This is a genomic window from Rhodococcus sp. 21391, assembly GCF_016772255.1.
In the GTDB taxonomy this organism is placed as follows: domain Bacteria; phylum Actinomycetota; class Actinomycetes; order Mycobacteriales; family Mycobacteriaceae; genus Rhodococcus_F; species Rhodococcus_F opacus.
In genome coordinates, this window is the sequence record NZ_CP063781.1 from 1 (window position 1) to 57,001 (window position 57,001).

The 57,001-nt window shown below is 67.4% G+C and carries 52 protein-coding genes and 2 pseudogenes (1 of these 54 cut by a window edge); 30 read left to right on the plus strand and 24 right to left on the minus strand.

Features of this window, described 5'->3' with window-relative positions:
• The 4 genes from hppD (at window position 1) to GO592_RS00020 (ending at window position 5,746) form a co-directional block, all read left to right on the plus strand.
• Window positions 1–1,206, plus strand: a complete 1,206-nt coding sequence (gene hppD, locus GO592_RS00005) for a 4-hydroxyphenylpyruvate dioxygenase (protein WP_202715088.1) — start codon at window positions 1–3, stop codon at window positions 1,204–1,206.
• Window positions 1,207–1,307: 101 nt separating this feature from the next.
• The gene (locus GO592_RS00010; RefSeq protein ID WP_039953145.1) at window positions 1,308–2,858 is read left to right on the plus strand and encodes an FAD-dependent oxidoreductase; all 1,551 of its coding nucleotides are present in this window, start codon (window positions 1,308–1,310) and stop codon (window positions 2,856–2,858) included.
• 14 nt (window positions 2,859–2,872) lie between these two features.
• Complete coding sequence (locus tag GO592_RS00015) at window positions 2,873–5,248, plus strand: FdhF/YdeP family oxidoreductase (RefSeq protein ID WP_039953169.1); 2,376 nt, start codon at window positions 2,873–2,875, stop codon at window positions 5,246–5,248.
• 126 nt (window positions 5,249–5,374) lie between these two features.
• Window positions 5,375–5,746: a DMT family transporter gene (locus GO592_RS00020; protein ID WP_237720678.1), complete on the plus strand. Its 372-nt coding sequence runs from the start codon at window positions 5,375–5,377 to the stop codon at window positions 5,744–5,746.
• Here GO592_RS00020 and GO592_RS00025 read toward each other — a convergent pair.
• On the minus strand, window positions 5,719–6,486 hold the full coding sequence (locus GO592_RS00025; RefSeq protein WP_007301812.1) for a hypothetical protein: 768 nt from the start codon (window positions 6,484–6,486) through the stop codon (window positions 5,719–5,721). The two genes, GO592_RS00020 and GO592_RS00025, sit on opposite strands and share 28 nt — an antisense overlap.
• 132 nt (window positions 6,487–6,618) lie before the next feature.
• Between GO592_RS00025 and GO592_RS00030 the strand changes: the two genes are divergently transcribed.
• A complete protein-coding gene (locus tag GO592_RS00030; RefSeq protein ID WP_007301811.1) occupies window positions 6,619–6,861 on the plus strand; it encodes a sigma factor-like helix-turn-helix DNA-binding protein in 243 nt (80 codons plus the stop codon).
• A gap of 23 nt (window positions 6,862–6,884) precedes the next feature.
• On the opposite strand, the gene GO592_RS00035 is transcribed toward GO592_RS00030, so the two are convergent.
• The 4 genes and pseudogenes from GO592_RS00035 to GO592_RS46205 form a co-directional block, all read right to left on the minus strand.
• The gene (locus GO592_RS00035) at window positions 6,885–8,024 is read right to left on the minus strand and encodes a serine hydrolase domain-containing protein (RefSeq protein WP_039953143.1); all 1,140 of its coding nucleotides are present in this window, start codon (window positions 8,022–8,024) and stop codon (window positions 6,885–6,887) included.
• Window positions 8,021–8,404, minus strand: coding sequence for a hypothetical protein (locus tag GO592_RS43975; RefSeq protein ID WP_237720676.1), 384 nt, complete (start codon window positions 8,402–8,404; stop codon window positions 8,021–8,023). The genes GO592_RS00035 and GO592_RS43975 overlap by 4 nt, the downstream gene beginning before the upstream one ends.
• Complete coding sequence (locus GO592_RS46200; RefSeq protein WP_337952689.1) at window positions 8,405–8,950, minus strand: APC family permease; 546 nt, start codon at window positions 8,948–8,950, stop codon at window positions 8,405–8,407.
• Window positions 8,928–9,317 (minus strand): annotated as a pseudogene (locus GO592_RS46205) (amino acid permease); the annotation flags it as partial. The gene GO592_RS46200 and the pseudogene GO592_RS46205, both read right to left, overlap by 23 nt.
• Before the next feature lie 76 nt (window positions 9,318–9,393).
• Here GO592_RS46205 and GO592_RS00045 point away from each other — a divergent pair.
• Window positions 9,394–10,023 (plus strand): TetR/AcrR family transcriptional regulator, encoded by a 630-nt coding sequence (locus tag GO592_RS00045; protein ID WP_007301809.1) that lies wholly within the window; start codon window positions 9,394–9,396, stop codon window positions 10,021–10,023.
• A 442-nt stretch (window positions 10,024–10,465) separates the two neighbouring features.
• Here GO592_RS00045 and GO592_RS00050 read toward each other — a convergent pair whose 3' ends face one another.
• The gene (locus GO592_RS00050) at window positions 10,466–11,194 is read right to left on the minus strand and encodes a GntR family transcriptional regulator (protein ID WP_082325095.1); all 729 of its coding nucleotides are present in this window, start codon (window positions 11,192–11,194) and stop codon (window positions 10,466–10,468) included.
• Window positions 11,195–11,320: 126 nt separating this feature from the next.
• Here GO592_RS00050 and GO592_RS00055 point away from each other — a divergent pair, with 126 nt between their 5' ends.
• Complete coding sequence (locus tag GO592_RS00055) at window positions 11,321–12,214, plus strand: LysR family transcriptional regulator (RefSeq protein WP_007301807.1); 894 nt, start codon at window positions 11,321–11,323, stop codon at window positions 12,212–12,214.
• On the opposite strand, the gene GO592_RS00060 is transcribed toward GO592_RS00055, so the two are convergent.
• The 4 genes from GO592_RS00060 to GO592_RS00075 are packed head-to-tail and all read right to left on the minus strand — an operon-like array spanning window position 12,154 to window position 15,386.
• Complete coding sequence (locus GO592_RS00060) at window positions 12,154–13,023, minus strand: LysR family transcriptional regulator (protein WP_007301806.1); 870 nt, start codon at window positions 13,021–13,023, stop codon at window positions 12,154–12,156. The genes GO592_RS00055 and GO592_RS00060 overlap by 61 nt on opposite strands.
• Before the next feature lie 41 nt (window positions 13,024–13,064).
• Window positions 13,065–13,808: a 3-oxoacyl-ACP reductase FabG gene (gene fabG / locus GO592_RS00065; protein ID WP_007301805.1), complete on the minus strand. Its 744-nt coding sequence runs from the start codon at window positions 13,806–13,808 to the stop codon at window positions 13,065–13,067.
• 14 nt (window positions 13,809–13,822) lie between these two features.
• Window positions 13,823–15,013 carry an acyl-CoA dehydrogenase family protein gene (locus GO592_RS00070; RefSeq protein ID WP_007301804.1) on the minus strand — a complete coding sequence of 397 codons (1,191 nt, stop codon included), beginning with the start codon at window positions 15,011–15,013 and terminating at the stop codon, window positions 13,823–13,825.
• 22 nt (window positions 15,014–15,035) lie between these two features.
• Window positions 15,036–15,386 (minus strand): AMP-binding enzyme, encoded by a 351-nt coding sequence (locus GO592_RS00075; protein WP_007301803.1) that lies wholly within the window; start codon window positions 15,384–15,386, stop codon window positions 15,036–15,038.
• A 231-nt stretch (window positions 15,387–15,617) separates the two neighbouring features.
• Here GO592_RS00075 and GO592_RS00080 point away from each other — a divergent pair, with 231 nt between their 5' ends.
• Genes GO592_RS00080 through GO592_RS00095 form a run of 4 tightly spaced genes read left to right on the plus strand, consistent with a single transcriptional unit; the run spans window position 15,618 to window position 19,725 of the window.
• Entirely contained in the window at window positions 15,618–16,787 is a 1,170-nt protein-coding gene (locus tag GO592_RS00080) for an acyl-CoA dehydrogenase family protein (protein WP_007301802.1), read from the plus strand.
• Between the two features lie 4 nt (window positions 16,788–16,791).
• Entirely contained in the window at window positions 16,792–18,015 is a 1,224-nt protein-coding gene (locus GO592_RS00085) for an acetyl-CoA C-acetyltransferase (protein ID WP_007301801.1), read from the plus strand.
• 46 nt (window positions 18,016–18,061) lie between these two features.
• Entirely contained in the window at window positions 18,062–18,514 is a 453-nt protein-coding gene (locus GO592_RS00090) for a MaoC family dehydratase (RefSeq protein ID WP_007301800.1), read from the plus strand.
• A gap of 14 nt (window positions 18,515–18,528) precedes the next feature.
• Window positions 18,529–19,725: an acetyl-CoA C-acetyltransferase gene (locus GO592_RS00095; RefSeq protein ID WP_007301799.1), complete on the plus strand. Its 1,197-nt coding sequence runs from the start codon at window positions 18,529–18,531 to the stop codon at window positions 19,723–19,725.
• On the opposite strand, the gene GO592_RS00100 is transcribed toward GO592_RS00095, so the two are convergent.
• Window positions 19,722–21,158, minus strand: coding sequence for an MFS transporter (locus tag GO592_RS00100; protein WP_007301798.1), 1,437 nt, complete (start codon window positions 21,156–21,158; stop codon window positions 19,722–19,724). The two genes, GO592_RS00095 and GO592_RS00100, sit on opposite strands and share 4 nt — an antisense overlap.
• Window positions 21,142–21,570 (minus strand): MarR family winged helix-turn-helix transcriptional regulator, encoded by a 429-nt coding sequence (locus GO592_RS00105; protein WP_007301797.1) that lies wholly within the window; start codon window positions 21,568–21,570, stop codon window positions 21,142–21,144. The genes GO592_RS00100 and GO592_RS00105 overlap by 17 nt, the downstream gene beginning before the upstream one ends.
• 209 nt (window positions 21,571–21,779) lie before the next feature.
• On the opposite strand from GO592_RS00105, the pseudogene GO592_RS00110 reads away from it, so the two are divergent.
• Window positions 21,780–25,047: pseudogene (locus GO592_RS00110) on the plus strand (protein kinase domain-containing protein).
• 66 nt (window positions 25,048–25,113) lie between these two features.
• Here the strand turns inward: GO592_RS00110 and GO592_RS00115 are convergent.
• Window positions 25,114–25,371 carry a hypothetical protein gene (locus GO592_RS00115; protein WP_007301795.1) on the minus strand — a complete coding sequence of 86 codons (258 nt, stop codon included), beginning with the start codon at window positions 25,369–25,371 and terminating at the stop codon, window positions 25,114–25,116.
• Between the two features lie 311 nt (window positions 25,372–25,682).
• On the opposite strand from GO592_RS00115, the gene GO592_RS00120 reads away from it, so the two are divergent.
• The 14 genes from GO592_RS00120 (at window position 25,683) to GO592_RS00185 (ending at window position 42,656) form a co-directional block, all read left to right on the plus strand.
• Window positions 25,683–27,506, plus strand: coding sequence for an amino acid permease (locus GO592_RS00120; protein WP_007301794.1), 1,824 nt, complete (start codon window positions 25,683–25,685; stop codon window positions 27,504–27,506).
• Window positions 27,503–28,393: a universal stress protein gene (locus GO592_RS00125; protein ID WP_007301793.1), complete on the plus strand. Its 891-nt coding sequence runs from the start codon at window positions 27,503–27,505 to the stop codon at window positions 28,391–28,393. The genes GO592_RS00120 and GO592_RS00125 overlap by 4 nt, the downstream gene beginning before the upstream one ends.
• Before the next feature lie 107 nt (window positions 28,394–28,500).
• Window positions 28,501–30,108, plus strand: coding sequence for an SLC13 family permease (locus GO592_RS00130; RefSeq protein ID WP_007301792.1), 1,608 nt, complete (start codon window positions 28,501–28,503; stop codon window positions 30,106–30,108).
• 198 nt (window positions 30,109–30,306) lie between these two features.
• The gene (locus GO592_RS00135; protein ID WP_050998734.1) at window positions 30,307–31,059 is read left to right on the plus strand and encodes a TauD/TfdA family dioxygenase; all 753 of its coding nucleotides are present in this window, start codon (window positions 30,307–30,309) and stop codon (window positions 31,057–31,059) included.
• Complete coding sequence (locus GO592_RS00140) at window positions 31,056–32,066, plus strand: AurF N-oxygenase family protein (RefSeq protein WP_007301790.1); 1,011 nt, start codon at window positions 31,056–31,058, stop codon at window positions 32,064–32,066. The genes GO592_RS00135 and GO592_RS00140 overlap by 4 nt, the downstream gene beginning before the upstream one ends.
• Window positions 32,063–33,385, plus strand: a complete 1,323-nt coding sequence (locus tag GO592_RS00145; RefSeq protein ID WP_007301789.1) for a KamA family radical SAM protein — start codon at window positions 32,063–32,065, stop codon at window positions 33,383–33,385. The genes GO592_RS00140 and GO592_RS00145 overlap by 4 nt, the downstream gene beginning before the upstream one ends.
• Window positions 33,382–34,872, plus strand: a complete 1,491-nt coding sequence (locus GO592_RS00150) for a GNAT family N-acetyltransferase (protein ID WP_007301788.1) — start codon at window positions 33,382–33,384, stop codon at window positions 34,870–34,872. Before GO592_RS00145 ends, GO592_RS00150 begins: the two co-directional genes overlap by 4 nt.
• Window positions 34,869–35,945, plus strand: coding sequence for an Ldh family oxidoreductase (locus GO592_RS00155; RefSeq protein ID WP_007301787.1), 1,077 nt, complete (start codon window positions 34,869–34,871; stop codon window positions 35,943–35,945). The genes GO592_RS00150 and GO592_RS00155 overlap by 4 nt, the downstream gene beginning before the upstream one ends.
• Entirely contained in the window at window positions 35,942–37,168 is a 1,227-nt protein-coding gene (locus GO592_RS00160) for an ATP-grasp domain-containing protein (RefSeq protein ID WP_007301786.1), read from the plus strand. The genes GO592_RS00155 and GO592_RS00160 overlap by 4 nt, the downstream gene beginning before the upstream one ends.
• Window positions 37,165–38,430, plus strand: coding sequence for a GNAT family N-acetyltransferase (locus GO592_RS00165; RefSeq protein WP_007301785.1), 1,266 nt, complete (start codon window positions 37,165–37,167; stop codon window positions 38,428–38,430). The genes GO592_RS00160 and GO592_RS00165 overlap by 4 nt, the downstream gene beginning before the upstream one ends.
• A complete protein-coding gene (locus tag GO592_RS00170; protein ID WP_007301784.1) occupies window positions 38,421–39,341 on the plus strand; it encodes a branched-chain amino acid transaminase in 921 nt (306 codons plus the stop codon). Before GO592_RS00165 ends, GO592_RS00170 begins: the two co-directional genes overlap by 10 nt.
• Window positions 39,338–40,087, plus strand: coding sequence for a hypothetical protein (locus GO592_RS00175; protein WP_007301783.1), 750 nt, complete (start codon window positions 39,338–39,340; stop codon window positions 40,085–40,087). Before GO592_RS00170 ends, GO592_RS00175 begins: the two co-directional genes overlap by 4 nt.
• Complete coding sequence (locus tag GO592_RS00180) at window positions 40,084–41,403, plus strand: MFS transporter (protein WP_007301782.1); 1,320 nt, start codon at window positions 40,084–40,086, stop codon at window positions 41,401–41,403. Before GO592_RS00175 ends, GO592_RS00180 begins: the two co-directional genes overlap by 4 nt.
• The gene (locus GO592_RS00185) at window positions 41,400–42,656 is read left to right on the plus strand and encodes an ATP-grasp domain-containing protein (RefSeq protein ID WP_007301781.1); all 1,257 of its coding nucleotides are present in this window, start codon (window positions 41,400–41,402) and stop codon (window positions 42,654–42,656) included. The genes GO592_RS00180 and GO592_RS00185 overlap by 4 nt, the downstream gene beginning before the upstream one ends.
• A gap of 22 nt (window positions 42,657–42,678) precedes the next feature.
• Here GO592_RS00185 and GO592_RS00190 read toward each other — a convergent pair whose 3' ends face one another.
• The 10 genes from GO592_RS00190 to GO592_RS00235 form a co-directional block, all read right to left on the minus strand.
• On the minus strand, window positions 42,679–44,082 hold the full coding sequence (locus tag GO592_RS00190; protein ID WP_039953140.1) for a WS/DGAT/MGAT family O-acyltransferase: 1,404 nt from the start codon (window positions 44,080–44,082) through the stop codon (window positions 42,679–42,681).
• A 232-nt stretch (window positions 44,083–44,314) separates the two neighbouring features.
• Window positions 44,315–45,790 carry an aldehyde dehydrogenase family protein gene (locus GO592_RS00195; RefSeq protein ID WP_007301779.1) on the minus strand — a complete coding sequence of 492 codons (1,476 nt, stop codon included), beginning with the start codon at window positions 45,788–45,790 and terminating at the stop codon, window positions 44,315–44,317.
• A 31-nt stretch (window positions 45,791–45,821) separates the two neighbouring features.
• Window positions 45,822–46,595 carry an SDR family oxidoreductase gene (locus GO592_RS00200; protein ID WP_007301778.1) on the minus strand — a complete coding sequence of 258 codons (774 nt, stop codon included), beginning with the start codon at window positions 46,593–46,595 and terminating at the stop codon, window positions 45,822–45,824.
• Entirely contained in the window at window positions 46,595–47,509 is a 915-nt protein-coding gene (locus GO592_RS00205) for a dihydrodipicolinate synthase family protein (RefSeq protein WP_007301777.1), read from the minus strand. Before GO592_RS00205 ends, GO592_RS00200 begins: the two co-directional genes overlap by 1 nt.
• Window positions 47,510–47,529: 20 nt before the next feature.
• Window positions 47,530–48,324: an enoyl-CoA hydratase-related protein gene (locus tag GO592_RS00210; RefSeq protein WP_007301776.1), complete on the minus strand. Its 795-nt coding sequence runs from the start codon at window positions 48,322–48,324 to the stop codon at window positions 47,530–47,532.
• Window positions 48,321–49,589: a CaiB/BaiF CoA transferase family protein gene (locus GO592_RS00215; RefSeq protein WP_007301775.1), complete on the minus strand. Its 1,269-nt coding sequence runs from the start codon at window positions 49,587–49,589 to the stop codon at window positions 48,321–48,323. The genes GO592_RS00210 and GO592_RS00215 overlap by 4 nt, the downstream gene beginning before the upstream one ends.
• Window positions 49,586–50,950 carry an FAD-dependent oxidoreductase gene (locus tag GO592_RS00220; protein ID WP_007301774.1) on the minus strand — a complete coding sequence of 455 codons (1,365 nt, stop codon included), beginning with the start codon at window positions 50,948–50,950 and terminating at the stop codon, window positions 49,586–49,588. The genes GO592_RS00215 and GO592_RS00220 overlap by 4 nt, the downstream gene beginning before the upstream one ends.
• An 8-nt stretch (window positions 50,951–50,958) precedes the next feature.
• A complete protein-coding gene (locus GO592_RS00225; RefSeq protein WP_007301773.1) occupies window positions 50,959–52,254 on the minus strand; it encodes an MFS transporter in 1,296 nt (431 codons plus the stop codon).
• 303 nt (window positions 52,255–52,557) lie between these two features.
• Window positions 52,558–53,166 carry a helix-turn-helix domain-containing protein gene (locus tag GO592_RS00230; protein ID WP_007301772.1) on the minus strand — a complete coding sequence of 203 codons (609 nt, stop codon included), beginning with the start codon at window positions 53,164–53,166 and terminating at the stop codon, window positions 52,558–52,560.
• Window positions 53,167–53,324: 158 nt separating this feature from the next.
• Window positions 53,325–53,696 (minus strand): hypothetical protein, encoded by a 372-nt coding sequence (locus GO592_RS00235; protein ID WP_039953167.1) that lies wholly within the window; start codon window positions 53,694–53,696, stop codon window positions 53,325–53,327.
• Between the two features lie 215 nt (window positions 53,697–53,911).
• Between GO592_RS00235 and GO592_RS00240 the strand changes: the two genes are divergently transcribed.
• On the plus strand, window positions 53,912–54,394 hold the full coding sequence (locus tag GO592_RS00240; protein WP_007301770.1) for an SRPBCC family protein: 483 nt from the start codon (window positions 53,912–53,914) through the stop codon (window positions 54,392–54,394).
• Window positions 54,395–54,411: 17 nt separating this feature from the next.
• Here the strand turns inward: GO592_RS00240 and GO592_RS00245 are convergent, their stop codons facing one another.
• The gene (locus tag GO592_RS00245; RefSeq protein WP_039953139.1) at window positions 54,412–54,951 is read right to left on the minus strand and encodes a hypothetical protein; all 540 of its coding nucleotides are present in this window, start codon (window positions 54,949–54,951) and stop codon (window positions 54,412–54,414) included.
• A gap of 327 nt (window positions 54,952–55,278) precedes the next feature.
• Between GO592_RS00245 and GO592_RS00250 the strand changes: the two genes are divergently transcribed.
• The 3 genes from GO592_RS00250 to GO592_RS00260 all read left to right on the plus strand — a co-directional run.
• Window positions 55,279–55,896: a hypothetical protein gene (locus GO592_RS00250; RefSeq protein ID WP_007301769.1), complete on the plus strand. Its 618-nt coding sequence runs from the start codon at window positions 55,279–55,281 to the stop codon at window positions 55,894–55,896.
• Between the two features lie 128 nt (window positions 55,897–56,024).
• Window positions 56,025–56,414, plus strand: a complete 390-nt coding sequence (locus tag GO592_RS00255) for a hypothetical protein (protein WP_007301768.1) — start codon at window positions 56,025–56,027, stop codon at window positions 56,412–56,414.
• A 48-nt stretch (window positions 56,415–56,462) separates the two neighbouring features.
• A protein-coding gene (locus tag GO592_RS00260; protein ID WP_007301767.1) for a TetR/AcrR family transcriptional regulator crosses the window boundary here: on the plus strand, window positions 56,463–57,001 show its 5' portion. 163 nt of this gene lie beyond the right edge of the window; the window shows 539 of its 702 coding nt (coding positions 1–539); its start codon is at window positions 56,463–56,465; its stop codon lies off the right edge, out of view.

Consider the following 57,001-nt stretch of genomic DNA (forward strand, 5'->3'; position numbering starts at 1 on the left):
ATGACGATCGAGCAGACTCTCACCGACAAGGAACGCCTGGCAGGTCTCGACCTCGGCCAGCTCGAGCAGCTGGTCGGGCTCGTCGAATACGACGGCACCCGCGACCCGTTCCCGGTCAGCGGCTGGGACGCCGTCGTCTGGGTGGTCGGCAACGCCACCCAGACCGCCCACTACTTCCAGTCCGCGTTCGGGATGACCCTGGTCGCCTACTCCGGACCCACCACCGGCAACCGCGACCACCACAGCTTCGTCCTCGAATCCGGGGCCGTCCGCTTCGTCATCCAGGGCGCCGTCGACCCCCACAGTCCGCTGATCGAGCACCACCGCACCCACGGCGACGGCGTCGTCGACATCGCCCTCGCCGTCCCCGACGTCGACAAATGCATCGCCCACGCCCGCGCCCAGGGCGCCACCGTCCTCGACGAACCCCACGAGGTGACCGACGAGCACGGCACCGTCCGCCTCGCCGCGATCGCCACCTACGGCGACACCCGCCACACCCTCGTCGACCGCAGCAACTACACCGGCCCCTACCTGCCCGGCTACATCGCCCGCACGTCGTCGCACACCAAACGCGACGGCGCCCCCAAACGCCTGTTCCAGGCCCTCGACCACGTCGTCGGCAACGTCGAACTCGGCAAGATGGACCACTGGGTCGACTTCTACAACCGGGTCATGGGCTTTACCAACATGGCCGAATTCGTCGGCGAGGACATCGCCACCGACTACTCCGCGCTGATGAGCAAGGTCGTCTCCAACGGCAACCACCGGGTCAAGTTCCCGCTCAACGAACCCGCCATCGCCAAGAAGCGCTCGCAGATCGACGAATACCTCGACTTCTACCGCGGCCCCGGCGCCCAGCACCTGGCGCTGGCCACCAATGACATCCTTACCGCCGTCGACCAGCTCACCGCCGAGGGCGTCGAATTCCTGGCCACCCCCGACTCCTACTACGAGGACCCCGAACTGCGGGCCCGGATCGGCAACGTCCGCGCCCCGATCGCCGAACTGCAGAAACGCGGCATCCTCGTCGACCGCGATGAAGACGGCTACCTGCTGCAGATCTTCACCAAACCCCTCGTCGACCGCCCCACCGTGTTCTTCGAACTCATCGAACGCCACGGCTCCCTCGGCTTCGGCATCGGCAACTTCAAAGCCCTCTTCGAAGCCATCGAACGCGAACAAGCCGCCCGCGGAAACTTCTGAGCGAGAGGATCACTCCGCGAGACCGGTGAGCGGGAACCTTCGTCGACGATTGTGCAGCGACTTTCCCGCCGGATCGGTGCCGTCGCGAATACGATGACGCCATGAGCCCTACCGAGGCAGTGGTGGCCGGTGCCGGTCCGACCGGGCTCACGCTCGCGCTGGAACTGGCGCGACGGGGCGCGGAGGTGCGGATCCTCGACAAGTCGCCCGAGCCGTTCGCGGGTTCGCGGGGAAAGGGATTGACCGCGCGCAGCCAGGAAGTGATGGACGATCTCGGCATCGTCGACGAGATCGTCGAGGCGGGGTTCCGGCACCTCCCCAGCCGGGTCGCGGTGCGCGGCCAGGTGGTGCGCGACAGCGACCCGCACGCGGACCTGAGCCCCACGCCCGATCGGCCGTACGACGGCGGTCTGATGATCCCGCAGTGGCGGACCGAGCAGATCCTGCGAGAAAGACTGTCGGAGTTCGGGATCGACGTGGAGCGCGGCGTCGAGGTGGTCGGCTTCGAGCAGACCACCGACAAGGTGACCGTCCGGCTCGCCGGCGGCGGGACCGTCATGGCGCGCTACCTGGTCGGCTGCGACGGCGGGCGCAGCGCGGTGCGCAAGGCGCTCGGGGTGTCGTTCGAGGGGACGGGCGGCATCGAGGGCATGCTCCTCGGCGACGTGTCCGTCGACGGGTTGGTCCCCGATCGCTGGTACCAGTGGACGCACCCCGAGCGGGGGTTCGTCGCGTTGTGCCCGTTCCGTGGAATCAACTCCTGGCAGTTCCAGGGAGTGCCGTTCGCGGACTTCGACGAGGAGGGCAACCTGCCCGAACCGTCGCTCGAGTACTTCCAGCGGGTTCTCGACGACATCGCCTGCGGCCCCGGCGTGCGATTGTCCGAACCGACGTGGCTGTCCACCTGGCATGTGAACGTGCGGATGGTGGACCGCTTCCGCGACGGTCGGGTGTTCCTGGCCGGGGATGCGGCCCACGTTCATCCGCCGGCCGGTGGGCTCGGGATGAACACGGGAATCCAGGACGCCTACAACCTCGGGTGGAAACTGGCTCTCGTCCTGGCCGGCTCCGCGGACCCGTCGCTCCTCGACACGTACCAGGAGGAACGATTGCCGCTCGCGCGCTGGACGCTCGGGGTGAGCAGCGCGGGACTGCAGAAGGTGGCCTCGAACCTCGGGCGCGAGGACTCCGAGGGGTTTGCGGGCGCGGTGACCGAAGACGGCCAGCAACTCGGTCTGGGCTACCCGTGGAGTTCGCTGTCGCGGGATGGGGACGTGACGACGGGTCTGCGCGCCGGAGATCGCGCACCCGACGCGCCCTGCCTGAGCCCCGACGGCACGCCGCTGCGACTGTTCGACGTGTTCCGGGGGACGCACTTCACGGTCCTCGGGTTCGGCGGCGGCTCCCGGCACATCCTGCAGACCCTGGCCGAAGACGCGCCCGACGACGTGAAGTACGTGGTGGTGGGCGATTCCCGCGGTCCCGGCGTGGACGTCGTCGACGACCGCGGTTTGGCGCGCAGCGCATACGGGGCACACGGTGGCACGCTGGTGGTGGTGCGGCCCGACGGGTACGTCGCGCTCACCGCCGCGGCCACCGCGGCCGACGACGTCATCGACTATCTCGGTCGACTGGTGGGGAGGTCGCCCTGACGAAAGGCTGAATGATGCGACACACGGACGAGGAACGGGACTACGACGAGGCCGATCTCGAGGTGCGGCCCCCGAAGGGCCACGCGGCAGGCCCGACCGCTGTCGCCGTGTCGATGAAGCGCGCGCTCGAGCACATGGGCGTGGTCCGCACGGCCGAGACGTTGCTGCAACTGAACCAGGCCGAGGGGTTCGATTGCATGAGCTGCGCGTGGCCCGATCCGGAGCCGGGCCACCGGCACGCCGCGGAGTTCTGTGAGAACGGCGCCAAGGCGGTGGCGGAAGAGGCCACCCGCGACCGCGCGACACCCGAATTCTTCGCCCGCCACAGTATCGCCGAGCTCGACTGCCACAGCGAGCACTGGCTGGGGCAGCAGGGCCGGATCACGCATCCGATGGTGAAGCGGCCCGGAGGAACGCACTACGAGCCCATCGAATGGGACGAGGCCTTCGCCCTGATCGGGGATCAGCTGAACGCCCTGGACAGTCCGGACGAGGCGATCTTCTACACGTCCGGCCGGGCGTCCAACGAGGCGGCGTTCGCGTACCAGCTGTTCGTCCGCGCGTTCGGGACGAACAATCTGCCCGACTGTTCCAACATGTGTCACGAATCGACCAGCATCGCGCTGCAGGAGTCGATCGGCATCGGCAAGGCCAGCGTCACGATGGACGACGTCTATCAGGCGAAACTCATTGTGCTGGAGGGCCAGAATCCGGGGACCAACCATCCGCGAATGTTGTCGGCGCTGGAGAAGGCGAAGCAGAACGGCGCGAAGATCCTCTCGATCAACCCGCTCCGCGAGGCGGGCCTGGTCAACTTCAAGAATCCGCAGACGCCCCGCGGCATGGTGGGCCCGGGTACCGACCTGTCCGACATGCATCTGCCCATCGCGCTGAACGGCGACCTCGCGCTGCTCCAGGCGTTCGGCTCGCTGCTCGTCGAGTGGGATGCCCTCGACCACGAGTTCATCGACCAGCACACGATCGGATTCGAGCTGTGGAAGCAGCACGTCACCGACATCGACTGGGACGTCGTCACCCGCACGACCGGGCTGTCGCGGGAACAGATCACCGACGCCGCCCGACTCCTGCGGGATTCGGACGCCACCGTGTTCTGCTGGGCGATGGGACTCACCCAGCACCACAACTCGGTGGCGATCATCAAGGAAGTCACCAATATCGCGCTCGCCCAGGGAAACATCGGCAAACCCGGTGCCGGGCTGCTGCCGGTGCGCGGGCACTCGAACGTGCAGGGCGACCGCACGATGGGGATCTGGGAGCGTCCGCCGCGACACTTCCTGGACGCGCTCGCGAAGGAGTTCGACTTCGACCCGCCCCGGGAGAACGGCTACGACACCGTCGATTCCATCCGGGCGATGCGTGACGGCAAGGCGCACTTCTTCCTCGGGCTGGGCGGCAACTTCGTCCAGGCCGCCCCGGACACCGACGTCACCGCCGCCGCACTGCGCAAGACCCGAATGACCGTCCACGTCTCGACGAAGATCAACCGCTCGCATCTCGTGTGCGGTGACACCGCCCTGATTTTGCCGACGCGGGGGCGCACCGAGCAGGACGTCCAGGCCGGTGGGCCGCAATTCATCTCGGTCGAGGACTCGACGTGCTCGGTCCACTCCTCCCGTGGTCCGTTGAAACCGGCCAGCCCGCACCTCGATTCGGAGGTCGGTATCGTCACCCGCATTGCCGAGGCCACGATCGGCGACCGCTACGGTCTCGAGTGGAAGAAGATGCGGGACGACTACGCGAACATCCGCTTGCACATCTCACGGGTGGTGCCCGGTTGTGAGGGGTACGAGGTGAACGTCCGGCGACCGGGTGGATTCGTTCTGCCGCACCCGCCGCGCGATTCCCGCACGTTCCCCACCCATTCGGGGCGCGCCGAATTCGCGGTGTCCCCGATCGAGGTGCTGCAGGTGCCCCCGAGGCACGTGATCCTGCAGACGATCCGCAGCCACGATCAGTTCAACACCACGATCTACGGGCTCAGCGATCGCTACCGCGGAATCGAGGGCGGCCGCCGCGTGATCTTCCTGCACCGCGACGACATCGCCGCCCTCGGATTCGACGACGGCGACATGGTCGACCTCTTCACACACTGGGCAGAAGACGACCGCGTCCGCTGCGCCCACGACTTCCGGATCGTCGAATACGACACGCCCCGGGGTTCGGCCGCCGCCTACTACCCGGAGACCAACCCGCTCGTCCCGCTCGATTCCACGGCGGCCGGCAGCAACTGTCCCACGTCGAAGTCCGTCGTCGTCTCCCTGGAACACGCCGGCAAATACAGCGCCGAATGCCCGCCGGAGGCGAGCCAGGACGAGGTCGGATCGGACCGATTCCATAAGTCGACCCCCCAGCCGAAGCATCTCTCCTGACGTGAGTGGCATCGTGTGCCCCGGCACGCTTTCCCACTCACCTGCGCAGGTGAGCGGCGATGTGTCCGGGGGTGCGCTTCGGCGCTCACGTCGCGGGGCGAACCGGACATTCTGCACTTACAGTGAATGACTGTGACCGACTCCGTGCTGTCGCTGCTGTTCGCGTTGCCGCTCGGTGCCCGGTTCTCCGGGCGCACGGTCACACGCGCCGACTGGCTGTGGGCGTCCGCCCTCACCGCGGCGATCGCGGGGCAGTCGGCCTTTCAGGTCGGAGCGCTGCAGGCGTCGCTGCCCGCGACCACGGTGATGGAACCCCTCACGGCGTCGCTGCTCGGTTTCGTGGTGCTCGGCGAATACCTCGACGCCGACCGGAACGTGACCGCCGTCCTCGTCGTCGCCCTGATCGCCGTCGTCAAGGCCGCGGTGGCGCGCGGCGCCGCCGTCGTGGAGGACACCGGCACGGATTCGGCTCAGCCCCTGTCCCGGTCGCGCAGGTAGGCCGCCAACGGTTCGTGGCGTTGTATGCGTGACACGGCGATTCGACGCGCCGCCACCCACATCAGCGCGGAGACGACGACGGCGAGGGCGACGCACAGAGCGAAGTCCGCGGTGCCGATCCGCGTGTGCACATCAGCCGGTCGCACGAGGCGCCACAGCACGACCGGGACGACGGCGATCGCCACCGAGAACGCCGGGAACACCCCGTACGGCACCACCAGCAGGATCAGCCACCGGACGACGACGGTGCGCCACCGGGCGCGTTGCTCCCACCGCCACCGCAACGACCGCTGGTGGTACGGGAAGAACACCCCGACCAGACTCGACCCGGCGAGTGCACCGAACGGGCACAGCGCCACCGCGACCACCACCACCGCCGTGAACAGCCAGTCCTGCTCGACGACACCCACGGCGATCGCGATGGTCGCGCAGATCGGGGCGATCAACATCCACAGCGCCACCGCCTTGGCGGCGAGCAACGCACCCAGCGCGTCCCGGTCGTCGAGTGCGGCGAGAACGCGCTCGCGGTCCGGTGCCAGCACGTTGGTGGCGGTGACGTCGGCGTACATCCAGCCGGCGAGGGCCAGGGCGAAACCCGACGGTCCGGTCCACTCGAACAACCAGTTCCGGGGGAGCAGGAACCAGGCCCCGATCATCAGGACGGCGTTGAACGCGACGGTCGCAAGGGTGTCTGCCGGGTTGCGCCAGATCCTGATCCACTCCGCGCGAAGAGCGGCCATGCCGTTCAGCGTAAAGCGTCGGGCGGACCGTCGGAGCCGTGTCGGCAGGATCCCGGACTGTCGGGACGCTGGTCCCTTCCACCTGGGACATCAGGTCGGCGACAGTGGTGCGATCCGAGAGAAAGGCCTGTCGTGAACATCGACGACGAGGAGGCGGCCGGGTCCGCGACCCTGATGAACACCCTCCCCGACCGCCACCGGACGGTGCTGCGACTCCGGCTCGCGCACCGCCTCCCGGCCGTCGAGGTGGCACGCATCCTCGGGACGACCGTCGAGGCCGTACTCCTCCTCCAGCACGCGGCACTCAACCTCCTCCGGCGGCAACTCGCCGGCGAGGCAGTGGGCGGCGGCAATCCGGCGAACGGACGGTACTGATCGACGGCGGATGCTGTGACCGTTCAGGCCGACGCCGCGGCGACGGCCTCGGCCGCGGCGAATGCGGCGTTGCCCAGTTCATCGTTCACCGGTGTCGGGCAGGACGACAGTTTCACGACGACGACGCCCCGATCGATGTCGATGTGGATGAACTGACCGTAGATGCCCAGACACAACAGCACACGCCGATCGGGGTGGGGAATCCAGAACTGATTTCGGTACATTCCGCCCGGGAACGGCGCTCCGGTCGGCGATTGAGAATATGCCTCATGCGAATCGGGCGCGCCACGAAGGGAATCGTCGATCCAGTGCACGGGCACGACCTGTTCGGCGTCGATGCGTCCGCCGCGGCGGAGCAGCTCACCGAATCGCGCAACGTCCCGGAGCGTCGCGGCGAGGCCGCCGTCCGCGAAAACGGGTCCGGCACGGTCTACCCCGGCATCCATGTCGTCGCCGGCGAACTTCGACCACAGGAGCCGCGACAGCAGTGCCGGCATACGGTCGGCAGCGGCGCGTTCGCACACCCAGCCGAGTACATCCGTTTCACACGAGCGGTATTCGAAAGGGCCGCCATGGGGGCGAGCCGCTTTCAGCATCGGAAGGAACTGGTAGAGCGACGGCGGTACCCAATCGTCGACGCGCGGAATCCAGCCCACGGCCTGATCGAGGTAGCGCACCTCGGCGCCCGGTTCCAGGTATTCTTCGGAGAATCGGATGCCGGAACGCATGTCGAGGATATGGCGCACGGTGGCACCCGCGTAGCCGGAGTTCGCAAGTTCCAGAATGTACTCGGTGAGGGCGGCTTCCGGGTCCAGCAGACCGGTTGCGATCAAGTTCGTCGCGACGGTTCCGACGATTGATTTGCTGACCGAGAACAGCATGTGCGTCCGGTCGGGTTCGAGGTCTCCGGGGTACAGCTCGGCGCGGACGTTGTGGAGGACCATGAATCCGTCGGTGTAGGTGCGGTCGAGTATCGAACGGAGTGTTTCGGTGCCGACGGGGAGATCGAGATCGAGCGAGTCGCCGTCGGTGAGTCGCAGTGGCGCCGATCCGGCAGCCACCCGTGCCGTCGGCACGACTTGCCGCATTCGGCCGAAGGTGTACCGGTTGATCGGTGGGTTCTGCCAATCCACAAGGCTGACAGAAGACTTGGTATCGATCATTTCACGGCCTCGCTGCTCTGTTCGGCGGCGACGATGACCGCCTGCTCGTGGGTGAAGCTCATTTCGGGCGTCGGCCGGCGGAAGCCGCGTGTAAGCCAGACGAGGTAGACGATTCCGATAGCCAACCAGGAGAGTCCGGAGACCAGCGCATGCTCGCTGAGCTGGGTGATCATGTACAGCGTCACGACGGCGCCGACGAGCGGCACGACCACGAAGCGGACCGCACTCAACCGCTGTGTGGCGTAGTTCCGCAGGTAGTACACGATGACGCAGAGGTTGGCTGCGGTGAAGGCCGTGAACGCGCCGAAGCTGATGAATCCCGTCGCGGTTTCGAGCGGCATGTTCATACCGGGGAAGCACATGCTGCCCGTGACGAGCACTCAGAACACGGGAGTTCGGATACGGCCGTTGAGTGTTCCGAACATTCGGCGGGGTAGCACGCCGTCGCGGCCCATGATGAACAGCAGACGGCTCGAGCTGAGCTGGACGGCCAGGCAGGATGCCGATCCTGCGATAATTTCCGCGAGATTGGTCCAATCGGCGAAGAACTGACCACCGACCTGCACCGACATCGCGTACGACGCGGCCTGCGCATCGTCGAAGATGTCGCCGGGGTGGACGAGCTGCACGACATATGCCACGACGAAGAAGATGACGCCGCCGATCGAGACGATCCAGATGATGGCCCGGGGGATGTTTCGCGCGGCGTCCTTGGTCTCCTCGGCGAGTGTGGTCACCGCGTCGAAACCGAGAAACGAGTACGCCGCGATCGCCGCTGCCGCGGAGATGCCGACGACCGTGCTGTTGGATCCAGAACGGTTCGCCGTAGGAGGCGACCGGATTGCCGACGAGGAACCTGACGCAGTACGCGAAGAAGAGCAGTACCAAGATGGTGGAGACGGCGAGTAGCAGCCGGTTGAGACGATCGGCGAGTGCGATCCCGATGACGTTGATCGCCGTCGTCAAGCCGGCGTTGATCAACATCCACAGCCAGATCGGAACCGCCGGGAACTGTGCGTTGAGCAGGATCGACTGCGCCAGCCACGCGACCATCGGCAAGAACAGGTAGTCCAACAGGATCGCCCATCCGACCAGGAACCCGGCCGCCGAGCCGAGGTTGCGGCGGGCGTAGAAGTACGCCGAACCAGAGACCGGGTAGATGCGCGCCAGCCGTGCGTAGCTCAGTGCGGTGAGCAGCATCGCCCCGATCGCGACCAGGAACGCCGTGGGCGCGGTGCCGGCACTGACGACCGCGATGACGCCGAAGATGATCATGACCAGGCTCGGTGCCATGTAGGACACCGCTCGCGCCACACCGCCGGCGCGGACGACGCGGCGTGAACGCAAGGGGCTGCAGCAGGAAGCCGCGGTGAAGGCCGCGTTCGAACTCGCTCAGCGTGACGGCGCAGCCGGGTTGACCATGCGTCGCCTCGGCGAGGAACTGAAGGTCGATGCGACGACTCTGTACCGGCTGTTCCGCGACAAGGACGAGTTGCTACTGGCCGTCTACGACCATGCGACCGCGGTCGAACTGGAGGAGATCGGGGAGGTGCCCGACAGCGAGCACTGGCAGGACACCTTGCGGCGCATCGCCGATCGGATCTGGGCGACCGCGGTCCGCTCACCTGCCATCGCGGCGCTGACGTTCGCCCGCACGACGGGCGGTCCGGCAGAGCGCCGAATGGTCGAGCTGATCCTCGAGACGTTCGCGAGGTCGGGCCTATCACGCGAAGCCACGGTCCGGTACTACCGGGCATTCGCCGACGCCACGCTCGGGCTCGCCGGGCAGGTCGCCGTACTCGCCACCCTGGACCCCGAGATCCAGGCGAAGGACGCCGCGTCATGGACGCGCATCTACGCGCATCTTCCCGACGGCGAGTATCCGACGGCCCGCGCCCACATCGCGGAGCTGACCAGCATCGATCGTCGGACGATCTGCGATCTGGTGGTCGAGGCTGTGCTGGCGGCCGCCGAGCGTGAGAGCGCCGAGTCGGCCTAGCAAATCGTGAGCGGCCTCGAACGACACCGTTCGTTCCGCCACAACACCCATGGGGTGGTGAGCGATGCGGACGCGGATGCCGTCATCGAAGCCGTGTACGACCGCGAGCACGCCGACGACATCGGTGGGTGCAGTTACCGAGCGGACCAGTCCGTATCGGACGGCTTTCCTCTGCCCCAGCGGCTCCCTTTCTTGGCAGTGCCGAGTTCCTCCAGGTCAATCCCCCCGACACCCCCCGCCTACCTGCGTGGCGTTCGGCTCGGCCAGGTTCATCGCGAAGTCGATTGCGGCGCAGCGGTTCTGCCACCGATGTCGCGGCGAGGTGGAGTTCTTCCATTCCGGTCGGTTCGCTCAGTAATACCGAGCGCGGTTCGGATTCCGACCCTCGGAAACGGTGCAGCGCGCACGGCGCTGAGAACGGAGACGGGCGACAGACCGCGGATCAGCCCGCGTTCGCCGCGTCGTCAGCATCCCACAGCCCGCGCTGCTCGAGTCCTTCGATCAGGTGATCCGCGCCGTCCAGAATGTGTGATTCCATGAGAGTCTTTGCTCTCTTGCTCGCGTGTTTGCGCAAGGCTTCGATTAGGACGGGATGCTCCTGCTGCGTGGTGGTGATCTGGCCCTCGATGGTGGCGTAGAAGCGGTCCGGAAGATTCGTGACGACGGAGCCCAGGAGTCTGGCGAGGCGAGGAGAGTCCGCGGTCAGGTTGATGTTGCGGTGGAACGCGTGACCGAGGGAGGCGACACGTTCCGTGTCGCCCTGGGCAATGGCGTCCTGGTGCTGCTGGAGGATTCCCTCGAGTTCGGCGATCTGCTGGGGGGTGATGTTCTTCGCGGCCCTGGCAGCCAGTTCACCGGCCAGTTGCGCCTGAGCCCAGAAGAGGTCACGCACGTCTTGCTTCGTGAACGGGGCCACGACGAAGCCTCGACGGGGGGCCAATTCGACGAAGCCTTCGCTCCGGAGTGTAAGGAGCCCCTCGCGGACGGGCGTCGTGCTGACTCCCACCGCTTCGGCAATCCGTTCGATGCGGAGGAAATCGCCTGCACGCACGTCGCCGGAAATGATCATCTCGCGTACGTACGAGGCAACTTCCTCCGGGAGTTGCTGTCGCCTTGATCTGTCATGCAACGGCATCGAGGGTTGCACCTTTCTGGACACGAAACTAGACATAATATACCATCAGTCTAGTGTGGTTGCGATCTTGTGAAACGGGGCGGTCGCAGGCCTTCAATTTAGTTGCGCATCTAGTCGACCGGCCGTGGCTTCGGTGAACTGCGTGGCCGCTAGACTCGACTGGTGGACATCCGGGACGCCGAGTACCTCGTCGCCGTGGCCGATCACGGCAGCATCACCGAGGCCGCGCGGGCATTGTTCATCGCGCAGCCGTCGCTGTCGCAGGCGATCCGAACTCTCGAGCGTGATCTGGGTGTCGAACTGTTCGATCGTGGAGGACGGAAGCTGCGGATCACCCCGGCGGGCACGTCGTTCGCGCACGCGGCGCGGCAGGTTCTCGCCGATGTGGAGCGGGCGCGGGCCGTCGTGCACGACGTCGCCGAACTGCGGTCCGGCATGCTGACGATCGCAGTTCTCAATTCTCTTGCTGCCGATCCGCTTCCGCGGATCGTCGGCCGGTTTCATCGACAGTACCCGCGCGTGGTCCTGGCCACGGTGTCGGCGGACGTTCCGGACGGCGTCGGCCGCGCGGTCCGGTCGGGTGAGTGCGACCTCGGGCTCACCGAACTGCTCGTCGACCACCAGGGGCTCGAGTTCCGGATGGTGGGGGAACAGGAGATCGTGCTCGCGCTGCACGCCGATCTGGCGATCGAACTACCCGATCCGGTGCCCGTCGACCTGCTTGCCGACATTCCGATGATCGTCGAGATCGGGTCGCGGCCACGATTGCGGGTGGACAACATCGCCGTCGAGTGTGCGCATCGTCAGTCGATGTGGGAACTGGTTGTCCAGGGCGCGGGGGCGACCCTGCTCCCGCGGCGCGTCGCCGAGCAGGAACTGCCGGGGGTCGTGGTGCGTTCGCTCGCACCGCCGGAGGTGCGCACCATCGGTCTCGTCCATCGACCGGATCCGCTTCCGCCCGCAGCGGCGGCGTTCGTCGCCGCGCTCGACGAGGCTCACGGCGCGAGCGTATCGAGGAACGCGCGTCCGGCCGGAGACAGCCGGGCGTCGTCGTAGATCACCCCGTACGGGACGGTGATCGGCGGGTCGAGGGTACAGATCCGGGCTCCGCCGACCGCTGCCCGTTCCGCGAGGGTGCGTTCCATGAACGACATTCCCACGCCCTCGACGACGAACGCGCCGACGGCTTCCCGCTGCTCGACGACGGCCGACATGATCGTCCGGCTCCCTGCGGCCTGCAGTGCCTTCTCGATGACGGTGCGCGACGACGATTCCTTGGGCAGCCCCACCACGGGAATATCCGGAAGGTCGTCGAGGGGGAACGGATCCCGCCAGTCGATCTCGGCGTCGTGCGGAACCACCAGCCAGTACTCGTGGATTCCGAGGACGCGGGTCGTCAATCCGGCTGCAGCGAAGGGGAAATGACTGAAGGCGATCTCGCAGTGTCCGTCGCGGATCAGCGACGCGATGACGTCGACCGGCCGCAGGTCGGCGAGCCGGACGACCACGCCGGGATACTGCTTGCGGAAGGACCCGATCAGTTCCGTGACAGGGCCTTCCGCGACGTGCGCCGACGCGCAGATGTCGAGTCGGCCGCGCGGCAGCCCCGAGACGTCGACGAGCGAACTCTCGGCGGCCACCAGGTCTCGCACGATCTTCCGCGCCGGACCGACGAATGCCTTTCCCGCCGCACTGAGCACCAGGCCGCGGCCCACTCGGTGGAACAGTTCGACGCCGAGGTCACGCTCGAGATTGCGCAGCCCCTTCGACAACGACGGCTTGGTGACGCCCAGGGCCTCGGCCGCGAGCGCGAGGCCGTCGTTGTCGACGGTGGCGAGAAAGTACTCGACGTGACGCGACTCCACCAGAGCAGACTACTGCGTACGACCCGTCGATCCGCCGGATGTCAGATGTGACGCCCGCCGGTGACTTCGAGGACGGTGCCCGTCATGTAGCTGGACAGATCGGACGCGAGGAACAGGGCGACGTTCGCGATCTCCTCGGGCTCGGCACCGCGGCCCATCGGGACCTCCTTGAGCTTCGCCTCGATGATGTCGGTGCGCAGGGCGCGGATCATGTCGGTGTTCACCACGCCGGGCTGGATCGCGTTGACCCGGACCCCGAGGTGAGCGACCTCCTTCGCGGCCGCCTTGGTCAGGCCCACCATGCCTGCCTTCGCGGCGCTGTAGTTGGTCTGCCCGACCATGCCGACCTTGCCCGAGATCGACGAGATGTTCACGATCGAACCCTTGCCGGCCTCACGCATCGCGATCGACGCGATCTGGGTGCCCAGCCACGCGCCCTGCAGGTGTACGTCGATGACGGAGCGGAAATCAGCGAGCGACATCTTGCGCAGCGTCGCGTCGCGGGTGATGCCGGCGTTGTTGACCCACACGTCCATCGCGCCGAACGCGTCGAGCGCCGTCTTTCCCAGGTTCTGCATCTGATCCGGATCGGTCACGTCGCAGGCGACGGCGACGGCCTGGAAGCCGTCGGCCTCCAGCTTTCCGGCAGCGGCCTTGACGTTCTCGGCATGCATGTCACCGAGGACCACCGACGCGCCCTCGCTCGCGAACTTCCGGGCCATCTCGAAACCGATGCCCTGGGCCGCGCCCGTGACGACGGCGACCCGTCCCTCGAGAAGTGTCATTGATTCTTCCTTCCTCAGTTGTACGAACGCAGCAGCCCGCGGCTGATGATCTGTTTCTGAATGTCGCTGGTGCCCTCACCGATGAGGAGGAACGGTGCCTCCCGCATGAGGCGTTCGATCTCGTATTCCTTGGAATAGCCGTAGCCGCCGTGGATCCGGAAGCTGTCCTGCGTCACCTCCGAGCAGAACTCGCTCGCCAGGTACTTGGCCATCCCGGCCGCGACGTCGTTGCGTTCCCCGGAGTCCTTGAGCCGCGCCGCATTCACCATCATCAGGTGTGCCGCCTCGACCTTGGTCGCCATCTCCGCGATCCGGAAGGCGATCGCCTGGTGTTCGGCGATCGGCGAACCGAAAGTCTCCCGAGTCTTCGCATATTTCACGCCGAGTTCGAACGCGCGCTGGGCGATCCCGCACGCGCGGGCGGCGACGTTGACGCGGCCGACCTCGACGCCGTCCATCATCTGCCGGAAGCCGCGGCCCGGGTCGCCGCCGAGGATCGTCTCTGCCGCGGCCTGGTAGCCGCTGAACACCATCTCGGTGGTGTCGATGCCCTTGTAGCCCATCTTGTCGATCTTCCCGGGGATCGTGAGCCCTGGCAGCACCTCGCCGAACCCGGCGGGCTTCTCGATGAGGAACGCGGTGAGGTTGTCGTGAGGCTTCGCCGCACCTTCCTCGGTGCGGACCAGCACCGCCACCAGCGTCGACGACCCGCCGTTGGTCAGCCACATCTTCTGGCCGTCGATCACGTAGTTGCCGTCCGCTGCCCGGGCCGCCTTGGTCCGGATGGCGGCGACGTCCGAACCCAGTTCGGGCTCGGACATCGAGAACGCGCCGCGCACTTCACCTGTCGCCATGCGCGGCAGGTAGTGGGCCTTCTGTTCGGGTGTGCCGTGATTGGCGATCATGTGTGCCACGATGAAATGGGTGTTGATCACCCCGGACACGCTCATCCAGCCCCGCGCGATCTCCTCGACGCACAGTGCATAGGTGAGGAGGGATTCCCCGATTCCGCCGTACTCCTCGGGGATGGTGAGCCCGAACAGGCCCATCTCCTTCATCTGCTCGACGATCGCCGTCGGGTACGTGTCGGAATGTTCGAGCTCCTGCGCCTGCGGAATGATCGCCTTGTCCACGAATTCTCGTACCGCCGAGACGATCTCGCCCTGGGTGTCCGTGAGCCCGGCGGTCTGCGCCAGTCGTGTCATTGTTCCACCTGTCCCGTATTCATCATTTCTCCGTACGCTGCTCGGCGTGCACGTCGTTCAGACGGTCGCGCAACGCGGACCGCAGGACCGCACCCCGTGGGGACAGGGGCAACTCGTCGACGAAGACCACCTCGCGCACCTTCTTGTACGGCGGCACCGTGGCCGCGACGAACTCGATCAGTTCCTCGGCGGTGATGCGCGCCGTGGTTTCTGTTACCACGAAAGCGACGGGCATCTCCCCGACCCCGGGAACGGAGCGGCCGACCACCACGACGTCGAGTATGCCTCGTCGTGACAGCAGCAGCTGTTCCAATTCGTGCGGATCGACGGTGTAGCCCTTGTAGAGGAGTGCGTCCTCGGGTCTGCCAACCATGTCGAATATCGAATTCCATCTCGCCGGAAAGTGTCATTGTTCGTGGATATACCCGACCAATTCCTCCGGGCACTGACACCTATTGAAGTGCCTTGGGCCGCCGTGGTCAAAGACGCTGAAGGAAACCGACGGTTTCCCTCTTCCTATGGGTCGTAAATGCCGTCTGTGCTGCGCATTCGCGTCGACGGCACCCGCTTGACAGCGAGGCCGGGTTGCTGGATATTCAGCTTCATGGCTGAACGCGAAGTGAGTGACGAAGACTTCAAGGACATTCTCGCGCAGACGAGAACTTTTATTCAGAAGGAAGTAATTCCCAGGGAAAATGAAATCGCGGAAAAGGACCTGATTCCGGACGACATTCGCCGCAAGGCGGCGGAGATGGGTCTGTTCGGATACGCCATCCCGCAGCAATGGGGCGGGCTCGGACTCGACCTCACCCAGGATGTGGAACTGGCCATGGAGTTCGGGTACACGAGCCTGGCGTTGCGGTCGATGTTCGGCACCAACAACGGGATCGCCGGCCAAGTGCTGGTGAATTTCGGTACGGACGAACAGAAGTCGGAGTGGCTCGAGCGCATCGCGTCCGGTGACGTGGTCGCGTCGTTCGCCCTGACCGAGCCGGAGGCCGGGTCGAACCCGGCGGGCCTGACCACCCGCGCCGTCCTGAAGGACGGCAAGTGGACGATCAACGGCACCAAGCGGTTCATCACCAATGCACCGTTGGCCGATCTGTTCGTGGTCTTCGCCCGCACCCGTCCCGCCGACGAGACCGGCACCGGCATCGCGGTGTTCCTCGTTCCCGCCGACACCGCCGGTGTCGTGGTCGGGCCCAAGGACAAGAAGATGGGCCAGGAGGGTGCCTGGACCGCGGAGGTCGCGTTCGACGACGTCAGCGTCCCCGAAGCCGCCCTGGTCGGCGGCAGTGAGGAGGCCGGCTACCGCGCCGCCATGACGTCGCTCGCCCGGGGCCGCGTGCACATCGCCGCTCTCGCCGTCGGCAGCGCTCAGCGTGCGCTCGACGAGTCCGTCGCCTTCGCGGCGGTCACGAAGCAGGGCGGCACCCCGATCGGTGACTTCCAGTTGGTGCAGGCCATGCTCGCCGACCAGCAGGTGGGCGTGTCCGCGGGCCGCGCGCTGGTGCGGGACGCGGCGCAGAAGTACGTCAGCGGTGAGGACCGTCGGATCGCCCCGTCCGTGGCGAAGCTGTACTGCACGGAGATGGCCGGCAAGGTCGCCGACCTCGCGGTGCAGGTTCACGGCGGCACCGGATACATGAGAGACGTTCCGGTGGAACGAATTTACCGTGAGGTCCGCCTGCTGCGCCTGTACGAGGGCACCAGCGAAATCCAGCGCCTGATCATCGGCGGCGGCCTCGTCCGCGAAGCGAAGAAGGCACTCTGAGCCCATGTACGACGCAGTGATCTGTGAACCCGTCCGCACCCCCGTCGGGGGATTCGGCGGCATGTACCGTGACATCCCCGTCACCACCCTCGCATCGACGGTGTTGAAGGGCCTGATCGAGAGGACGTCGATCACGTCCGACGACATCGACGACGTCATCTTCGGTCAGGGCTACGCCAACGGCGAGGCTGCGGCCATCGGCCGGATCGCTGCGCTCGACGCCGGCCTCGACGTCACCGTGCCCGGCATCCAACTCGACCGTCGCTGCGGCTCCGGGCTGCAGGCGGTCATTTACGCGTCCATGCAGGTACAGACCGGGATGAGCGATCTGGTGATCGCGGGTGGTGCCGAGTCGATGAGCCAGACCGAGTTCTACAGCACCGGAATGCGCTGGGGCGTCAAGGGTGCGTCGGTGGAATTCCACGACCGGTTGGCCAAGCCCCGCACCAACTCCGGCGGCGTCAACTTTCCCGTCGAGGGCGGCATGATCGAAACCGCGGAGAACCTGCGCCGCGAGTACTCGATCAGCCGCGAGGAGCAGGACGCGTACGCCGCCGAATCCCACGCGCGTGCGATCCGCGCCCAGGACGGCGGCCTGTTCGACGCCGAGACGATCCCGGTGACGGTGCCGGGCAAGCGCGGGAAGTCCGACTTCGTCGTCACCACCGACGAGCACCCGCGCCGTGATGTCACGGCGGAGTCGTTGTCGGCGTTGCGGCCGATCCGGTCCCGCATCGACCCGGAGGCGACGGTGACCGCGGGCAACGCGTGCGGTCAGAACGACGCGGCCGCCGCCGCGATCGTGACCACCCCCGAGAACGCCGAACGACTGGGCCTGCGCCCGTTCGCCCGGCTCGTGAGCTGGGGCGTCGCCGGAGTGGAGCCGAACCGCATGGGCATCGGCCCGGTCCCCGCCGTCGACAAGGCCCTCACCCGGGCGAAACTCACCCTGAACGACATCGATCTCCTCGAGATCAACGAGGCGTTCGCAGCGCAGGTGCTGGCGTGCGCGCGGGAGTGGAAGTTCGACGAGTCCGACATGCGAGACCGATTCAACGTCAACGGATCCGGAATCTCCCTCGGCCACCCTGTCGGCGCCACCGGTGGTCGAATCCTGGCCAATCTGCTTCGTGAACTGGATCGCCGCCAGGCCCGCTACGGCATCGAGACGATGTGCATCGGCGGTGGGCAGGGCATCGCGGCCGTGTTCGAGAACGTCAACATCTAGCCGTTTCCACTTCCGCCCGGTTCCGGGCCGACCCGAAAAGAGTGTCATGCGCGTATTCCAGGGAATCGACGACGTCGAATCCGCAGTCGGCGAACATCTCGGCCACAGCGACTGGCTCGAGATCAACCAGGACCGGGTGAACGGGTTCGCCGATACCACCGAAGACCACCAGTGGATCCACGTCGACCCCGAGCGGGCCGCCGAGGGCCCGTTCGGGGCCCCCATCGCCCACGGCTACCTCACGCTGTCACTGCTGCCGAAACTCGGCGCCGAACTCATGCGCATCGACGGCGTGAAGCTGGTGATCAACTACGGCCTCAACAAGGTTCGCTTCCCTCAGCCGGTGAAGGTCGGGGCGAAGGTACGGGCCGGCGGCGAGATCGTGTCGTTCGAGCGCACCAAGCAGGGCGCGCAACTGGTCGTCAAATACACCATCGAGATCCAGGGTGAGGACAAGCCGGCGTGCGTCGCCGAGACCGTCCGCGTCCTGGTCTCCTGAAAACGAGGAACAACATGCGTAGAGCAGCACTGGTCGCCCCCGTCCGCACGGCCGTAGGCCGCTTCGGCGGCGGACTGCGTGACGTGCCCGCCGAGTCCCTGGCGGCGACGGTCATCAAGGAGACCGTCGCGCGGTCGGGGATCGACCCGGAACTCATCGAGGACGTCGCGATAGGGCAGTCGTATGCCAACTCCGAGGCCCCGTGTATAGGGCGGTGGGCGGCGCTCGAGGCGGGACTGCCGATCTCGGTCGCCGGACTGCAGACTGACCGTCGCTGCGGCACCGGGCTTCAGGCCCTCGTGACCGCGTCGATGATGGTGCAGACCGGCGCAGCCGACGTCGTACTCGCCGGCGGCGTCGAATCGATGAGCAACATCGAGCATTACACCAACGGTGCCCGGTGGGGCACCCGCGCCGGATCGCTCAATCTCTACGACCGTCTCGACCGCGGCCGTGAGCGCTCCCAGCCGGAATGGCGGTTCGGGAAGATCAGCGGAATGATCGAGACTGCGGAAAATGTCGCGTCGCGGTGCGGAATTAGCCGGGAAGAATCCGACGCTTTCGCCGCCGACAGCCATGCCAAGGCCCACGCGGCCTGGGAGGCAGGCAAGTTCGACGACGAGGTAATCGAAGTCAAGATCACCGACCGCAAGGGGAACGTCTCCGTCGTGTCGCGGGACGAGGGCATCCGTCCCGACACCACCGCGGAGTCGCTGGCGCGGTTGCGCAGTGTCGTCAAGGACGGTGTCGTCACGGCCGGTAACGCATCCCAGCAGAATGATGCGGCGTCGTCGATGCTCGTCGTCGCCGAGGACAGGCTGGACGAACTCGGGCTCGAGCCGATGGGTTTCCTCACCGGGTGGTCCGCCGCCGGGTGTGAACCGGCGCTGATGGGGCTCGGACCGGTCGCGGCCACGTCCAAGCTGTTCAGCAGGACGGGTGCGAGCTTCGACGACTTCACGCTGATCGAGCTGAACGAGGCATTCGCGTGCCAGGTGCTCGGCGTGCTGAAGGAATGGGGATTCGAGGACCGGGACCGCTTGAACGTCAACGGTTCCGGGATCTCGCTCGGACACCCGATCGGCGCGACCGGAGCGCGAATGACGACCACCGCGCTGCATGAATTGCGGCGACGTGGCGGTGGCAAGGCGCTTCTTACGATGTGCATCGGTGGCGGGCAGGGAATGGCCGCCATCGTCGAGGGAGTCTAGCCCCGACTGATACGCGCGTCCGCCGGCTCCGACGCCGGGGTCGGCGGACGCGACATCACGTGATTGACGAGGAGTGCGACGAAGACGACCGCGCACCCGATGGCACCCACGGCGAGAGCGAGCCTGATTCCGTTTTCGGTGGGAAGTAGGTCCGGTGCCAGGTTCGCGGCGAGCACCGCACCCGCGAGGGCGCTGCCGAACGAGCCGCCGACGGTGCGCAGCACCTGGTTGAAGCTCACGGCGCTGCCGAGTTCGGTGTCGGCGACGCTGCGGGCGATCAGAGCAGGCATCGCCGCGTACGTCATGCCCATTCCGGCACCGAACCCCAACATCCCGATCAGGATTTCCCACAGCGCATTGTGGGCGACCCAGAGAAGCACGCTCGAGGCCGTCACGAGGCCTGCACCGACGAGCAGCAGAGTCCTCATGCGTATCCGGTGCGAGACCGTGCGGACGAGTCGGTTCGCGCCGAAACTTGCCACCGACAGGGGAAGCATCACGAATCCGGCCCAGAACAGGGGCAGCGCGATCCCGTATCCGGTGGAGGTGGGCGCCTGGGCGATGAGGCTGCCGATCGAGAGCCCGATGTACATCGCGGCGCCGAGGCCGATCGCGGTGCTGTTCGCGACCAGCACGTCACCGTTGCGCAACACCCGCAGGTTGATCAGCGGGTGGGGGGTGCGCAGCTCGACGAGGGACCACGCCGTCAGCAGCGTCGCCGCCCCGGCAAAGAATCCGAGGGTCCACGGTGAGCCCCAGCCCCACCGGGAGCCTTCGCTGACGGCGACGAGGAGCGACGCGAGTCCGGTACCCACCAGCAGTGCCCCCGGGACGTCGAGGGTGTTGCGTGGTGCCTGCTCGTCAGGGCCTGCGGGAACGACACGCCAGACGACGAGGATGGTGGTGATCAGGAACAGCGCCGCGAACCAGAAGGCGAAACGGAACCCGAGCAGATCGGCGAGGATGCCGGTCAGGGGGTATCCGAGTCCCAGGCCTGTCGTCACCGTCACCGACAGGCTGGAGATGCCGAAACGTGCCTGGTTTTCGGGGAGATAGCGGCGGGCCAGAGCGATCGTCACCGGAACGATTCCGTAGGTGAGTCCCTGCAACGCGCGTCCGATCAGGAAGACGGTGAAGTTGGGAGCGGCGGCCGCGACGATCGAACCGACGAGGATCGTGGTCAGGGAGAACAAGAGCAGGCGCTTCTTGTGGGGGCCGTCGCTCAGCCGGCCCATGATCGGTGTTGCGACCGCGCCGACCAGGAGGTTGACAGTGAGCATCCATTGGCCGGTGCTCACCTCGACGTGCATGTCGTGGGAGATCGTGGGCACCAGGAGCATGCCGAGTGAACTGACGATCGCGGTCGTCAGGGCGGCATACGCCAGGGCCGGCAGTAATCGGGGACTCGTTGTGGACTCAGTCGACTGGGACATCGTCCACCAACTTGCGCAGAATCGGGACGACGGAGTCGAGAGTCTTCTTCTCCTCGTCCGTCAGCCGTTCCGCGATGGCGTGTTCCAGCCAGTCCAGGCCTTTCGACCGCTCCAGCGCCAGCCTCTCCCGGCCGGCATCGGTGAGCTCGATCCAGATTCGGCGTCGATCCTGCTCATCGGGCGTCCGTGCAACCAGGCCGAGACTCTCGAGTTCGCGCACGGCCGTGGCGATCGCCTGGGGGCTGATCCTCTCGGCCGCCGCGAGTGTCGAGGCAGACGTTTGTCCGTGCTTCGACAGGTAGGCGAGCACGCCTATCTTGCCGACGGAGATCGACCTGCCTGCGGTGAGCTGGCGCCAGATCGGGCGCAGTGCTTCCCGCAGGACCTGCGCGGTGGCCTGTTCGGTGATCATGAGCAAAGCGTACAACCAAATTGATCAATTTAATTGACTAAATGGGGAGGCTCACACCGGCAGCGGCCAGGATCGCCCGCACCGGTCACCGTCGGCGATATCCTCGAGAGGGCGCCATCGAGAGGTGAGTCCACTGGTGTATCCGCGCTGGTCGTGCCGTTGGGACCAGCGCGCGAAACCATGAGCCGACGGGGTGAGTAGACCGTCCGATGGGTGAAGGTGATCCGCTCGACACTCAGCGGTACCCGCCGCCCCCCCGGCAGCCGAACTGGGTGCATCCGGGTTCGACGATGTGCAGGAGATCGGCCGCGGCGGGTTCGGCGTGGTCTACCGCTGCACCCAGGCGGACCTGGATCGCACGGTGGCGGTGAAGGTGCTCACCGTCGAACTCGACGACGAGAACCGGGCGCGGTTCTTCCGGGAGCAGAAGGCGATGGGCCGGCTGACCGGGCATCCGAACATCGTCAACATTCTGCAGGTCGGTGCCACCGGCGGCGGACTTCCCTACATCGTGATGCCGTATCACCCGCAGGATTCGCTGGAGGCCCGGGTCCGCGAGGACGGTCCGCTCCCGTTGGATCAGGTTCTTCGGGTGGGGGTGAAGATGGCCGGTGCGGTGGAGACGGCGCACCGGTTCGGGATTCTGCATCGGGACGTCAAACCCGGGAACATTTTGCTCACCGATTACGGGGAGCCCGAATTGGCCGACTTCGGTATCGCGCACATCAGCGGCGGGTTCGAGACCGCCACCGGCGCGGTGACCGGGTCGCCGGCCTACACCGCGCCCGAGGTGCTCGGCGGTGATCCGCCGAGTCCGGCCGCCGACGTCTACGGGCTCGGTGCCACCCTGTTCAGTGCGCTGACCGGGCATGCCGCGTTCGAACGTCGCAGCGGTGAGCAGGTGGTCGCGCAGTTTTTGCGGATCACCACGCAGGCGGTGCCGGATCTGCGTGAGCACGGGATTCCCGAGGATGTGTCCGCGGTGATCGCCCGCGCGATGTCCCGCGAGCCCGGTCAGCGGCCGGCCACCGCCGCCGACTTCGGGGAACAGCTGCGAGGGCTGCAACGCGCCCACGGCTTCCCGGTCGACGAGATGGCACTTCGTGCGGAGGCCGATGCGCGGGGGAACGGAGAGCAACCGACCTCGCTCGGCGGGCGATTGTCGCAGCCTTCCTCCACGCTGGGCGCGACGGGAACTCTTCCCCTGGAGCTGACCAGTTTCGTCGGCCGTCGGCACGAGTTGACCGAGGCGAAGAATCTGCTGGCCGGATCCCGTTTGGTGACGTTGACCGGGATCGGGGGTCTGGGCAAGACCCGGCTGGCGATGCGGATCGCAGCGAGTGTGCAGCGTGAGTACGCCGACGGGGTTCGCCTGGTCGAGTTGGGTGAACTGCGCGACGGGTCGTCGCTGGTCGATGCGGTGGCCGCAGCGGTGGGGGTGCGGGACTACTCGGCGAGGCCGTTGCGGGAGGTCCTGATTGAGCACCTGGCGGTACAGGAACTGCTGTTGGTTCTCGACAATTGCGAGCAGGTGGTGGATGCGGTCGCCGAACTCGCCGCCCACCTGTTGCGGGTGAGTCCGCGGTTGCGGATGCTGGCCACCAGCCGTGAACCCGTGGGCATCGGTGGGGAGGCGGTGCTGCGGGTCCCCCCGTTGGCTGTCCCGGATCCCGGGCGGCGGACCTCGTTGCGGGGGTTGCCCAAATACGATGCGGTGACTCTGTTCGCCGAACGCGCCGCTGCCGCGGTCCCGGGTTTCGCGCTCACCGAGGAGAACGCGGCGACCGTGGCGGGGATCTGTCACCGGCTCGACGGGTTGCCGCTGCCGATCGAACTGGCGGCGGCGCGGTTGCGGGCGATGTCACCCGAGCAGATCCTGGGCCGGCTGACCGACCGCTATGCCCTCCTGACCCGCGGCAGCCGGGGTGCGCCGACGCGGCAACAGACGCTGAGGTTGTCGGTGGACTGGAGTTTCGAGTTGTGCACCGCCCGTGAACAACTGGTGTGGGGACGGTTGGCGGTGTTCGCGGGAAGCTTCGAACTCGATGCGGCGGAGCAGGTGTGCGGTGAGGGCCTTGGCCCGGACGAGTTGCTGGACACGCTGACGTCCTTGGTGGAGAAGTCGATCCTGATCCGGGAGGAGCACGGGTCGGTGGTGCGGTTCCGGATTCTCGAAACTCTCCGCGAATACGGTTACGAGAAACTCGAGCAGACCGGTGCGGCTGTGGTGTTGCGTCGCCGCCATCGGGATTGGTACGAGGCGTTGGCGCTCGCCGCGGAGGCCGAGTGGATCAGCGCCCGCCAGCTCGACTGGATCGCCCGGCTGAAACGGGAACACGCGAATCTGCGGGAGGCCCTCGAGTTCAGCGTCGACGACGACCCCGCCGCCGGTCTGCGCATCGCTGTGGCACTGTTCCTGTTCTGGAGCTCCCAAGGCCTCTACAACGAGGGGCGACGGTGGTACGACCAGCTGCTCGCCCGCGAGAGCGGCCCGCCCACCCTGGATTCGGTCAAGGCGCTCTACAGCCACAGCGTAATGGCTTTCGCTCAAGGCGACCTTCATGCCGCGACAGCGCTCGTCGAGGAGGCGCGGACTCGCACCGCCGACACGAGTGACCCCCTACTGCGCGCCTACGTCGACTGCGCCGACGGAATGCTGGCCCTCTACAGCGGTGATCTCGCGCGAGCGTGCTTGCAACTGGACATTGCGCTCGCCGAGTTCACCGAACGCGGAGATCAACTGCTCCAAGTATCCATCCTGTATCCGTTAGGCCTGGCGCATGGACTGTCAGGCCGGACGGACCAGGCGATCGAATGCCACGAACGTGCGCTCGCGATCACGGAAACGCACGGCGAGACGATGTACCGGTCTCATTCGCTGTGGGCCTTGGGAATTGCCGTCTGGCAGCGGGGTGATGCGGATCGCGCGGTCCGGCTCCTCGACGAGGCGCTGGAGCTGACCAAGCGGGTGCGCAGTCCGCGCGTCGTCGCAGCCCGTCTCGCAGCCCTCGCCTGGATCGGCCTCGAACAACACGACGCACTCCGGGCCGCCGTGCTGCTGGGGGCCGCCGACGAGCTGGCGCGGGCGATCGGAAGTTCCGCCGTCATCCATTCCAACCTGATCGTCTACCACGAGGAATGCGCCGAGAATGCCCGGAAAGAACTCGGCGACAAAGCGTTCGCAGCAGCGAAGCGCAGAGGTGAACAACTCGGCTTCGACGCGGCCATCGCCTTCGCCCTCCACGAGCAACCACCCGGGACCTCCACACCCGACACCGACGCGCCGGCGCGACTGACCAAGAGGGAAAGCCAAGTCGCCGACCTGATCGCCGAAGGCCTGACCAATCAGGCCATCGCCGACCGCCTGGTGATCTCACCCCGCACGCACAAGGTCATGTGGAGCACATCCTGGCGAAACTGGGGTTCACCTCCCGGACACGGGTCGCGGCCTGGGTCGTGGAGCGGGCGCACGATTAGCCGCACGGGAGTGCACGAATAATTAGCGCCGTCGGACTGATGTTGGTCACCAGCTCCCGAGGGGAGTCACCGAGGAAGCCATTTCCAGGGCTTGTCCCAGTGGCCGGGTGGCGGCACGAACGGAAGCTGTCCCAACTGGCCCGGCGGTGGGATGAACGGCAGCTGTCCCAGCTGTCCGGGCGGTGGAACCACGTCGGGTACGGAGATACCGGGAATCGGCGGTGGCCATGGATCAGCATTTGCCGTGCCGGTGCCGAGCCCCAGTGCGCTGAAGCCCAGCGCACCGGCGATCACGGCTCCCACCACGGTCTTCTTCGAATTCATCGTGAACTCCTTCTGCGGCTGCTCTACCTCGTGCTGTGGAGGGGCGCGCCGTTTGCACCCTTCTATTGTGCGCACTTCTGGGGACGCTGTCGTCCGCCCGGGGCGGAAGTTCCGGTGTACTCACGCGCAGCGCGCGGATCCAACTGCCGAATCCCGCTCGCGGGACGGACACTGCGGCTTACGATTGAGATTCAAGCCCCTGCGGCTCCTTCCCTCTGGTCGCGTGCCCAGCCGAGTGCATCCCACGGAATCCGACAGCCGGTCTCGCCAAGAGAGCGAGTAGCCGGTGCGTCGAGTATCGGAGGGATGCAATGAGTGCAACACCCACTTTGAAGAAGGCGCTGAGCCAGCGGCAGCTGACGATGATTGCGATCGGCGGGGTGATCGGCGCAGGCCTGTTCGTCGGCTCGGGCGTCGTCATCGGCGACACCGGGCCGGGGGCCTTCATTACCTACGCCCTTGCCGGGGTCCTGATCATCATGGTCATGCGGATGCTGGCGGAGATGGCGGTGGCCAATCCGTCGACCGGGTCGTTCGCCGATTATGCCCGCGCCGCGTTGGGCAACTGGGCCGGGTTCTCCGTCGGCTGGTTGTACTGGTACTTCTGGGTGATCGTCGTCGGCTTCGAGGCGATCGCCGGCGCGACGATCATTCAGTACTGGATCGACATCCCGTTGTGGTTGTCGGCGTTGGTTCTGATGATCTTGATGACGGCGACGAATCTGTTCTCGGTGTCGTCGTTCGGCGAGTTCGAATTCTGGTTCGCCGGCATAAAGGTGGCCGCGATCGTGGTGTTCATCGGGCTGGGCTCGCTGTTCGTGTTGGGGGTGTGGCCGAATAAATCGCTCGATTTCTCGAACCTGTGGAGCCATGACGGGTTCCTGCCGTTCGGCGCCATGGCCATTACCGTCGGTGTGGTCACGGTGATCTTCTCCATGGTCGGCGCCGAAATCGCGACGATCGCCGCCGCGGAGTCGGCGGACCCGGAGCGGGCGGTGACCAAGGCCGCGAACTCGGTGATCGTGCGGATCGCCGTGTTCTTCGTCGGCTCCACCTTCCTGCTGGCGACGATCCTGCCCTGGAACGACGAAGATGCGGCCGCGTCCCCCTTCGTCGCCGCGTTCACCGAAATGGGGATCCCGTACGCCGACCACATCATGAACGCCGTGGTGTTGACGGCCGTGTTGAGCTGCCTCAACTCGGGTATGTACACCGCCTCCCGCATGTTGTTCGTGCTCGCGGCGCGCCGGGAGGCGCCCGCACAGCTGGTCAGGGTGACCCGTCGCGGGGTGCCTGCCACCGCGATACTCGCGTCCTCGGTGGTCGGTTTTCTGTGTGTCATCGCCGCCGCAGTGTCACCGGACACCGTCTTCGCCTTCCTGCTGAATTCCAGCGGTGCGGTCATCCTGTTCGTCTACCTGCTCATCGCCGTCTCCCAGATCGTGCTGCGGTACCGCACCCCGGACTCGGAGCTACGGGTGAAGATGTGGCTGTTCCCGGTGGTGTCGATCATCACCGCCGTCGCGATTGTGGCGATCCTGGTGCAGATGTATCTGCAGGAGGATGTGCGATCGCAACTGGTGCTGAGCCTGCTGTCGTGGGCCGTCGTCATCGTGTTGTTCCTCGCAAACAAGTGGTTCGTAGGTCGGCGCCCCGTCGTGGAAGGGGTCTCGGCGACGACACGGCCACACCGTGTGCTGGTGCTGGCGAACCAGACCGTCCAGTCCAAGGAAATGCTCGACGAACTCCGCCGTATCGACGCCGATCGGGATGCCACCTACTTCGTGGTCGTGCCGGCCAGCCCGATCGAGACCGGAACCGCCGCCACCCACGGTCCACTCGACGTCGCGGAAGCGACCCGAGAGGTCGCACAACGGCGGCTGGACGACACGCTGGCGACACTCCGCGCGGAGAACCTCGAAGCCGATGGCGAGTTGGGCGACTACCGGCCGCTGCGGGCACTGGCCGCCGCCGTCGACTCGTTCCGTCCGGATCAGATCGTCATCTCGACACTGCCACCAGAAGAATCGATATGGCACCGCTTCGACGTCGTGGACCGTGCGCGCGCCGAGCACGATGTGCCGGTGACGCACGTCATCGCCGCCCCGGTCGCCGCAGAGGGATCGCCTCGATGACCATCATCGCCGGCTTCAGCTCGAGCCGTCAGGGCACCGCGCCCCTCAACCTGGCAGTGCAGATATCACGCTGGACCGGCGACAAGGTTGTGGCCGCGGCGATCGTGGAACGGCCGTGGCCGGCGAAAGACGACCCCATCGAACGCGAATACCTGGGCTACGTCACCGAGCAGGCTTCGCACGCACTGGACAGGGTGGTCGGCCAGCTGCCCGGGGGCCTGGACATTCCCCGCATCGTCCACCAATCCGATTCCATTCCAACAGGTTTGATCGAACTCGTCACCGCCCACGACGCGCGTCTCGTCGTTGTCGGGTCGTCATCGTCCGGGTTGCTGGGCAGGGTGACGCTGGGCAGCGTCACCGAACGGCTGGTCCACACCGCGTCAGTGCCCGTCGCGATCGCTCCGCGCGGCTACCCGCCGGTGCCCGAGTCCATCCGCCGGATCACCGTCGCGTACGGCGGCGAGGCCGACGTCAACGGTCTCGTTGCCGCCACCGCCGAACTGGCCAGACAGTGGCCGGTGCAGTTGCGGATCGTGTCGTTCACGGTGCGGCCGATGACGATGTTCGGCGGTGCGATCGAGCGATCGACGGAGGACCTCGTCGTCCAACAGTGGGCACGCCGGACGCGCGACGATATCGTCAAGCAGCTCAACGCAGTTCGCGCCCGAATCCCGGTTCCCGACGTGGACGTCGTGGTCGGCAGCGGCCACGACTGGCGCGAAGCGGTGGAGGCCGTCTCCTGGGAAGCCGGCGACATGCTGGCGCTGGGGTCGGGCGCAGCCGGACCCGCAGCTCACGTATTCCTCGGCTCGGCCGCCTCGAAGATTCTGCGTCACGCTCCGGTGCCCGTGCTGATCGTTCCCAGAAACACGGTGACGGCCTAGGCGTCGGTCGTGCTGCCCCGTCCGGGAGAAAACATCCCGCTTCAACGACTAGGACGTTCGTTGTTGGGTACTACTTCCGTACCAATCCGTGTCGCAGGGGAGGGGCCATGACAGCCGAGAACGAGGGCGACCGCACCGACGTCGACAAGGCGTTGCTCGGGCACACCACCTATCGCAGCCTCGGCGAACAGCAGCTCTCACCCGCAGAGGAGCGATTCGAGAAGGGCCGCCGCACGATCGGGCTCTTTCTGGCGCCGCTGATCACGCTCGCGTTCCTCGCCCTGCCGATCGACATACCGCCCAACCAGCAGACGTTGGCCGGCGTGCTGCTCGGCGTCATCGTGCTGTGGGTGACCGAGGCGGTGCCGATCCCGATCGGCGGGCTGCTCGGGGTGGCGATCGTGGTGTTTCTGGGCGTGGCGCCGGCCGACGAAGTTCTCGCCGCGTTCGGGTCGTCGACGATCTTCACGTTCATCGGAGCGTTCATCCTCGCTCAGGCGATGCTCAAACACGGCGTCGCACGGCGGTTCGCGTTTCGGATACTGACCCTGCCGCGTGTCGGCCAGTCCACCACCGGTGTGATCGTCGCGTTCGGCACGATCACGTGCGGACTCTCGGCGTTCGTATCCAACACCGCGACCGTGGCCATGCTGCTGCCCACCGCCCTGGGCATCCTCGGCGTCATCGCGAAGCTCATGCAGCGCCGCGGCGTCGTCGCCGAGGACTTCGACCCGTTGCGCGTCAGGGTGGGCGCCGCGATCATGCTGATGCTCGCATACAGCGCAAGCGTGGGCGGCCTGCTGACGCCGGTTGGGAGCCCACCCAATCTCATCGGACGCGGGCTCATCGAGGAGGCCACGGGGGAGCGGATCAGCTTCGGGCAATGGATGGTGATGGCCATCCCGATCTGCCTGCTGATGTTCATCGCGCTCGCCATCATCCTGCTGCGCATCAACAAACCGGAGATCCGGCGCATCGAAGGCGTCGCCGACTACCTGGCGGAGCAGCGCGCGGAAATGGGTCCGCTGTCGCGGGCGGAGAAGAACACGCTCATCGCGTTCGGAGTCACGGTGACGCTGTGGATCCTGCCCGGTGTCGTCGCGGTGATCGCCGGCAACGACTCGGATCTCTACGGCACGATTAGCGACCGACTCGACGAGGGCATGGTCGCAGTCTTCGGGGCGGCGTTGCTCTACCTTCTGCCGACCGATTGGGAGAATCGCGAGTTCACGCTGACCTGGCGGGACGCAGCAGAGATCGACTGGGGCACGATCGTGCTGTTCGGCAGCGGCATCATCTTCGGCGCACTGCTCGCCGACACCGGACTCGCCGAGACGATCGGCACCTCCGTCGCCGACTCGCTGGGCCTGACGAGCGTCGTCGCCATCACCGTGTTCGCCGTGCTGCTGGCCATCGCCGTATCGGAGACGACGAGCAACACGGCGTCGGCGGCGGTCGTGGTGCCGATCGTGATCCCGGTGGCGTTGGCGGCCGGGGTCAACCCCTTCGTGCCTGCGCTCGCGGCCACGTTCGCCGCGTCGTTCGGCTTCATGCTGCCGGTCTCGACGCCGCAGAACGCCGTGGTCTACGGCTCCGGAGCCGTCCGGATCACCACGATGATCCGAAGCGGAATAACCTTCGACATCGTCGGCGCGATCCTGATCATCGTCTTCCTGCCCTTGATGATCGCCGTGGTCGGCCTCGGCGGTGGGTGATCAGGCGGTACGGCCACCTGAAGAAGTTGTTGTTACAGCCCCGGCAGTTCTGTCCGGGTGACGTTTTGGCTCCCCTAGGGTGCCTGGTGTGCGTGGCGGCACGACCACATTCTTGAAACCGATCACGACGGTCCCGGTCTCGAACGACCGGCATCACGGGGTACGTATCCCAGTCGGGTTTTCGGAATGGAGGAATGGATGTCGCCGAATTGTCATGTCGTTTCTGCGGGTGTGGGAACGGTGGAAGGTCGTGTCGACCGGTCCCGGCTGGAGGAGGATGGCTACGTCGTCGTCCACGACGTACCCGACCGCACCGCTGCAGCGGAAGTGGTTGGCTCGCTGGGTGATCTGGTTCCGCAATACAACGGTCTGCTCACCCACGAGGTGACGTACCGCCCCGGCAACGATCATCGGGCGTACTCGCAGAGCGCGAACACGATTCTGGCGCACACCGAGGCGCCGGGCTGGGATCCCAGCCCGGCGTACCTGGCGCTGTTCTGCCACCGGCAGGCACGCTGCGGCGGCGGCCACACCGATCTGCTCGACATCCGGCGGCTCGTCGACGCCCTGGAACCGGCCGAGGTCACCCTGATGACGGACTCCGAACTGACCTTCCCGGGCCCGGACGGGGGTGTACGCACCACGATGCTGGGCGCGGACGACACCGGCCGCACCGCCCTGCGCTTCAGCTACAACCTGCTCACCGCGGCCGACTACGACCCGCACCACGAGTCCGACGTCGACGACTCCCGGCTGCCGCTCGGCCGGTCCGGTCGCAGGTTGGCGCATCGCGTCAGCGACCTGTTCCACGAGCTGCGCACCCGCGTGCTGATCCCCGAGAATGCGCTGCTCATCTGGGACAACCAGCGCATGCTGCACGCGCGTTCGGAGTACGCCGACCGCGCCCGTCACCTCACTCGTTTCTGGGCCGGCGACCGGACTCGCGCATGATCATCGACGACCTGCAGTGCTCCGACGCCGACGGGCTGGTCCACCTCCCCGGACTGCCGTCGTTCGACCCCGCCGACGAAGCCGAGAACGCCGTCATCAGCCGCCTCGCCGGCAATTGGCACCGACGGTCGACGGTGAAGCGCGACGAGCCCGACCTCGACGAGTTGTTCGACGCCGGCCGGGCCGACTACCCCGAGGGCATCGTGCCGTTCCGCGACCATCCGACGTGGCAGGCGATGCCCGACGCGCTGCGGTCGCGGCTGCTGAGCTGGGCCTGGATCGCGTACAACCGGCACACGGTGCTCGCCGAGCAACGCGTCGCCAACCCGGCGTTCGCGCTCGTGATGGACGGGGAGTTCCCGGGGCTCGGCGGCCAGGACATGGACATCGCCCTCGCCCAGGCCATGGTCGACGAGCAGTACCACACCCTGATGCACATCAACGCGAGTGCGCTGACCAGACGTAAACGGGGGAACCCGTTCCCCGACAGCGCGTTACCCGAATCCCACACCTCACGGACGCACCGTCGGCTGCGGGCCCATGCCGCCGAACGCTGGCAGCGCAGCCTGACCACGCTGGCCTTCGCCACAGTGTCCGAGATCTCGATCAACGCGTATCTCGATCTGCTCGCCGACGATCACGACATCCAGGTGGTCAATTCCACCACCGCAAAGCTGCACAACCGGGACGAGTACTGCCACGCATCGATTTCCGACGAGATGGCGAAGCTGGTGTACGACGTGCTGGACCCCGTCAAACGCCGCTTCTTCCTGGACATGCTGGTCGCCGGACTGGAGGCGTTCGTCGCCACGGACTACACGACGTGGGAGGCGATCTTCCGCATCGAGAAGGTCACCGGATGGGAGAAGATGCTCGCCGACGTGCGGGCCGAGAAGTCCGGTTCGCGGCTCGTGCGCGACTACAGCGGTCTGTATTCGCTGATGTCGGACATGAATGTTCTGGGCGAGGTCGACTTCGACTGGGGCCTGGCGGTGACGGACAAATGACCGTCCTCGATCTCGACACCCGCACAGCCCTCGCTCCGCGATCGATCAGCGGCGACCGGCTCCGCAAGCTCGTCGCCGAGCGTACCGGCGACCCGATGCTCGGGCACGAGGCACACGTGGTGTCCCAGGTGCTGCCGTTCAAGGTCAGCAGCTACGTCGTCGACGAACTGATCGACTGGGGCCGTGCGCCCGACGATCCGATCTACCGGCTGACCTTCCCACACCGCGACATGCTCGAGCCCGAGCACTTCGCGCTGATCGAACAGGCCGTGGCGCAGGGAGATCGGCGCACCGTCCGGCAGGCCGTCGACACGGTCCGCGCCGCACTGAACCCGCATCCCGGTGACCAGCTGAGCATGAACGTTCCGCAGCACGACGACATCGACGGTTCGGGCATGCAGCACAAGTACGCCGAGACCCTGCTGGTGTTCCCCCGCCAGGGGCAGACGTGCCACAGCTATTGCGGCTACTGCTTCCGCTGGGCCCAGTTCGTCGACACCCCGGACCTGAAGATGGCCATGTCCGGGCCGGAGGCGATGACCCGGTACCTCGACCTGCACCCCGGTATCACCGACGTGCTGTTGACCGGCGGCGATCCGCTGGTGATGCGGACCGAGTTGCTGGCCTCGTATCTGGAGCCGCTGCTCGAACCGGGGCGGGAACACGTCGAGACCATCCGGATCGGCACGAAAGCCGTCTCGTTCTGGCCGTACCGGCTGTTGGCCGGGCCGGAAGCCGACGACCTGCTGCGGTTGCTCGAGCGGCTGACCGCCGCCGGCAAACACGTCGCGATGATGCTGCACCTGTCGCACGTCGCGGAACTGCAGACCGATGCCGCCCGGACGGCGCTGGCCCGGTTGGCATCGACCGGTGCGGTGCTCCGCGCTCAGGCCCCGGTGGTGCGTCACGTCAACGACGACCCGCGCACGTGGGCCGACCTCTGGCAGGCGCAGGTCCGCAATCGGGTCGTGCCGTACTACATGTTCGTCGAGCGGGACACCGGTGCGCGACCGTATTTCGGTCTGCCACTCGCGCGAGCGGTCGACATCTACCGCGAAGCGCTGCAACGGGTCTCCGGACTCGGGCGGACCGCGCGGGGACCGGTGATGTCGGCGTCGCCGGGGAAGGTCGTGGTCGACGGCGTCGTCGACCTCGACGGCGGACGTGCGTTCGCGCTGCGGTTCCTGCAGGCACGCCGGCCGGATCTGGTGGGCAAGCCGTTCTTCGCGAAGTTCGACGAGCACGCGCAGTGGTGGGACGACCTCCGCCCGCACGGCCCGCGCGACCGCGAATTCTTCGGTGTCGGAGGCACCGCGTGAGGGTCACCGCGCACGAGATCAGCTTGACGCAACGGCATCTGTGGCGCTCTGCCCGAGAGGCGATTCCGGTGCAGCGGGGACTGGTGGTGGAGGTGGAGCAGGACGGTCTCGCCGGGTTCGGCGAGGCATCCGCGTTCATGACCGACCACTACAACTCGGGCCTGGACCGGATGCACGCGGATCTGCGACGGATTGCGCCGTTGCTGATCGACCTCGGTCCCGACGACCCGTTCGCGGTGTGGCGAGCGCTGTCCGCGGAGCTGCCCGATTCGCCGTTCGTCCTGGCCGCCCTCGACACCGCGGTGCACGATCTGCGGGCACGGCTGCTCGGTGTGCCGCTGTGGCAGTCCCTCGGCCTGGAACGCCCGCGGGAGTTGCACTCCAGCTTCAGTATCGGGCTCGACGAGACCGGGGTGATGGTCCGTAAACTCCGCGAGCGGCCCGGATGGTCGGCGTACAAGATCAAGCTCGCCGACCCGGGCGACCTCACCGTCGTCAAGGAACTCCGCTGCCACACGACCGCACCGTTCTACGTGGACGGCAACTGCGGCTGGGAGCTGTCCCGACTGCTCCCCGTCCTGCCCGGGCTGCAGGAACTCGGCGTCCAGCTGATCGAGCAGCCGTTTCCGCGCTCGGCGTGGCGCGACGCCCGGATCCTGAAGGAGCGCAGCCCGATCCCGGTGATCGCGGACGAGAGCATCGCGTCGCCGCAGGACCTGGACGCCTGCACCGGCGCGTTCGACGGAATCAACGTCAAACCGATGAAGGCCGGAGGGATCACCCCGTCCCTCGCGCTGCTGCGCCGAGCCCGTGAACGGGGTCTTATCACCATGCTCGGCTGCATGCCCGAATCCGCGGCCGGGGTGTCGGCCACGGCCCACCTCGGCGGATTGGCCGACCATCTGGATGTCGACGCAATCGACCTTCTCGCGGTGAACACCGGCCGCGGACTGACGCTCGACGGCGCCGGCCGCGTCACCCTGCCGGATCGTCCCGGTTCCGGTTACTTCCCCGATCCGGCCGCGCACGGCTGGCAGGTTCGGCCGGTGTCCGCCGCCGACGTGCGACCGATCCGCCATACCGTGCTCCGGCCCGGTCAACCGGCCGAGACCTGCGTCTACCCCGAGGACGCGCACGCCGGCACCCGGCACTTCGCCACACTCGCCGCGGGGCGCCCGGTCGGCGTGGCCTCGCTGTACCACGAGGATCCACCCGAAACCCACGCCGTACCAGGTCTTCTCCCCGGCCGGGAGTGGCGCCTCCGCGGTATGGCCACCCTCGAGGAGGTTCGCGGTACCGGTGCGGGGACCACACTCCTGCGCACCGTACTCACGAACGCCGCGCTGGCCGGCGCCGGCGCGGTCTGGTGCAACGCCCGCACCACCGCCGCCGGCTTCTACGTCAAGCAGGGCTTCCGGATTCTGGGCCCGGAGTTCGACATCCCGGGCATCGGCCCCCACGTCTTCATGCATTGGAGTACTTCATGATCCACCAGACACCGAACCCTGGTTCGCTGATCGACGAGCAGGAGGCCCGTTGGCTTGCCTCGATCGCACTCGTCGATGCCGGAGTGCCGGAGGACGACGCCGATCAGGTGGCTGCCGCGCTCGTCGACACGTCCCTGCGCGGCATCGACACCCACGGTCTGCGGTTGCTGCCGCAATACCTGGACGAACTCGCGACCGGCGTCGCAAATGCAGCGGCGTGCCCGACCGTGGTCCGGGACCGTGGGGCCGGACTGCTGCTGGATGCGGACGGCGCACTCGGCGTGCTCGCCGGACTCGCCGCCGCCCGCCTGGCAGCCGACCGGGCCAAGGCTTTCGGCGTCGCGGCGGTGGGCGTGCGCAATTCCAACCATTTCGGCGCGGCGTCGGTCTACACCCGGCACCTGGCCGGGCAGGGGATGATCGGTATCGCCGTCACGTCGGCCGCCTCCCGGGTGGCTCCGTACGGCGGGGTCGAGCCGCTGTTCGGCACCAACCCGATCAGCGTGGCCGCGGGCACGGGGGACGACGGGCTCGCCCTCGACATGGCCACCAGCCAGGTGTGTTTCGGTGAGGTGAAGCACCGCCGGGCCGAGGGGCGGCCGCTGAACGGAGGGTGGGCCACCGATCGCGACGGGCAGCCCACCGCGGAACCCGGCGAGGCGTACGCCCTGTCGCCACTCGGCGGATACAAGGGACAGGGCCTGGCAATGGCGGTCACTCTGCTAGGCGCCGTGCTGACCGGGTCGCCGCCCGACTGGCAGCTCGAGCAAGTCGGTGAGGGAACCCCCGGTCGAAGCCGAGGGGTCGGCCACTTCGTCCTCGCCCTGGACCCCGGAGCGTTCAGCGGGCATGCGCAATTCACGGCCGGTCTGGCGGATCTCCTCGGCACCGTCCGCGGGGCGACGCCCGCCACTGGGACGCCGGTGGTGGCCCCGGGCGATCCGCAACGCGACCACGAGTGCGAACGACGGGCGCGGGGGATACCGCTGGACGCCCGGACCGCGGAGGTCTTCGCCACGCTGGAAACAACTTTCGATGGATTTGCCGCGACGAGGAAGGAAGCTTCTCGATGATTCTCGTACTGATCAGCCCGCGTGCCGCCGGGTTGCCCTTCGCCCAGTGGCTGCCGGAGAAGCGCGGACGTCTGGTGGCGGTCTGCGCCGAGGGAACGGATCCGGGTGAGGGATTCGCCGAGATCGTGACGGTCACCGACTATCGCGACGACGACGCGGTGCTGGGCGCCGCTCGGGAACTCGCCGGACGGCACCGGCCGAAAGCGGTCGTCGGCCTGGCCGAGGTCGATGTGGAGCGGGCCGCCAGGCTGCGCGGCGAACTCGGCCTTCCGGGCCTGGACACGGCCACGGCAGCCGGCTACCGCGACAAGATCCTGATGAAGGAAATGGCGCAGGCCGCAGGGCTTCTCGTCCCGGTCTTCGCGCCGGCGCGCCACCCGGCGGACATCGTCGACTTCATGGCAGGCAACCCGGGCCGGGTCGTCGTCAAACCGCGCAGTGGCTCCGGCTCCACCGGCGTCTACGTGCTCGATTCGCCCGCGCAGGCAACCGGACTCGCCGACATCGTCACGGCGACACCGTACGAAGTCGAGGAATTCATCGACGGCGCGGTGCACCATGTGGACGCCTTCCGCGTCGCCGGAGACCCGGTGGCCGCCATCGCGTCCCGCTACACCGGCCAAGGGTGCCTCGAGCACTGGACCGACGCCCCGTTCGGCTCCCGCTCGGTCGACACCACCGACCCGGTCTGCGCACGCCTGGTGGACGAGACCTGGCGGCTCGTCGATGCACTCGGCTCGCCGCCCACCGTCTGCGTGCACGCCGAGTTCTTCGTCACCGCCGACGGCGACATCGTGCTCTGCGAAGTGGCCGCGCGGATCGGCGGCGGGCCGATCCCGACGATGCTCCGCCACGTCCTGGGCATCGATCCCCGGCATCTCTGGGCGCGGGTGGAATGCGGGCTGCCGACCGACCTGGATGCTGTCCGGGGCCGGGTGGCGACCGCCCCGCACACAGCGTTCTACGGCGTGCCGCCGCGCCGGGGCCGGGTGGTGCGACTGCCGGACGCTCCGCCGGGCGTGCACGACTTCACGCTGAACACCCACGTCGGCGACGACTGGACCCCTGCCCGGTACAACGAGCGCAAGTCGGCGGACTTCCTCGCCCACTGGGTGGTGACCGACCCCGATTTCACGGCGCTGGGAAACCGGCTGATCGCCACCGCCGAACAGGTGAGCGCCGGATTCGAGTGGGACCGTCCCGAAAGCGAGGACGCAGCATGACCGCCATCGATGTCGACGGGATCACCGGCCACGTCCTGCCCCGCGGCGCCCGCCCCACGGCCGCCGACTTCGCGGGCATCGCCGACCCGGACACCATCTGGGAGGACGCGCGGTGGTGGCGGTTCACCGAACGCACCGACCTGCACGAGGTGCGTTATCTCGAGGTGCGCGCGGACGGCCGCACCGTCGCGGTCGCGCCGCTGCTGTTCACGGCGCGGCCAGGGGGCCTGCTCTTCTACGACCCACCCCGGCTGGCGGGAACCGCAGGGCCGATGGCCGAACCGGAGTTGCTCGATCACCCCGATCGGCTGCGCTGGGCCGAGCTGACCGAGGCGCTGTCCGGTGCCCGTGAGGATCAGTACCCGTCGGTGGCGCTCGCGACGTTCGGAAACCACCACGGTGTCGCGCACGCGCCCGGCCGCTCGCACGATCAGCGCCGCGCGGTCATGGCGGCCCTGCCCGGCCTGCTCCATCAGGCCGGTGACGAACTCGGCTGCCGCAGTGTGGCATTGCTGTACGTCGGTGCGTCCGACGCCGAGGAGGTGGACGGTTCCGCGTCCCGCGCCGGGTACACGGCGGCCCTGCTGGGCGCCGAGGGTGTGCAGGACCTGAGCGGGCACAGCTGGGCGGAATACGTCGCGAGCCTGAGCAAGCGCCGTCGCGTCCGGCTCCGCAAGGAGGTCGCCGACTACACCGAGGCCGGCCTGCGCACAGTGGTCCGTTGGGGTCCCGCGGCGATCGACGACGAGGTCGTCGCCCTCCAGGTCGCGCACCGGGCCAAGTACGGGCTGCCCGGCGGCGTGGACCGGGTCCGACGCGACTTCGACGCCGTCCGTGAGGAATTGGGCGATTCCTGTGTGGTGCTCGGTGCCGAACTCGACGGTCGCCTCGTGGGTTTCGTGCTCTACCTCCGCACCCCCGACACGTTGTTCGCCAGGACCGCCGGCTTCGCCCCGGGGATTCGTGGCTGCTACCTGACCCTGACCTACCACGAGACCGCGCACTGGGCGGTGGAGCACGGCATCCGTCGCGTCCACTACGGCCTCGCCGCCTACGAGGCCAAGACCGCCCGCGGATGCGAACTGCGACCCCGCTGGGGCTGGTTCGCCTTCCGCGGCGAGGGCGCCGACAAGTATCGAGAGGCTCTGACACTGCAGTCGCGCAGCATCGAGCGGCGGCTGGACCTGGTCGGCGCACCGGCAGTCCCTGTCCCGTCCCGGCGGCCCGCCGCCACCGAACCGAAAGCAGAACAATGGAACTGATCCCGACCGGCACCGTCTGGATGGACGGTGAATTCGTTGCCTGGGACCAGGCGCAGGTCCATGTATTGACACCGAGTCTGCACTACGGATGGGGTGTCTACGAGGGTATCCGGGCCTACGCGACCGACCGCGGTCCGGCCGTGTTCCGGCTGCGCGACCACCTGCGACGGCTGCACGACTCGGCACGGGTGTACCTGATGGACCCCGGGTGGTCGGTGGACGAGCTCACCGAGATCTCGCTCGAACTGCTCCGCCGCACCGGCCTGGACTCCGGCTATCTGCGACCGATCGTCTACCTCGGCTACGGCTCGATGGGGGTCGCGCCTGCGCTGGACACCGCCCGGGTGGCGATCGCGGCGTGGCCGTGGGGTTCGTACCTCGGCGAAACCGCGGACCAGGACGGCTGCCGCCTCGTCGTCAGCAGCTGGCAACGCAACGGCGTTCACTCGGTCCCGCCGCTCGCCAAAGCAACGGGTGCCTATGTCAATTCGGCTCTGGCGAAGGTCGGCGCGCTGCGCGCCGGATACGACGACGCACTGATGCTCACCTCCACCGGGCACGTCGCCGAAGCATCCGCCGCGAACATCTTCGCCGTCCGCGACGGTGAACTGATCACCCCTCCGGTCGGCGACAACATCCTGCCCGGTCTCACCCGCGACACCGTGATCACGCTCGCCCGCGACCTGGGGATCACGGTGAGGGAGCAAAGCCTGACCCGCAGCGAGCTCTACGTCGCCGACGAGGCGTTTCTCACCGGCACGGCCGCCGAGGTGGTCCCGGTGGCGTCGGTCGACGACCGCCCGGTGGCGGCGGGCGGGTGCGGCCCGATCACCAAGCAACTGCGCGACGTCTTCCACGACGTGGTCCGCGGGCGCGAGCCCACCTATCGTCACTGGCTGGAGTTCGCATGAGCACGCGTTCACTGCCCTCGGCCGTACCCGATCGGGTCGCGGCGATCTGGGACGCCGAAGGCCTCGGAATCCTGGAGGGTGCCGTCACCGGATTCGCGAGCGCGGCACACCTGCTCGACGGCAGCGCGTGGGCGAATGCGCGTCGCGAGGAGATCGCCGACCGGGTGGTCGACGTGATCGCCGTCCGGGCCTGGCACGCCCTTCCGCAGCTGTCGCACGGTCGCGCCCGGAGAGTCGCCCGGCGCTGCATCGCCTACTCGCTTGCAGCGGACACGGTCCGCGCCGACGGGAGCGGCACCGCCCGGGCCGACTGCTGGACCCTGACCACCCATGCGTTGGAACTGCTGACGATTCGCGAACACTTCGACGCGGCGGCCCACCGGTCCAGGGAGCTTCTCGGAGTCGCTCCCCGGGGAAGGTTGCTGGCGGCCTGGCAGATGGTGGACGACGCGCTCGGAGCCCTCGGCACCACCCGCCACGAATGGGTGGGTGCAGACCCCGCGACCGTCGCGGCCGCCGGGTGGGTGCTGGTCGACCGGATGAGCCGACTCCTCATGGCGGCGGCGCTGGTCGCGCAGTCCGTGGCAGCCGAGTCGGCTCAGGATGCCGAACTACTCGTCAACGCGGCCCGCCGGTACGCCTGGAACCACCTGCGGCGTCCGGCGCCCGAGGCGGCGACACCCACCCACGTGCAGCGGTCGGCCGATCTCGTGCACGCCTTCCTGACGCCGGGGAGCATCCCGTGACCACCCGCCTGCAGCGGCTGGGTGATGCGCTGCTTCCCGACAGCGCGGCCGGTCGCACGCTCGCCGTCGGCGCCGGCGTCGACTCGCTGGGTACCGGGATGTTCTTCGCGTCGTTCGCCCTGTACTTCATCGGCGTGGTCGGTCTCACCGCGAACCAGATCGCCCTCGCCACAACGACAGCGGGTGCGCTCGCGCTTCTCGCCCCGGTGCCCCTGGGCAGGCTGGCCGACCGGGTGGGGCCCGGCCGGTTCTACGTGGCACTCCTGCTGGTGCGCGGCATCGGCTACGGATGCTTCGCGCTCGTATCCGATTTCACCGCCTACCTCGTGCTCACCGTGCTGCTCACCGCGGCCGACCGGGCGAGCAGCCCGATCCAGCAGGCCGTCGTGACGGCGGTGATCGGCGGCCACGACCGGACCCGGACGATGGCGACCATCCGCGCCATCCGGAACGTGGGTCTCACCGCGGGGTTCCTGCTGGCGAGTGTCGTCTTCGTGACCGGCACCTCCGTCGCGTTCACGGCGCTGTTCCTGGGCAACGGAATCTCCTTCGTGGTCATCGCGTTCGCAGTCCGGCTCGTACTCCGGAGGACGGGAACGGTCGTGCAACGCACGCCTCTCCCCGCTGGTCCCGGGCCGGCTGAAACCGCGGTGCGCTCGCCGTTCCGCGACCGGTGGTTCATGGTCTTCACGGTCGGCAACGGTGTCCTGTCGCTGTACGACACCGTGCTGATCGTTCTGCTCCCGATCTGGGTCATCGAGTACACGTCGGTGCCGCTCGCATGGGTGCCGGTGCTCATGGCGGTCAACACCGTGCTGACGGTGGTCCTGCAGGTCTACGTCGCCCGGTTCGCCGAGGGCACGTCCGCGGCGGCGCGGCTCCTGACGTGGACCGGGGCGCTGATGGCCTTCTGCTGCGGTGCACTCGCCGTCGGCCAGATGGCCGACACCGTTCCGGCGATCGTCGCCGTTGTCGTTGCGGTGGTGGCACTGTCGGTCGCCGAGAACATCCACTCCGTGGCCGCCTGGGAACTGTCGGCCGAGCTGTCCCCGCGGCCCGCCGTCGCCCGCTATCTGGGCGCGTTCAGTCTCGGCATGACGGGCCAGAAGGTGCTCGGCCCCACCATTCTGGTCGTCGTCCTGTTGCCGGCCGGTCTCCTGGCGTGGCCCGTCCTGGCCGGGACGTTCGGGGCCGCGGCACTGGTCTCCCGGACGGCGGCGCATCGCAGTCTCGCGGAACGCGCACGGACGAAGGAACGCCCGGACGGCGACCGTCCTGCACTGTCTCCCTTCTCGATACTCGAGGTGAAGAAATGACCGAACACGTCCTCGTCGTCGGCAGCGGCCGCGACCTCCCGGGCCGGGTCCGTGACGCCCTTCCCGGCACCCGGACTTCGGTGATCTGCCGACTGGAATTCGTCGCCAAGCTTCGCCGTCTGACCGAGCACTCGCGGGTCATCGCCGTGCGGCACGACGCGCCGGACGAGGAGTGGATCGCGTTGGCCGCGGCGGCGCATGCGCAGCATCCGTTCACCCGGATCGCCACGTTCGGTGAACGCGACCAGGACCGCTGCGCAGCGATCGGGGAGGCCCTCGGCCTGTCCACCCACTCGCGCCGCACGGTGACGTCGGTCCACGACAAGAACGCCATGCGCGCCGCGCTTCGCGACTCCGGCGTCGACGCCACCGCCTCCGCCGTCGTCGCCGACGTGGATGCGTTGCGTGCCTTCGCGTTCGAACACGGCTTTCCCTGCGTGGTCAAACCGGTGTGCGGCGCGGGCAGTGCCGGGGTGGCCGTGGTTCGGGAGGAGAGCGCATTGGCCGCGGCGTTCGCACGCGCCGGGGGCGACTTCGACGGCCTGACCACCAGCGGGGTGCTCGTCGAGCGGTTCCACGAAGGCCCGCAATTCAGCGTGGAGGCCTTCTCGGAATACGGCGAACACCAGATCGTCGCCGTCACCCGCAAGTTCTCCGACCCGGCGAACTTCGTCGAACTCGGGCACGTGGCACCGGCAGCCCTCGCCGCGGAGCAGGAAGAGCGGATCCATACGTACGTGACGAGTGTGCTCGACGCCGTCGGTGTGGAGTTCGGTGCAACCCACACCGAGATCGTGCTCACCCCGACGGGTCCCCGGGTGATCGAAACCCATGTGCGGATGGGCGGCGACGAGATTCCGGCCCTGACCCTCGACGCCACCGGTGTGGACCTCGCCGAATGCGTCGTGCGGCAGACCGTCGGGGAGAAGGTCCTACCCGGGATCCGGGCCGTCCTCGCCGAGGAGCGGCCGGCCCGCTGTTCCGCGATCTGGTTCGCCGCCGCACCGGTCGCGGGTGTTCTCACCGACGTCAGCGGCGTCGATGACGCCCGGAAGGTCGACGGCGTGACCGACGTGCAACTCCTGGTCCGCCCGGGTGGCGCGGTCACCGTCCTGGAATCGTCCGATTCACGTGTCGCGTACGCACGCGCGGTCGGGGACACCGCCGAACAGGCACTCGACGCCGCCCGGGAGGCCATGGCACGCCTCGAATTTCAGGTGCGCGTGGCCGCCGCGAACACGGTGACGGTGTGAGCGCGCAGATGCTCCGCGGAGGTCACAGCCCGACGGCGGTCTCGAGGAGGTCGAGTTCGGCGTCGAGCTGATCGAGCATGGGGTGCAGGTCCGGGACGGTGCGGCGGCAGCCGGTGAGGCCGAAGACGATCTGGTCGTCGCTGCTGGTGCAGGTGATGTTGAGTGCCTGCCCGGTGGTGGGGATGGAGAGCGGGTAGAGGGATTCGAGTCGGGCCCCGTTCCAGTACAACGGGGTTCGGGGGCCGGCGACGTTGGAGATGACGACGTTGAAGGGTGGTCGCAGCGGACCCCGGCGGCCGAGGAACATCTCGACTCCGAGCGGGGCGGCGCCGAGGGCGCTCATCGCCAGCACCTGGGCCGGACTCATCGCCTGGAGGGCCGCCTTGCCCTCGTTCATGCAGTTGCGGACGGTCTCGAGGCGGTGCGCGGGGTCGGGGAGGTGGGTGGCCAGGTTGCACATGAGCACGCCCACCCGATTGCCGCCGGCCCCGGTATTCGGCGCGCGGAGGGAGACGGGGACCATCGCGATCAGGGGGTTGTCCGGCAACGCGTCGCGGGTGTGCAGGTAGGCCCGGAGGGTGCCCGCGCACATCGTCAGCACGATGTCGTTGATGGTGGCGTCGGCGTGCTTGGCCAGCAGGCGGATCCGTTCGAGGGGGAAGGACCGGGCGGCGACGTGCCGGGCTCCGCTGATCGGCACGTTGAACAGGGTGTGCGGCGCGGTCAGCGACACCGCACCCCCCTTGCCGTGCAGGGCGCGATCCACGGTGCCGACCGCTGCGGGCAGGAGTCCGGCCACCTCGCCGACCGCTGCGCGGGCTGCGTCCCACGCCATCGTGGGCAGTGCGGAGCCGAGCCTTCCCGACACCGCGACGCCCGCGTCCGGCACGGCCGTCAGGGGGTTGCGGGGTTGCCACGGCGTGGGCATGTTCCGACGGTGCGGGTCCTCGCTCATGCTGTCGCGGAGCAGCCTCATCGCGGACGCACCGTCGGCGAGGGCATGGTGGATCTTGGTGTAGATCGCGTAGCGGCCGTCGGCGAGTCCCTCGATCAGGTGCATCTCCCACAGCGGGCGGCTGCGGTCGAGCAGGGTGCCGTGCAGCCTCGAGACCAGGGTCATCAGTTCGGCCATTCCGCCCGGCTGGGGCAGGGCGTCCCGGCGCACGTGGTGCTCCAGATCGACCTCGTGGTGCGGAAGGGTGTCCCAGCCCCACTGGCCGAGCGACGTCACCGAGCGCCGGGCCCGCTTACGGAACGCCACCGCCACCTGGTCACCGATCAGCGCGGCATCGAACATCGCGCGCACATCGGCCGCCGACGCCCCCTCGGGTGGCGTGAACACTGCCAGGCCGCCGACGTGCATCGGATGCTCGCGGGACTCGCCGAGCAGAAACAGTGAATCGGTCGGTGCCATCGGTAACAGCATGTGGTGTCCTTACCGTTCCCGAACCCGGATCCACCTGCGCGGATCCGCTCCCCCCGGAACTGTTGTTCATGTCTGTGTAGTGGTGTCGCAAAGTAACGTTTAGATGTGGTTCATATCACAAACCGGTCTCGCTGTTTATGTTCTACAGCACAGTCACGCTTTCCGCCACATGCACAAATGTCCAACAGGACGTATGGGACGGCCCTCCCATACGCTCACGGATGCGGTCGGATCAGACGCCCGTGTACACGGTCTTCCCCCAGGTGTAGAAATCCACCGCGCTGCGACCCTGCTCCCGGAACGTGTTCGTGGACGAATCCTTCACCCCGCCGAACGGCACATTCAGGTCGAGCCCGGCAGTCGGGCGGTTGATCTTGACGACGCCGGCCTGCGCCCGGGCCGCGAAGTCCGTCGAGCGAGCGAGGCTGTCGGTGCAGATCCCCGCGGTGAGTCCGTAGCGGGAGTCGTTGACGGCGGCGAGCCCGGCCTCGTAGTCGGCGACCTCCAGGACGGCGACGACCGGGCCGAAGATCTCGTCCGTGACCGCCGGATCGTCGAGCGGCAGATCGGTGAGCACGGTGGCCGGGAAGAAGAACCCGGCGGACGAGTCGCCGGCATATTCCCCGTGTCGCAGTGTTGCGCCGCGCTCGACTGCGGAGCGCACCGCGGCCTGGTCCTGCTCGAACTGCGCGCTGCTCACCACCGCGCCCATGCGGGTCGTGTCCGCCGAACCGTCACCCGGAACGTACCGAGCAGCTTCCTCGACCAGCGCCTCGAGGAACGCATCGCGGATTCCGGGTGTGACGTACACGCGGGACGTCGCCGTGCAGGCCTGCCCGGTCAGGCCGAACGCCCCGGCGGCCACGACCTGTGCGGCATTCCGGGCGTCGTCGAGCACCAGTACCCCGTTCTTCCCGCCCATCTCCAGCTGAACCCGGGCTCGGCGGGCGTTCAGGATGTCCTGCAGTCCCAACCCGACAGAGGTCGAGCCGGTGAAGGACAGCCCCGCGACGCGGGGATCGCGGGCAAGGGCATCACCCACCACCCGTCCTTTGCCGTGGACCACGTTGAAGACACCGGCGGGGAGACCGGCGTCGTGGAGGGCGCGGGCAAGGTGGGTGGCGGACAGGGGTGTGAGTTCGGCGGGCTTGAGCACCACCGTGTTGCCCGAGACGAGTGCGGGGGCGGTCTTCCACGCGGGGATGGCGATGGGAAAGTTCCACGGCGTGATGAGGGCGAAGACGCCGAGGGGTTCGCGGCGGGTGGTGACGCTGGTGCCGGGCAGTCCGCTGGGTAGCACCTCGCCGGTGGCCGCCCACCCGAGGGAACCGAAGAACCGCAGCACGTCCACGGCGCGCGTGACTTCGCCGCGGGCTTCGGCGAGGGTCTTGCCTTCTTCCCGGACGAGGTCCGAGGCCACAACGGAACGACGTTCCTGCAGCAGGTTCGCCGCCGTCATGAGGATGGCGCCCCGGGCCGGTGCGGGGAGGGCGGCCCACGCCGGCTGGGCTGCGGCGGCGGCTGTGACGGCGGCGTCCACGTCGGCGGTGCCGCCGCTCGGTGAGTAGGCGGCGAGCTCGTGTGGGCGGGCCGGGTTCCAGCGCGGGGTGTCCGCGCCGCCCAGCCATTCACCGTTGACGAGGTGTTGCGCGGCCGGGACGTCGTTCCGGAAGTGTGAGCCGGTGGGCTCGGTGACGGTGGTGGTCATCGTGTCTCCTCGAGATGTGGAGGGCTGGGCCCTAGAGGCTGCGGATCAGGCCGCCGTCGCAGCGGAGTGCGACGCCGGTGATGTAGGACGCCGGCGCGCTGCACAGGAACGCGGCGGCGGCGCCGAATTCGTCGGGGTTGCCGTAGCGACGGGCCGGGATCGTCTTGCGGGATTCGAGTTCGATGTCGGTGACGGTCACACCGCGGCGCTTGGCGGCGGCCGCGTCCAGTTCGGCCACCCGGTCGGTCGCGATCCGTCCCGGCAGCAGCAGGTTGACGGTGACACAGTCGAGCGCGACCTCGGCGGCGAGAGTCTTGAGGTATCCCGCCAGGGCAGCGCGACCCGTGTTGGACATCGCCAGATTGGGCAGGGGCGCAGCAACTCCGGACGAGCCGATGGCGAGAACGCGGCCCCAGCGACGCTCGCGCATGCCGGGTAGCACCGTCGACACGAGCGCGTGGTGCGGGCGGAGCAGGATGTCGAATGCTGCCGCGAGATCATCGGCGCCCAGGGTCGCCGCCGCGCCGGGTCGGGGTCCGGGGCCGTTGAGCACCACGATGTCGACCGGCCCCAGCTCCGCCTCCGTGCGCCCGACGGCGGTCGCGGTGCCTTCCGGAGTGCTCAGGTCGGCCTCGATCGCGATGGCACCGCCGAGTGACGACGCGATCTTCTGGGCGCGGTCGCGCCGCCGGCCGGTAATCGCCACGCGTGCCCCTTCGGCCGCGAGGGCGCGGGCGACGGCGAGGCCGAGACCTCCTGTGGACGCGGCGACGAGCGCCGTCTTGCCTGCGATTCCGAGATCCATCAGATCCTCCCGGCGGTGAGTGCCTCGACGGCCTGCGAAGCCTCCGCCAGATGCGTTGTCAGACTGCCGCGGAGCACCTCCGGGAACTTCGCGGCCGGGGCCCGCACCGCCGAGTCGCGGATCAGTCCGCGCTGCAGCAACAACTCCTTGCGGACGGCGAGGGCGATCCTCGCCTGCTGCTCGAAGTTGACGAGGGGCAGGAACGGCTGCAGGACAGTGCGTGCGGCCTCGTATCCACCCGTCTGCCAGGCCCGGACACAGGCCACCAGCGCTTCGGGACAGGAGAATCCGGTCATGGCACCGGCGGCGCCGGAGCTCAGTTCGTCCAGGAGGCCCTGCCCACCGAGTCCGCCGAACACCGAAACATCTACGGTAGCAGTGAGTTCGGCGATGGCCACCGACGTCGGTGGGGCCTCGGCCTTGACTGCCGCCACGAACTCGCAACGCCGCACGACCGCGGCCAGCGAGGCGGTGCCGATGGCCACGCCGCTCGCCGCGGGATAGTCCTGCAGCACGACGTCGGCGCCGGTGACGCGATGGACGGCCTGCAAGTGGTCGGTGACGACGTCGGCGTCCGCCGAGTTGGCCTGCACCATGAACGCTCGGATCCGGTCGCCGGCCACGGATCGGGCGGCACGGATCTCGTCGACGACCGGGCGGGTGGTGAGCGCGGTGACGCCCACCACGAGCGGGAGATCGGAGGCCTCGATGACAGTTTCGAGGACGAGGGCGCGTTCGTCCGTGGACAGCGCCGCGGCTTCGCCGAACACCCCGAGCACCGTCAACCCGACGGCGCCGACCCTCTCGTAGTGCTTCACCAGATTCGCGAGGCTGTCGGTGTCGACATCCTGGGTGCTGCCGATGAACGGTGTGGCGACGACGCCCCACACCCCGTGTTCCAGTGATTCGCGCATGGTTCTTCCTCTCCGTTGAGCTACTCGCCGGACCACACCGGCGCGCGCTTTTCCTGGAACGCCAGCACGCCTTCGGCGGAGTCCTTGCTGTCCAAGGCATCCATGAGTGCCGGAAGTCGCAGCCCCCGAGCTTCGGCGGCGCTGAGATGCGCGGTGCGCGTGACCATCTGCTTGACCGCTCGCAGCGACGTGGGCGCACACGCCCGGATCTGGTCGAGCCAACGATCCACGGCACCGTCCAACTCTTCGGCGGGCACCACCTCGTTGACGAGTCCCATGGCCTGCATTTCGGCGGCATCGGTCTTGCGTCCGGTCAGGAGCATGCTCATGGCCTGGGTGTAGGGAACCCGGCGCACCAGCTGATGGATGCCGCCGTCGAGCGCCAGTCGCCCGACCCGCGGCTCCGTCAGCCCGAACCAGGCGCTGTCGGACGCCACCACGATGTCCGCGCCCAGAACGATTTCCATGCCGCCGCCCAACGCGTAGCCGTTCACCTTGGCGATCACCGGAACGTCCAGGGTGGTGCGCAGACTCAGTCCGCCGAAGCCGTTGGCGTCCAGCTCGGCCCAGTACTCGAGGCCGGTCTTGTCCACCGCGGACGAGCTCATGTCCGCTCCCGTGCAGAAGGCCTTCGGCCCGGCACCGGTGACGACCACTGCGCGGATGCTGCGGTCCTGTTCCAGCTGCTCCCAGATGTCGTTCAGGCGTGCGGTGGTCGGTCCGTCGACGGCATTGAGCACGTGCGGGCGATTGATCGTCACGGTGGCTACACCGTCGTCGATCGTCAGGATGACGTCGTCGACATTCTCGGTCATGCGAGAACCCCCAGCGCCATCAGACGCGCGATTGCGTCGTCGTCGAAACCGTGTTCCCTCAACACCTCGGCGTTGTGTTCGCCGAGACGGGGTGCGCTGTGCCGGATGGAGGGTGGGGTGGCCGAGAGCCGGATGGGTGCGTTGAGCATCTTCACCGTGCCGACGCTGGGATGTTCGGCTTCCACGATCATGCCGTTGACCCGGGTCTGCTCGTCGGCCAACGTCTGCTCGAGGGTTTGCACCGGCGCGTTCAGCAGGCCCTCCTCCTCGAGTCTCTGCGTCCAGTACTCCGTGGTGTTCGTCGCGAAGCGTTCCCGGAAGATCGCCTGCAGCGCGGGCTTGTTGTCGAACTGGAGTTCCTTCGTGGAGAACTCCGGCCGGAGCGTGAGGTCCTCGTCCAGGCCGAGGGCACGGGAGATGTGCAGGAGCGGGTCGGCCGTGAATCCGCCGACCATGCAGACGGCTCCGTCCGTGGTCGGAAAGACCCCGGTGAAGGGCATTGCGCCCCAATTGACTTCGTAACCACGATTGAGTTGCATGCACGCCTCCTGCATCTGCATGTGCAGCATGGAGTCGTACATGGTCACCTCCACCTTCTGCCCGGTGCCGTACTGCTCGCGAGCACGGAGCGCCAGCAGGATCCCCTGCATCAGGTGCATGCCGGTGGTGTAGTCGCACAGTGTGGTCGGGTAGACGACGGGTGGCGCGTCGTCCGACTCACGCCGCCACATGACGCCGGAATACGCCTGCGCGATCGCGTCCTGGCCCCCCTTGTGGGAGTAGGGACCTTCCGTCCCGAAACCGGTACCGGACGCCCAGATGATCCCGGGGTTGTCCTTCTTCAGTTCGTCGTACCCGAAACCCATGCGTTCCATGACGCCGGCCCGGAAGTTGCTGACCACCACGTCCGCGTCGCTCATGAGCGTGCGCAACACGGCCCGGCCGTCCTCGGTGCGCGTGTCCACACTGATGCTGCGCTTGTTGCGGTTGATGGCCAGGAAGATCGGGTTGTCCTGCCCGTCCGGGTCGGGGAACGAGTTCCGGGCGATGTCACCGGCACCGGGCCGCTCGACCTTGATGATGTCGGCGCCGTAGTCGCCCAGCATCTGCGTCGCGCTGGGGCCCATGTAGACCTGGGTGAAGTCCACGATCTTGATGCCGGTCAGCGGAAGCTTCGGGCCGGCCGGAACCGAGACGGTTGCGGGGGCGGTTCTCGTCGGGTGGTCTGTCGTCGTGAAACTCAGCTCTTCGGTGGTGGTGCTCATGCCGGGACCGTCGCTTCCTGGTCGATGGTGGCGTTGGCGGAGGGGATGTCGCCGGGGTCTGCGCCGTGGCTCCGCATGCCCGCCTGGATGTCCCGGGCGGACACGCTGCGGACGGTCACGTCGTCCCGGACGGCGATGGCCGCCGCGACGCCGACCGCCTGACCCATGGCCATGCACGGCGGAATCTCGCGGGACATCTTCTGGGCGTCGGATGTCGCCGAGTAGTGTCTGCCCGCGACGAGTAGCTGCTCCACTTCCTTCGGGAGGAGTGAGCGGTACGGGTAGTAGTAGTCGCGTCCGCGGGCGACGGAGTCGGCGAAGTGCCGTCGCGTGGTCACGTCTTCCTTGGTCATGACGTACTCGCCTTCGAGGAGGCGGGTCTGCCGGACGCCCAGCTGGGATGCGACGTCCACGATGTAGCAGTTGCCGAATCCGGGGAGGTGCTCCTTGACGTACTCCACTGCCTCGGTGATGCGGTCGCGGGCCGCGAACTCGGCGGCCGTGAGGTCGCCCGGGTCGGTGCCGTCGAAACCGCTCATGTGCGGGGCGTTGCACCAGACGACGCCGTCGAGCGGTGTCTTGAGCCACCACAGCTCCCAGGCGCCGCCGAGCAGTCGCTTGATCTTGCGGTTGACGGCCCGCGCTTCCTTGGGATTCTCCTGTTCGAAGCGCTCGGCGGCTGCCGTGTCCACGCCGCCCAGCCGGAACACGAGTGTGGTGATGTAGCTGTCCTTGATATGGGCGGCCCCGGCCCGGGATGCGACGTCGATGTCACCGGTCGTGTCGATCACCACATCCGCCAGGAATGCCTGGGGACCGGACTTGGTTTCGCACACCACACCTTTGACGACGCCGTCGTCGACGATCGGACGCGAGAACCAGGTGTGCAGTCGGAGGGTGACGCCGGCCTCCCGGACGAGGTCGTTGGAGACGCGCTTCCAGCCGTCGGGATCGAACGCGGCCGCGTAGCAGATGGGTTTGGGGTTGGTGTGGGAGTGGAAGTCGAAGGTTCCGTAGCGGCCCCATTTGTTCCACAGCTCGGTGGAGGCGGTGCGGTCTTCTCTGGGCGGGACGACGGCGAGGTCCAGTGCCTGAAGCCGCTCCACGTACTCGGAGACGATTCCGGTGACCGTGATGTCCTGGCCGTTGATCATGTCATCGAGGACCAGCACCATGCCGCCGGACGCCAGGCCGCCGAGCGACGAGTAGCGCTCGAGCAGAGTGACACTGGCACCGGAACGGGCGGCGGTGATTGCGGCGGCCACTCCGGCGGGGCCACCGCCCACCACGAGCACCTGGGAGCGGTTGACGACGGGCGCTGTGAGGTCGTGGCTGGCGACGCGCAGATCGAGGTTGGTCATGGGAGTCCTTACTTTCCGACGAAGATGCCGTTGGCGCGGCGAGCAAGCAGATAGAAGACGATGCTGAGGATGGAGAGAACGGCCACGTAGACCGGAAATATCCAGTTGGCGTTTTCGGATTGGAACCAGACGAGCAGGTAGGACGCAGTGCCGCCGAAGAGAGCGACGCCGACCCCGTACCCCAGTGACACCCCGGCGCCACGGCAGTTCTTGGGCATCAGTGACGTGCTGACCACGTTGTACAGGGTCATGTTCAGCACCAGGACCACCGAGCCGCCCAGAAGCACGACCGCGAAGCCGCCGATCCCGGGTTGCACGTACACCAGCATCAGGAAGACAGCCGGGACGGCCAGCGCACGGGTCCAGAGGAACCAGCGTGACATGGATTTGCCGTCCGTCAGCTTGCCGACCACCCAGCTGCCGCCGACCAGAACGACGCCGAGCGCCGTCGTGAGGGCGAACACCGCGGTGGGATCTTCCTTGAAGTTGCTGCGTGCGGCGGCAGGCAGTCCGACGTTCCACGCGTAGTTGTAGGCCTGGGCGGCACCCACCACGAAGATGATGGCGACCACGCTGAGCCAGTGTTTGCGGACTCCCGTCCAGACGGCGCCGGTTGTGTTGTCCGACAGTTCTTCCGGACGCATGGTTTCGGGCAGAGCACGGCGCAGGTACACGACGACGACACCGAAGACGGCGCCGATGACGAAGGGGATCCGCCAGCCCCATTCACCCATGGCGGCCCCGCCGATGACCAGACTGCACAGGAAGCTGATCAGGGACGCCAGGAGCACACCGAGGTTGACGTAGAACGACATGACGCCCGCTACCAGGCCTTCTCGCCCGGTGGGGACGAGTTCGACGGCGTGGGCCGTGGAGAGCGGCGCCTCGATGCCGGTGGAGACGCCCTGCACGATGCGGCAGGCGACGAGGATGGCCCCGGCCCACGCCCCGATGTGTGCGTACCCAGGGGTGATCGCGATGATCAGGGTGGTCACGGCCATCGTGCTGATGGAGATCAACATGACTCGGCGTCGGCCGACCCGGTCCGCGAGGGTTCCGAGCATGACCCCGCCCAGTGGCCGGAATGCGAAGCCGACGGCGAAGACGGCCAGGGTGTTCAGGGTGGCGCTGAGGGGATCGGTGGAGGGGAAGAAGTTCGGCCCGATGAAGGCCGACAGCAGTCCGAAGACCATCCAGTCGTACCATTCGAGGGCGTTGCCGAGGCCGAGGCCGAGGAGGCCTTTGCGGACCTCGGGGGTGAGTTGTGCCTGCCTGCTCGGTGCTTTCACAGTGGTGTCAAGCAATGGTCTTGTCCTTACGCTGGCACCGCGAGGGTGCAAGAGGGTATGACGCATCACGGCGACGGGATGCGTTGTGCCGGGCCGCGTAGGCGGCCTGACAGTAAGGAGGGTTGGGTTGACGGCCGGCGGTACACGCCGGGCTCACCACGGTGTGGTGCGTCGACCCAATTCGCTACGCATACCTCTTCGTAGCTGTTCTCGCACCGGTGTGAATGTCCGAGAAGAAGGTGATCGAGTCGCCTGCCTCCGGGGAGACGCATTCGCGTTCCGGTGCGTGTCGCTGACGGCCGGCGGTGGACGCCGGGCTCACCACGCGTGTGGTGCGTTGACCCAGATCGCTACGCATATCTCTTCGTAGCTGTTCTTGTACCAGTGCGGGATGTCCGAGGAGAAGGTGATCGAGTCGCCTGCCTCCAGGGAATGGCATTCCCCGTCCAGATAGATGTCCTTGCGGCCGGCAAGGATGATGCCGAATTCTTCGCCGCTGTGACGGAACGGGGTCGCGCTGGTGTCGTGCCCGGGCGGCGTCTCGATCCATTGCGCCTCCAGGGCACCGCCGTTGAGCTCGGGGGTGAGCAGTTCGTAGACGGCTTCCCCCATCGACTTCTTGGTGACGCCGACGAGGTTGCGCCGCTCGTGTTTTCGCACGACGGGCGATGTGGTGTCCGGTTGGCCGATGAAGAATTTGCCGACCGGGATGTCCAGCCCGTGGGCGAGCTGAGCCAGGGTGGTGAAGGACGGGTTGGCCAGACCTCGCTCGATCTGGCTGACGATCGCCGGGCTGAGTCCCGTGATTTCCGAGAGTTGCGCAAGGGTCATGCCCTTCTCCTTGCGCATGGTGCGAATCTTGTTGCCGACGGTCGTCAGCAGGGCACTCGTTGCGGGGGGAGTGTGCGTGCTGCTCTCGGCCGTCATTCGCGTTTCCTCCCACTGGGTGACCTGACTCACAGAACTATAGTGAAGATCTTCAGCGAGTCAATGACTCTTCTTAAATATTCTAAAAAAATTCACTGGATACGCGGTTTCCGGGAACTGATCAGGCCGTGGGCCCGCGCTCCCGGCGACCCCGGCGCTCAGAGTTCGAGGTACAGGAAGTTGTCGGCCCAATTCGTTTCGCCGCTCGTCGTCGCGAAGTAGAAGATGCGCTCCGAGAATCCGCAATCGAAGTATTCGGCGATCTTCGATTCGCCGGGGGCGAGCGTGCCGAGGTTCCTGCTCTCGTAAACGAGCGGAGTGTGGACCGTGACTCCGGTGGCGGTCCCGTCGCCCTCGTTCGTGACACGCACGGCGCATGCGTTGACACCCTCGGCGTTCGCCTGCGTGATCACGAGGTCGGGTCCGTCGCCGAGGGAGCCGAACGGAGCGGCGGACGCCGTTGCCGCCCCGGCAGTCATCAGTCCCGCGATCATGGCTCCCGCCACTGCCGTACGTCGAAAATTGCGCATGGTTGTGCCCTTTCCCTGGTTGTCTGGATTGTCCCGATCGGCGACACTACTGTCGCCCACCCGCACGAAGCGTGCAGCCGAATGAAACCGCACTGCTGTGTCGTCTCGTCGAGGCCGGCCGGCCGGCACGAGTCCGCTGATCGACATCGACTTGCCGAGTGCGCAATGAGGCATGGTGCTCGAGATCTGGCGACTCGTCATGGTTTGATCGAGTTATGACCGAGGAGAATGGGATTCCCACCGTCGTGACTGCCAGCCGCATCATCGCGGCCCCGGCGCGGACGGTCTTCGAACTGATTGCCGACCCGGCGCAACAGCCGCGGTGGGACGGCAACGACAATCTGGCCGAGGCCGCGGCCGGGCAGCGGGTGCGCGCCGTCGGTGACGTGTTCACCGTGACGCTCACGAACGGCGGCATCCGCGACAACCACGTGGTGGAATTCGCGGAGGGGCAACTGATTGCCTGGCTGCCTTCGGTGCAGGGCGATCAGCCACCGGGGCATCTGTGGCGCTGGGAACTCGACCGAGTCGACGAGGCGCACGTCCGTGTCACGCATACCTACGAATGGTCGCGATTGACCGACGAGAAACGCCTCGCGCGGGCCCGGGCCACCACGTCGGACAAGCTTCTGGCCTCTGTCGCGAGGCTCGCCGAACTCGCCGAGGCGAACGGTGAACGTCCCTCGCCTGACCTGTAGCCGAGGGACGTCCGATGTCACCGACCGGGCACGACGGAAATCGTTCCCTGGCAGACGGCGTTCTGCGAATTGACGAACCACCATCCCGCGCCGGTCTGGACGGTGACGGTGAACGCCACCGTCCCGGTTCCCGTCCAGGTTCGGTTGATCGGGATGCCGGGCTTCTGCTGCCAGGCCGCCTCATCGCTGACGCTGTGTCCGGTCGCGCCGGTTGTCGTGTTGTGCCAGTCGACCGACACCCGCGTGCCGTACCAGTTGACGCCGATGCTCGGGATGAGGCCGCCGGGCGGCGTGGGCAGTTCGTTGCCGCCGCTGAGCAGGATTGCCGGCTCCAGTGCAGACCCACCCGGTCGCAGCGACTCCCCGGACGCGGCGTTGATGGTCCACGTGAACGGCGGCGCCCAGACGAGGGGATTCGCGCTCGAGCACGTCATTGTCGTCGATGTCGGCGGCGCGGGCTGAGCATTTGCGACAGCGCCTCCTCCGGTCGCGACTGCGGTTCCCAGCCCGACAGCAGTCAGTGCCGCAGCACATGCCCGTCGTCCCAGCTGACTCATGAGCGCTCCATTCCTTCGTTACCGCGAGAATTGAGACGTCTGTCGCCCCCCAACTCCATTTCGGAAGTGGGACAGGATCTGTTACAGACGGTGCGAGCTGGACGCCACTCACACAGCCGTATTCGGCCGTCACCGATTACCGCGGCGTCTGGATTTACAACCCGTTCTGACATCGACCCCGGTGAGCTTGCGGAACGGCCGAACGTAGCGAGGTGATTGTCCACGGCATCCGGATCGGCGAGAATTGGTGCCGTGCGAGTTCCGGTCGGTCAGCTACCAATTGGCCACCCGACGAGGCATTGTCCCGAGCAACAGGGGGTATCGAGCATGGTGCAATCAGCGGAGCGGTACCGCGTGGAAAGGATCGGCAGTAGCGCCCCTCTCGCCATCCTCGTGACCATCCTGGCCGGAGTCCTGTTCGCGGGTGGGTGTGGGCAACAGGACACGCAGTCTGATGCCGAATCGCAGCCGGAGGCGTCGACATCCGAGGCGATCCTGTTGCCTCAGGAGGCTCTGGTGGGATTGGACGTCGTACAGACGTACTTCCCGGAGATAGAACAGCAGACGGCGACGAGCGAGAACTCCACTGCGTCCGGCACCCCCGACGCGACGAGAATGGTGATCTACGAAGGGGGCGACGGCAGAAGGGTCACCGTCTCCGTCGATCGATATCCCAGCACCGACGCAGCCGCGACCGCATTCGAGCAGGCGATCGACAAGAGTGAAGTCGTCCCGGGATTCGCGGCGCTACCGGCGCCGGCCGACGTCGGCGACAAGGCATTCGCCGGTTCCGTGACGCAAGGAGAGGACACACACATCGGGTACGGCGCGCTCGCCGGCGAGTACGTCGTCGGGGTGACTTCGGCCGGCTATCCGGCGACCACCGAGAATGTCGAGAAATTGGCCGGCCTCACGCGCGACGCGGTCGAGAAGGCAACGGCATAGGGACGGCGACCCCCGCGGCGCCAACACCGCGTCAGGATCGCGGCCCGCGGAGTCATGGTGCCGTCAAGAACGGCCGCGACCTCGCGTGTCGGGGGTAGATCTGGAACTGAATCCCCGAGGAGGTTCCGATGACGCTTCATCTTCCCCACCGGTTCGTGCACGAGCAGCCACGGCAGAACACGGTGCTCGACCTCTCGGCACTCGGCACGGATAACTCGAGCATCGAGGACGCGCTGCGTGCGGTGATGGAGCAGCCGCAACTGCGGCTGATCGGTTTCCGCTGCTCTGCCGGTTCCGGGGCCATCGACGACGCGATCGGGCTGATGGAACAGGTCCGGCGCGACTACGGGGTGATCCTGACGGAACTGGTCCTGCAGGACGACGATCGGGCCGATCTGAGGGAGGTCGTCGACGAGGCGCTGGACGAGGCCTGTGCCCGCAACCGGTATCCCCGCCCGAGCGTCGCGTTCACCGGGCGCCCGGCCGAGCCGGGTCTTCCCGCCTTGACGAAATCTTGACGCCCTCACCCCTTGCGTGCGGTTGAACGCGCGTTTAGCGTATTAAACATGCGTTCAACCAGTGCTGGTTCCGAGGTCCCGCAACCCGATCTGACCACGCGCGCCCGAGTGCGCGACGCGGCCATCACGGTGTTCGGCAATCACGGCTTCAGCACCGGGGTACGGGCGATCGCCACCGCAGCCGGAGTGTCACCCGGTCTGGTGATCCACCATTTCGGTTCGAAGGACGGCCTGCGCGCCGAATGCGACGAGCACGTCCTGCGGATCATCCGGGAGCAGAAGACGGAGGCGATTTCGACGCCCGGGCCGGCGGGCGCAATGCACGCCCTCGCCGAGATCGAGCAGTACGCCCCGCTCGTCGCGTACATCGTGCGGAGTTTTCAGGCGGGCGGAGGCCTCGGCGAATCCCTCTTCGAGCACATGGTGGAGGACACCGAGCAGTATCTCGCGTTGGGAGTGGCGGCCGGAACTGTCCGGCCCAGCCGCAACCCGAAGGCGCGGGCGCGCTACCTCACCCTCTACAACGTGGGCGCCATGCTGCTCTACCTGCAGATGCGCGCCGACAAGGAAGCTCCGCTCGACTACGC

Excerpts from the sequence above, each read along its gene's own strand:
- GO592_RS00185 (WP_007301781.1), top strand. The coding sequence starts at position 41,400 with ATGACCGAACACGTCCTCGTCGTCGGCAGCGGCCGCGACCTCCCGGGC.
- GO592_RS00020 (WP_237720678.1), top strand. The coding sequence starts at position 5,375 with ATGACTGTGACCGACTCCGTGCTGTCGCTGCTGTTCGCGTTGCCGCTC.
- GO592_RS00090 (WP_007301800.1), top strand. The coding sequence starts at position 18,062 with ATGCGCGTATTCCAGGGAATCGACGACGTCGAATCCGCAGTCGGCGAA.
- GO592_RS00200 (WP_007301778.1), bottom strand. The coding sequence starts at position 46,595 with ATGGATCTCGGAATCGCAGGCAAGACGGCGCTCGTCGCCGCGTCCACA.
- GO592_RS00250 (WP_007301769.1), top strand. The coding sequence starts at position 55,279 with ATGGTGCAATCAGCGGAGCGGTACCGCGTGGAAAGGATCGGCAGTAGC.
- GO592_RS00140 (WP_007301790.1), top strand. The coding sequence starts at position 31,056 with ATGATCATCGACGACCTGCAGTGCTCCGACGCCGACGGGCTGGTCCAC.
- GO592_RS00050 (WP_082325095.1), bottom strand. The coding sequence starts at position 11,194 with ATGTCTAGTTTCGTGTCCAGAAAGGTGCAACCCTCGATGCCGTTGCAT.
- GO592_RS00255 (WP_007301768.1), top strand. The coding sequence starts at position 56,025 with ATGACGCTTCATCTTCCCCACCGGTTCGTGCACGAGCAGCCACGGCAG.
- GO592_RS00120 (WP_007301794.1), top strand. The coding sequence starts at position 25,683 with ATGAGTGCAACACCCACTTTGAAGAAGGCGCTGAGCCAGCGGCAGCTG.
- GO592_RS00220 (WP_007301774.1), bottom strand. The coding sequence starts at position 50,950 with ATGACCAACCTCGATCTGCGCGTCGCCAGCCACGACCTCACAGCGCCC.
- GO592_RS00245 (WP_039953139.1), bottom strand. The coding sequence starts at position 54,951 with ATGAGTCAGCTGGGACGACGGGCATGTGCTGCGGCACTGACTGCTGTC.
- GO592_RS00230 (WP_007301772.1), bottom strand. The coding sequence starts at position 53,166 with ATGACGGCCGAGAGCAGCACGCACACTCCCCCCGCAACGAGTGCCCTG.
- GO592_RS00155 (WP_007301787.1), top strand. The coding sequence starts at position 34,869 with ATGATCCACCAGACACCGAACCCTGGTTCGCTGATCGACGAGCAGGAG.
- fabG (WP_007301805.1), bottom strand. The coding sequence starts at position 13,808 with ATGACACTTCTCGAGGGACGGGTCGCCGTCGTCACGGGCGCGGCCCAG.
- GO592_RS00235 (WP_039953167.1), bottom strand. The coding sequence starts at position 53,696 with ATGCGCAATTTTCGACGTACGGCAGTGGCGGGAGCCATGATCGCGGGA.
- GO592_RS00100 (WP_007301798.1), bottom strand. The coding sequence starts at position 21,158 with ATGTCCCAGTCGACTGAGTCCACAACGAGTCCCCGATTACTGCCGGCC.
- GO592_RS00205 (WP_007301777.1), bottom strand. The coding sequence starts at position 47,509 with ATGCGCGAATCACTGGAACACGGGGTGTGGGGCGTCGTCGCCACACCG.
- GO592_RS00095 (WP_007301799.1), top strand. The coding sequence starts at position 18,529 with ATGCGTAGAGCAGCACTGGTCGCCCCCGTCCGCACGGCCGTAGGCCGC.
- hppD (WP_202715088.1), top strand. The coding sequence starts at position 1 with ATGACGATCGAGCAGACTCTCACCGACAAGGAACGCCTGGCAGGTCTC.
- GO592_RS00160 (WP_007301786.1), top strand. The coding sequence starts at position 35,942 with ATGATTCTCGTACTGATCAGCCCGCGTGCCGCCGGGTTGCCCTTCGCC.
- GO592_RS00170 (WP_007301784.1), top strand. The coding sequence starts at position 38,421 with ATGGAACTGATCCCGACCGGCACCGTCTGGATGGACGGTGAATTCGTT.
- GO592_RS00025 (WP_007301812.1), bottom strand. The coding sequence starts at position 6,486 with ATGGCCGCTCTTCGCGCGGAGTGGATCAGGATCTGGCGCAACCCGGCA.
- GO592_RS00105 (WP_007301797.1), bottom strand. The coding sequence starts at position 21,570 with ATGATCACCGAACAGGCCACCGCGCAGGTCCTGCGGGAAGCACTGCGC.
- GO592_RS00195 (WP_007301779.1), bottom strand. The coding sequence starts at position 45,790 with ATGACCACCACCGTCACCGAGCCCACCGGCTCACACTTCCGGAACGAC.
- GO592_RS00015 (WP_039953169.1), top strand. The coding sequence starts at position 2,873 with ATGCGACACACGGACGAGGAACGGGACTACGACGAGGCCGATCTCGAG.
- GO592_RS00145 (WP_007301789.1), top strand. The coding sequence starts at position 32,063 with ATGACCGTCCTCGATCTCGACACCCGCACAGCCCTCGCTCCGCGATCG.
- GO592_RS00075 (WP_007301803.1), bottom strand. The coding sequence starts at position 15,386 with ATGGTTGGCAGACCCGAGGACGCACTCCTCTACAAGGGCTACACCGTC.
- GO592_RS00010 (WP_039953145.1), top strand. The coding sequence starts at position 1,308 with ATGAGCCCTACCGAGGCAGTGGTGGCCGGTGCCGGTCCGACCGGGCTC.
- GO592_RS00035 (WP_039953143.1), bottom strand. The coding sequence starts at position 8,024 with ATGATCGATACCAAGTCTTCTGTCAGCCTTGTGGATTGGCAGAACCCA.
- GO592_RS00130 (WP_007301792.1), top strand. The coding sequence starts at position 28,501 with ATGACAGCCGAGAACGAGGGCGACCGCACCGACGTCGACAAGGCGTTG.
- GO592_RS00210 (WP_007301776.1), bottom strand. The coding sequence starts at position 48,324 with ATGACCGAGAATGTCGACGACGTCATCCTGACGATCGACGACGGTGTA.
- GO592_RS00070 (WP_007301804.1), bottom strand. The coding sequence starts at position 15,013 with ATGACACGACTGGCGCAGACCGCCGGGCTCACGGACACCCAGGGCGAG.
- GO592_RS00085 (WP_007301801.1), top strand. The coding sequence starts at position 16,792 with ATGTACGACGCAGTGATCTGTGAACCCGTCCGCACCCCCGTCGGGGGA.
- GO592_RS00115 (WP_007301795.1), bottom strand. The coding sequence starts at position 25,371 with ATGAATTCGAAGAAGACCGTGGTGGGAGCCGTGATCGCCGGTGCGCTG.
- GO592_RS00080 (WP_007301802.1), top strand. The coding sequence starts at position 15,618 with ATGGCTGAACGCGAAGTGAGTGACGAAGACTTCAAGGACATTCTCGCG.
- GO592_RS00165 (WP_007301785.1), top strand. The coding sequence starts at position 37,165 with ATGACCGCCATCGATGTCGACGGGATCACCGGCCACGTCCTGCCCCGC.
- GO592_RS00175 (WP_007301783.1), top strand. The coding sequence starts at position 39,338 with ATGAGCACGCGTTCACTGCCCTCGGCCGTACCCGATCGGGTCGCGGCG.
- GO592_RS00215 (WP_007301775.1), bottom strand. The coding sequence starts at position 49,589 with ATGAGCACCACCACCGAAGAGCTGAGTTTCACGACGACAGACCACCCG.
- GO592_RS00125 (WP_007301793.1), top strand. The coding sequence starts at position 27,503 with ATGACCATCATCGCCGGCTTCAGCTCGAGCCGTCAGGGCACCGCGCCC.
- GO592_RS00135 (WP_050998734.1), top strand. The coding sequence starts at position 30,307 with ATGTCGCCGAATTGTCATGTCGTTTCTGCGGGTGTGGGAACGGTGGAA.
- GO592_RS00240 (WP_007301770.1), top strand. The coding sequence starts at position 53,912 with ATGACCGAGGAGAATGGGATTCCCACCGTCGTGACTGCCAGCCGCATC.
- GO592_RS00190 (WP_039953140.1), bottom strand. The coding sequence starts at position 44,082 with ATGCTGTTACCGATGGCACCGACCGATTCACTGTTTCTGCTCGGCGAG.